51 protein-coding genes (1 of these 51 running past the window's edge) are annotated in these 57671 nt (G+C 62.5%); 31 read left to right on the top strand and 20 right to left on the bottom strand.

Annotated elements, in window-relative coordinates; genetic code table 11:
* Together CRO06_RS12675 and CRO06_RS12670 are read left to right on the top strand one after the other, a co-directional pair.
* Window positions 1-219, top strand: the 3' portion of a protein-coding gene (locus tag CRO06_RS12675; protein WP_026949971.1) for an acylphosphatase. Its footprint begins 51 nt before the window's first position; 219 of the gene's 270 nt are visible here — the last part of the coding sequence; the start codon falls outside the window, past its left edge; it ends in the stop codon at window positions 217-219.
* Window positions 216-1106, top strand: coding sequence for an alpha/beta fold hydrolase (locus CRO06_RS12670; RefSeq protein WP_097058573.1), 891 nt, complete (start codon window positions 216-218; stop codon window positions 1104-1106). The genes CRO06_RS12675 and CRO06_RS12670 overlap by 4 nt, the downstream gene beginning before the upstream one ends.
* 193 nt (window positions 1107-1299) lie before the next feature.
* Here the strand turns inward: CRO06_RS12670 and CRO06_RS12665 are convergent, their stop codons facing one another.
* The 8 genes from CRO06_RS12665 to CRO06_RS12630 form a co-directional block, all read right to left on the bottom strand.
* Window positions 1300-2568, bottom strand: coding sequence for a DUF1835 domain-containing protein (locus CRO06_RS12665; protein ID WP_055100767.1), 1269 nt, complete (start codon window positions 2566-2568; stop codon window positions 1300-1302).
* A gap of 263 nt (window positions 2569-2831) precedes the next feature.
* Window positions 2832-3821 carry an alpha/beta hydrolase gene (locus CRO06_RS12660; protein WP_231504761.1) on the bottom strand — a complete coding sequence of 330 codons (990 nt, stop codon included), beginning with the start codon at window positions 3819-3821 and terminating at the stop codon, window positions 2832-2834.
* On the bottom strand, window positions 3815-4198 hold the full coding sequence (locus CRO06_RS12655) for a hotdog family protein (protein WP_026949969.1): 384 nt from the start codon (window positions 4196-4198) through the stop codon (window positions 3815-3817). The genes CRO06_RS12660 and CRO06_RS12655 overlap by 7 nt, the downstream gene beginning before the upstream one ends.
* Window positions 4195-4581 (bottom strand): MaoC/PaaZ C-terminal domain-containing protein, encoded by a 387-nt coding sequence (locus CRO06_RS12650; protein WP_097058572.1) that lies wholly within the window; start codon window positions 4579-4581, stop codon window positions 4195-4197. Before CRO06_RS12650 ends, CRO06_RS12655 begins: the two co-directional genes overlap by 4 nt.
* Window positions 4568-6085 (bottom strand): acyl-CoA synthetase, encoded by a 1518-nt coding sequence (locus CRO06_RS12645; protein ID WP_097058571.1) that lies wholly within the window; start codon window positions 6083-6085, stop codon window positions 4568-4570. Before CRO06_RS12645 ends, CRO06_RS12650 begins: the two co-directional genes overlap by 14 nt.
* Before the next feature lie 70 nt (window positions 6086-6155).
* Entirely contained in the window at window positions 6156-8627 is a 2472-nt protein-coding gene (locus tag CRO06_RS12640; RefSeq protein WP_097058570.1) for an NHL repeat-containing protein, read from the bottom strand.
* Window positions 8628-8773: 146 nt separating this feature from the next.
* On the bottom strand, window positions 8774-9532 hold the full coding sequence (locus tag CRO06_RS12635; protein ID WP_055100772.1) for an enoyl-CoA hydratase/isomerase family protein: 759 nt from the start codon (window positions 9530-9532) through the stop codon (window positions 8774-8776).
* Window positions 9529-10155, bottom strand: coding sequence for a TetR/AcrR family transcriptional regulator (locus CRO06_RS12630; protein WP_063139669.1), 627 nt, complete (start codon window positions 10153-10155; stop codon window positions 9529-9531). The genes CRO06_RS12635 and CRO06_RS12630 overlap by 4 nt, the downstream gene beginning before the upstream one ends.
* Window positions 10156-10543: 388 nt before the next feature.
* Between CRO06_RS12630 and CRO06_RS12625 the strand changes: the two genes are divergently transcribed.
* The 6 genes from CRO06_RS12625 (at window position 10544) to CRO06_RS12600 (ending at window position 16512) form a co-directional block, all read left to right on the top strand.
* Entirely contained in the window at window positions 10544-11770 is a 1227-nt protein-coding gene (locus tag CRO06_RS12625; RefSeq protein ID WP_097058568.1) for a substrate-binding domain-containing protein, read from the top strand.
* A gap of 90 nt (window positions 11771-11860) precedes the next feature.
* Entirely contained in the window at window positions 11861-12640 is a 780-nt protein-coding gene (locus CRO06_RS12620; RefSeq protein WP_022994504.1) for an ABC transporter ATP-binding protein, read from the top strand.
* Complete coding sequence (locus tag CRO06_RS12615; protein WP_022994505.1) at window positions 12637-13362, top strand: ABC transporter ATP-binding protein; 726 nt, start codon at window positions 12637-12639, stop codon at window positions 13360-13362. Before CRO06_RS12620 ends, CRO06_RS12615 begins: the two co-directional genes overlap by 4 nt.
* 12 nt (window positions 13363-13374) lie before the next feature.
* A complete protein-coding gene (locus tag CRO06_RS12610) occupies window positions 13375-14436 on the top strand; it encodes a branched-chain amino acid ABC transporter permease (protein ID WP_022994506.1) in 1062 nt (353 codons plus the stop codon).
* A 10-nt stretch (window positions 14437-14446) separates the two neighbouring features.
* On the top strand, window positions 14447-15685 hold the full coding sequence (locus CRO06_RS12605) for a branched-chain amino acid ABC transporter permease (RefSeq protein ID WP_097058567.1): 1239 nt from the start codon (window positions 14447-14449) through the stop codon (window positions 15683-15685).
* A 32-nt stretch (window positions 15686-15717) separates the two neighbouring features.
* Window positions 15718-16512 (top strand): 3-hydroxybutyrate dehydrogenase, encoded by a 795-nt coding sequence (locus CRO06_RS12600; protein WP_022994508.1) that lies wholly within the window; start codon window positions 15718-15720, stop codon window positions 16510-16512.
* 324 nt (window positions 16513-16836) lie between these two features.
* On the opposite strand, the gene minE is transcribed toward CRO06_RS12600, so the two are convergent.
* From minE to minC, 3 genes are all read right to left on the bottom strand, one after another.
* On the bottom strand, window positions 16837-17097 hold the full coding sequence (gene minE, locus CRO06_RS12595) for a cell division topological specificity factor MinE (RefSeq protein ID WP_022994509.1): 261 nt from the start codon (window positions 17095-17097) through the stop codon (window positions 16837-16839).
* 3 nt (window positions 17098-17100) lie between these two features.
* Complete coding sequence (minD, locus tag CRO06_RS12590; protein ID WP_022994510.1) at window positions 17101-17913, bottom strand: septum site-determining protein MinD; 813 nt, start codon at window positions 17911-17913, stop codon at window positions 17101-17103.
* A 70-nt stretch (window positions 17914-17983) separates the two neighbouring features.
* On the bottom strand, window positions 17984-18712 hold the full coding sequence (gene minC, locus CRO06_RS12585) for a septum site-determining protein MinC (protein ID WP_097058566.1): 729 nt from the start codon (window positions 18710-18712) through the stop codon (window positions 17984-17986).
* Window positions 18713-19257: 545 nt separating this feature from the next.
* On the opposite strand from minC, the gene CRO06_RS12580 reads away from it, so the two are divergent.
* The gene (locus CRO06_RS12580) at window positions 19258-19602 is read left to right on the top strand and encodes a GFA family protein (RefSeq protein ID WP_097058565.1); all 345 of its coding nucleotides are present in this window, start codon (window positions 19258-19260) and stop codon (window positions 19600-19602) included.
* Window positions 19603-19698: 96 nt separating this feature from the next.
* On the opposite strand, the gene CRO06_RS12575 is transcribed toward CRO06_RS12580, so the two are convergent.
* Window positions 19699-22158, bottom strand: coding sequence for an acyl-CoA dehydrogenase (locus tag CRO06_RS12575; protein WP_179746583.1), 2460 nt, complete (start codon window positions 22156-22158; stop codon window positions 19699-19701).
* A gap of 259 nt (window positions 22159-22417) precedes the next feature.
* On the opposite strand from CRO06_RS12575, the gene CRO06_RS12570 reads away from it, so the two are divergent.
* The 9 genes from CRO06_RS12570 to CRO06_RS12530 all read left to right on the top strand — a co-directional run bounded on the left by CRO06_RS12570 (window position 22418) and on the right by CRO06_RS12530 (window position 31431).
* Window positions 22418-23287 carry a tetratricopeptide repeat protein gene (locus CRO06_RS12570; RefSeq protein ID WP_022994514.1) on the top strand — a complete coding sequence of 290 codons (870 nt, stop codon included), beginning with the start codon at window positions 22418-22420 and terminating at the stop codon, window positions 23285-23287.
* Between the two features lie 308 nt (window positions 23288-23595).
* Window positions 23596-24909, top strand: coding sequence for an ammonium transporter (locus CRO06_RS12565; RefSeq protein ID WP_022994515.1), 1314 nt, complete (start codon window positions 23596-23598; stop codon window positions 24907-24909).
* Window positions 24910-25117: 208 nt separating this feature from the next.
* Window positions 25118-25933: a polyphosphate kinase 2 family protein gene (locus CRO06_RS12560; RefSeq protein WP_022994516.1), complete on the top strand. Its 816-nt coding sequence runs from the start codon at window positions 25118-25120 to the stop codon at window positions 25931-25933.
* Window positions 25934-26070: 137 nt separating this feature from the next.
* Window positions 26071-26457, top strand: a complete 387-nt coding sequence (locus CRO06_RS12555; RefSeq protein WP_022994517.1) for an SCP2 sterol-binding domain-containing protein — start codon at window positions 26071-26073, stop codon at window positions 26455-26457.
* Between the two features lie 344 nt (window positions 26458-26801).
* Window positions 26802-28721 (top strand): DNA repair helicase YoaA, encoded by a 1920-nt coding sequence (gene yoaA, locus CRO06_RS12550; RefSeq protein ID WP_244902824.1) that lies wholly within the window; start codon window positions 26802-26804, stop codon window positions 28719-28721.
* A 49-nt stretch (window positions 28722-28770) separates the two neighbouring features.
* On the top strand, window positions 28771-29448 hold the full coding sequence (gene tsaB / locus CRO06_RS12545; RefSeq protein ID WP_022994519.1) for a tRNA (adenosine(37)-N6)-threonylcarbamoyltransferase complex dimerization subunit type 1 TsaB: 678 nt from the start codon (window positions 28771-28773) through the stop codon (window positions 29446-29448).
* Complete coding sequence (locus tag CRO06_RS12540) at window positions 29448-29885, top strand: acyl-CoA thioesterase (protein WP_014994255.1); 438 nt, start codon at window positions 29448-29450, stop codon at window positions 29883-29885. Before tsaB ends, CRO06_RS12540 begins: the two co-directional genes overlap by 1 nt.
* A gap of 5 nt (window positions 29886-29890) precedes the next feature.
* A complete protein-coding gene (locus CRO06_RS12535) occupies window positions 29891-30706 on the top strand; it encodes an undecaprenyl-diphosphate phosphatase (protein ID WP_022994520.1) in 816 nt (271 codons plus the stop codon).
* Window positions 30707-30711: 5 nt separating this feature from the next.
* A complete protein-coding gene (locus CRO06_RS12530) occupies window positions 30712-31431 on the top strand; it encodes a class I SAM-dependent methyltransferase (RefSeq protein WP_244902826.1) in 720 nt (239 codons plus the stop codon).
* Between the two features lie 168 nt (window positions 31432-31599).
* Here CRO06_RS12530 and plsB read toward each other — a convergent pair whose 3' ends face one another.
* Window positions 31600-34110: a glycerol-3-phosphate 1-O-acyltransferase PlsB gene (gene plsB / locus CRO06_RS12525; RefSeq protein WP_097058564.1), complete on the bottom strand. Its 2511-nt coding sequence runs from the start codon at window positions 34108-34110 to the stop codon at window positions 31600-31602.
* A gap of 211 nt (window positions 34111-34321) precedes the next feature.
* Between plsB and CRO06_RS12520 the strand changes: the two genes are divergently transcribed.
* Both CRO06_RS12520 and CRO06_RS12515 read left to right on the top strand, forming a co-directional pair.
* A complete protein-coding gene (locus tag CRO06_RS12520; RefSeq protein ID WP_097058563.1) occupies window positions 34322-35185 on the top strand; it encodes a Dyp-type peroxidase in 864 nt (287 codons plus the stop codon).
* The gene (locus tag CRO06_RS12515) at window positions 35167-36084 is read left to right on the top strand and encodes a DMT family transporter (RefSeq protein ID WP_051414570.1); all 918 of its coding nucleotides are present in this window, start codon (window positions 35167-35169) and stop codon (window positions 36082-36084) included. Before CRO06_RS12520 ends, CRO06_RS12515 begins: the two co-directional genes overlap by 19 nt.
* A gap of 139 nt (window positions 36085-36223) precedes the next feature.
* Here the strand turns inward: CRO06_RS12515 and CRO06_RS12510 are convergent, their stop codons facing one another.
* From CRO06_RS12510 to map, 7 genes are all read right to left on the bottom strand, one after another.
* Window positions 36224-37798, bottom strand: coding sequence for an aldehyde dehydrogenase family protein (locus CRO06_RS12510; protein WP_022994525.1), 1575 nt, complete (start codon window positions 37796-37798; stop codon window positions 36224-36226).
* Window positions 37799-38022: 224 nt separating this feature from the next.
* Window positions 38023-39153, bottom strand: a complete 1131-nt coding sequence (gene dapE, locus CRO06_RS12505; protein ID WP_097058562.1) for a succinyl-diaminopimelate desuccinylase — start codon at window positions 39151-39153, stop codon at window positions 38023-38025.
* A gap of 23 nt (window positions 39154-39176) precedes the next feature.
* On the bottom strand, window positions 39177-40211 hold the full coding sequence (dapD, locus tag CRO06_RS12500; protein WP_022994527.1) for a 2,3,4,5-tetrahydropyridine-2,6-dicarboxylate N-succinyltransferase: 1035 nt from the start codon (window positions 40209-40211) through the stop codon (window positions 39177-39179).
* A 64-nt stretch (window positions 40212-40275) separates the two neighbouring features.
* Window positions 40276-40620, bottom strand: a complete 345-nt coding sequence (locus tag CRO06_RS12495; RefSeq protein ID WP_022994528.1) for an ArsC family reductase — start codon at window positions 40618-40620, stop codon at window positions 40276-40278.
* A 33-nt stretch (window positions 40621-40653) separates the two neighbouring features.
* Window positions 40654-41835, bottom strand: a complete 1182-nt coding sequence (gene dapC, locus CRO06_RS12490; RefSeq protein WP_022994529.1) for a succinyldiaminopimelate transaminase — start codon at window positions 41833-41835, stop codon at window positions 40654-40656.
* A 20-nt stretch (window positions 41836-41855) separates the two neighbouring features.
* A complete protein-coding gene (locus CRO06_RS12485) occupies window positions 41856-44549 on the bottom strand; it encodes a [protein-PII] uridylyltransferase (RefSeq protein WP_022994530.1) in 2694 nt (897 codons plus the stop codon).
* Window positions 44550-44668: 119 nt separating this feature from the next.
* Window positions 44669-45463, bottom strand: coding sequence for a type I methionyl aminopeptidase (map, locus tag CRO06_RS12480; protein ID WP_097058561.1), 795 nt, complete (start codon window positions 45461-45463; stop codon window positions 44669-44671).
* A gap of 451 nt (window positions 45464-45914) precedes the next feature.
* Between map and rpsB the strand changes: the two genes are divergently transcribed.
* The 11 genes from rpsB to lpxD all read left to right on the top strand — a co-directional run bounded on the left by rpsB (window position 45915) and on the right by lpxD (window position 57662).
* On the top strand, window positions 45915-46676 hold the full coding sequence (gene rpsB, locus CRO06_RS12475) for a 30S ribosomal protein S2 (RefSeq protein WP_022994532.1): 762 nt from the start codon (window positions 45915-45917) through the stop codon (window positions 46674-46676).
* A gap of 74 nt (window positions 46677-46750) precedes the next feature.
* Window positions 46751-47632 (top strand): translation elongation factor Ts, encoded by an 882-nt coding sequence (tsf, locus tag CRO06_RS12470; protein ID WP_097058560.1) that lies wholly within the window; start codon window positions 46751-46753, stop codon window positions 47630-47632.
* A gap of 396 nt (window positions 47633-48028) precedes the next feature.
* On the top strand, window positions 48029-48790 hold the full coding sequence (gene pyrH / locus CRO06_RS12465) for a UMP kinase (protein WP_014994270.1): 762 nt from the start codon (window positions 48029-48031) through the stop codon (window positions 48788-48790).
* Window positions 48791-48832: 42 nt separating this feature from the next.
* Window positions 48833-49390: a ribosome recycling factor gene (frr, locus tag CRO06_RS12460; protein WP_022994534.1), complete on the top strand. Its 558-nt coding sequence runs from the start codon at window positions 48833-48835 to the stop codon at window positions 49388-49390.
* 148 nt (window positions 49391-49538) lie between these two features.
* Window positions 49539-50327 (top strand): polyprenyl diphosphate synthase, encoded by a 789-nt coding sequence (uppS, locus tag CRO06_RS12455; RefSeq protein ID WP_022994535.1) that lies wholly within the window; start codon window positions 49539-49541, stop codon window positions 50325-50327.
* A complete protein-coding gene (locus CRO06_RS12450; RefSeq protein ID WP_022994536.1) occupies window positions 50321-51145 on the top strand; it encodes a phosphatidate cytidylyltransferase in 825 nt (274 codons plus the stop codon). The genes uppS and CRO06_RS12450 overlap by 7 nt, the downstream gene beginning before the upstream one ends.
* The gene (ispC, locus tag CRO06_RS12445; protein WP_022994537.1) at window positions 51142-52314 is read left to right on the top strand and encodes a 1-deoxy-D-xylulose-5-phosphate reductoisomerase; all 1173 of its coding nucleotides are present in this window, start codon (window positions 51142-51144) and stop codon (window positions 52312-52314) included. Before CRO06_RS12450 ends, ispC begins: the two co-directional genes overlap by 4 nt.
* A 69-nt stretch (window positions 52315-52383) precedes the next feature.
* Complete coding sequence (gene rseP, locus CRO06_RS12440) at window positions 52384-53697, top strand: RIP metalloprotease RseP (RefSeq protein WP_097058559.1); 1314 nt, start codon at window positions 52384-52386, stop codon at window positions 53695-53697.
* Window positions 53694-56057: an outer membrane protein assembly factor BamA gene (bamA, locus tag CRO06_RS12435; protein ID WP_022994539.1), complete on the top strand. Its 2364-nt coding sequence runs from the start codon at window positions 53694-53696 to the stop codon at window positions 56055-56057. Before rseP ends, bamA begins: the two co-directional genes overlap by 4 nt.
* Window positions 56058-56132: 75 nt before the next feature.
* Window positions 56133-56630: an OmpH/Skp family outer membrane protein gene (locus CRO06_RS12430; RefSeq protein WP_022994540.1), complete on the top strand. Its 498-nt coding sequence runs from the start codon at window positions 56133-56135 to the stop codon at window positions 56628-56630.
* Window positions 56631-56633: 3 nt separating this feature from the next.
* Window positions 56634-57662 carry a UDP-3-O-(3-hydroxymyristoyl)glucosamine N-acyltransferase gene (gene lpxD / locus CRO06_RS12425; protein WP_022994541.1) on the top strand — a complete coding sequence of 343 codons (1029 nt, stop codon included), beginning with the start codon at window positions 56634-56636 and terminating at the stop codon, window positions 57660-57662.
* The last annotated feature ends 9 nt before the right edge of the window (window positions 57663-57671 follow it).

Below are 57671 nucleotides of genomic sequence, written 5' to 3'. Positions count from 1 at the left end.
CGTGCCAGCACCTGTGATGAAGCCCGCCGCCATGGCGTGGTGGGCTGGGTTCGCAATCTCGAGGACGGTGGCGTGGAAGCCTGGCTGGAGGGCAGCGAGGAGGCGGTCAGCGCCTTACTGGCCTGGATGCGCCGTGGCCCGACCCGCGCGCGGGTCACCGATGTGACGCAAACCGAACGCACCCCAAGGGGTTACGAGGACTTCGAGGTATCCCGGTGAAACAGGTTGAACTGGTGAATGGCGATCTGCGCTTTCCGGCGCTGCTGACCGGTGACGGCGAGCCGGTATTGTTGCTGCATGGCTTTCCGGATACCCATGAGAATTGGGCCGATATCATGCAGCGGCTGGCGCGCGCCGGTTATACCGCGGTGGCGCCGGCATTGCGTGGATACGCACCCTCCTGTCAGCCGGGCAGTGGCGACTATGCGTTGACCGCCGCGCTGGAGGATCTGATGGCCTTCACCGATCAGTTGGGCGGGCGTTTGCACCTGGTCGGCCACGATTGGGGCGCGGTGTTGGGCTACCTGGCCTGCGCGCGCTATCCGGAAACCTTCAGCACTTTTTCCGCGCTGGCGATACCGCCTTTGAAGCGCTTACCCCAGGCGCTGCTGCGGGTACCGGAGCAATTGGGGCTGAGTGCCTATATTCCGTTTTTCCAACTGCCACTGGCGGCGGAGACCTGGCTCAACCGCAACGACCTGGACGGTGTCGCGACACTGTGGCGGCGCTGGTCGCCGGGCTGGGAAGCCGGCCGTTATCTGGAGCAGGCCAAGCACACCCTGGCCCAACCCGGCGTCTTGTCCGCCGCCCTGGGCTGGTACCGGCACTTGCCCCGGCTATGGCGCCGGGACCTGCGTCAGGCCAGCAAGACACTGTTGGGAGAAACCCGGGTTCCGACCCAGGTGTTGCTCGGCGAAAGCGACGGCTGCATGAGCCCGCGCCTGCTGGACCACACCATCTACCCCGGTGACTTCCCGGAAGGCCTCTACGTCAAAACTCTGGCCGACGCCGGCCACTTCCTGCACCTGCAACAACCGGATGCGGTGGCGGAGCTTTTGGTGGAGCACATTCGAAAAGAAGAAAAAAAGACAGTTAAGAGTGAATAGGGAACAGTGAATAGTTAATAGTTAATAGCGAAAAAAATGTGGTCCATGCGCTTTCTGTGGGAGCTTGCCTGCAAGCGAATATTGGCAAGCGCCCGAGCAAACCCCATTCGCTTGCAGGCAAGCTCCCACAGCGGCTAAGCCTGTTTTGGTTTTTTTCTCGGTTAACTATTCACTATCCACTCTTAACTGCCTTTCAGCGCTGTCTCGGTTGTCCACTGCTCTTGTCAATGCACCAGCAGGCGTGGGTGCCGTCGATGGGGATGCCGCCCACCCAGCGTATGGGCGGGCGGCTGTCCAGCCAGTTGCGGTAGCCGCTGAGGACGCCATGGCCGGCATGGGTGACATCCAGCAAGCCTTCATCCCAGGGGCGCCCGGGGGTGCGGTGATATTCCAGCAGCGCCCGCTCGCCTTCCAGCAGGGGTTTCAATACCCAGCGAAACATTTGGGGTGACAAATAGGGGAGCGGTTCGCGTTCCTCTTGCAGGGCGTTATACAGCCCGCGTATGGAAATCGGCCCGCGCTCCGCCACCAGCTGCGCCGCCAATTGCTCGCTCAGTCCCAGGCCGGTGGCCGGATCCGGCAGTTCCAGCAGATGACGGCGCAGGGCCCGGCCAAGCATGGGCAACGCCGAGGTGGTGTGCCGGGACAGGCGGTAAAGCGCTTCGGGATGGTTGGCGGTCACCGCGCGCCAGGCCGCTTCGCCGAGCGACAGCTGCGCGGCGCTGACCGCGCGCCGGCGCCGCCACAACCAGTTAAGCACGAAGGGCGCCAGTTGGGTGAGGCAGCGGAAGCGTTTGACGCCCGGCACCGACTCCACCGCGATCAATTGCAACCGGCCGCCGTTGGCATCATGGCTGAACTGGTGCAGCAGCCGGGCCAGAATCAGCTGATCCTGGCTGTCGTGCTGGAACCACAACACCACCCGCCGTCCCCGCGCGGCTTCCGCCAGCCGGTCTTGAATGTCCTGCTGTTCCCGCGCCACCCGTTGCCAGTCCTGTTGCCGCAGATTGGCCAGAAAACGACTGCGCCGCTGCCGGAACAGCGGTATCGGTTCGTTACGCAGGGGGCCGAGACTGTACGGGTCCGCCAGGCTCAGTATTTCCCCGACGAAGCCGGCTTCGCGCAGACGCGGGGTCAGGTCCATGGCGCCGCACAGATGCAGGGTGGCTTCGTCGCCATCCGGGCTGAGTCCGTACAGCGGCTGGCTGTGTTCCAGCTCGCGAATGTGATGGCTCTGCGAGGCCCAATCCGGGAAACCCTGTTCCCGGGCAATGGCGCGCCGGGCATCGGCCAGGGTGAACGGCTGGCGCTGCGAACGTCGGCGCGCGGCCAGCCGCAATACCGCCGGACCGTGATGGCGGCGGGCGCCGCGCAGCAGATTACGGGCGCGGCGTTCCTGTCTTTCCAGCGTCAGATGGCCGTGAACAAAAGGGCTGGGTGGAGCGGGTACTGCAGAAGACATGTCATGGTCCCTGGACATTCTTCAAACCGTTTTCTCTACCATAAATCCGCAGGGCAAACGGTCAATATGCATACCGGCCGGAACGGCCAGGTTTTCACAAGTTTTACCAATGAAATAACGCAGGCACGCAACACGCTGGCAGGCCACTCGCTGCTGGGGAGCCTCCGAAAAAAGTCATGCCGGGCTACCAAGCCAACGTCATGCCGGACTCGATCCGGCATCTCCCTCTACAAGGTGGTGTGCCTCCAGAAGGAGATCCCGGGTCAAGCCCGGGATGACGGGGTGTTATTCAGGCGCCTGGCCCGCCCCAGGAATTCACCGATACACCGGTAAGTTTCCGCGCAGGCCTCCGGCACCAGATCCTCCAAATTCAGATAAGCGTGAATCATGTCCGGGAAATGCACGTGCTGATGAGGGATGCCGGCTTCACTCAGCCGGTCAAGGTAGCGCAAGCCTTCGTCGCGCAGCGGGCACAGGCCGGCGGTGATCATCAGGGTCTCCGGCATGCCCGTGCCCATGGGCATGTACAGCGGAGAATGAGCGCGCCGGTCCTCGCCGTGCTGGAAGTAATGATCCACATACCATTCGATACGCGCTGTTTCCAACAAATAGCCGTGGCTGTTTTCCTGCAATGAGGGCTGTTCCAGGGTGTAATCCAGACTCGGATAGATCAGTACCTGGCGTTGCGGGCGATGTGCCTCATCGTCCTGCAGCAGGGCGGAAAGCGTGGCGGCCAAGGCGCCACCGCCGGAGTCCCCGGCCAGCGTCAGTGACCGTTGCACTGGATAGCCTTCCCGGGACAGCAGCGGGTAGAGCCCTCGTGTCACCGCCAGACAATCTTCCAGGCCCGCCGGGTAGGGGTGCTCCGGTGTCAGCCGGTACTCCACCGACAGCAACAGGTGACCGCTGGCCCTGGCCAGTTTGCGGCAGATCGGGTCGTACACCTGGACACTGCCGGCCATGTGGCCGCCGCCGTGAAAAAATAAACACACCGGCTTGCGCTGGCCCGGTGCCGGATCGTAGGCGCGCGCGGTGATGGTATGTCCGTCCGCATCCACCAGCAGGTCGCGCACGTCGGCGATGTCGGGGCTATCCGTGACCAGGGTGTCGGTCATCCCCGCCAGGCTGTCGCGGACCATGGCGGGGGTGGCTTCGATACCTTTGCGGCGTTGTTCCTCGATCAGATGGTTGAGCCGGGTCAGCCAGGGCAACAGACCGGGGTGCAGCGCCTTGCTCAGCATTCCTGTCAACATTGAAACAGCACCAGGGCTTCGCCGGAACAGATCATCCGGCCATTGGCGCCGGTGCATTCGGTGGCCAGATTCACCAGTGCCTTGTCGGCGCGCAGGCGGGTCACCGTGACCTTGGCGGTGAGCGCTTCGCCCACATCGGCGTTCTGTTCGAAGTGCAGACTTTGCTTGAGATAGTTGGTGCCGTGGCCGGGCAACTTCTCGCCAAGCAGATAGGAAAACAAGCCGGCGATGAGCGGTTCCGGCACGGTGGCGCACCGGGCCTCGGGGAAGTTGACCAGCGCGCACCACTGGCTCAGCTCCCCGGCGCTGAAATGGCGGGAGACGGTGGCCTGGTCGCCGACCTTCAGGGCGTGAAAACGGGGCAGGGTCTCGCTCACGGGGTGTTCTCCTCGGCGATGTGAATACGGGCGCGGCCTTCCAGGCAGACGCCGCCGTCGGCCTTGACCACACGGGTGGTGAATAGATCGTCCTGTTGCCGCGCTTCGACGATCACCGTCAATGCCTCGTCGGCGTAGGCGGGGGCGGGGAACATCAGTTCCTGCATGGACAGGGTGGCGCCGGGCCAGGACCGGGCGATCAGCGCGCGCAGATGGGAAAACAACAGCATGCCATGGGAAACGGTGGCGCCGAAGCGGGTTGCCGAGGCGTACTGGGGATCCACATGGATGGGGTTGTGATCGCCGCTGATCTCGGCGAAACGATCAAAGTCCTGTTGGGACAGGGTCACGGCTTGCTCCAGCCGTGGTTTATTCGGCGCCATTGCGCAGCTCCTGTTTGGTGACTTTGCCCAGGGCGTTACGGGGCAGTGCCGGCAGGCACTGGAAAACCTTGGGAACCTTGTAGCCGGCCAGCCGTTCACGGCAGTGGGCGCGCAAAGCGTCCTCGTCGACCTGGCTGTCCGGGCGCGGCACGTAGCAGGCCTTGCCCACTTCGCCCCAGCGCTGGTCGGCGATGCCCACCACCGCCACTTCGGCGATGGCCGGATGTTGTTCAAGCACTTTTTCCACTTCAGCGGGGTAGACGTTTTCGCCGCCGGAGATGTACATGTCCTTCCAGCGATCGACGATGTAATAAAAGCCGTCGTCGTCGCGCCGGGCGACGTCGCCGCTGTGCAGCCAGCCGTCGGCTTCGATGGCCTCGGCGGTGGCGTCCGGACGATTCCAGTAACCCGGCGTAATGTTGGGGCCGCGGATCAGCAGCTCGCCGGCTTCGCCGTCGGGCACGTCGCGGCCGTCCCGGTCGACGATGCGGACTTCGGTGAGCAATTGCGGGCGGCCCACGGAGCCGATTTTTTCAATTACTTTGTCTTCATCGAGCAAAAACACGGTGGGGCCGGTTTCGGTCATACCCATGCCGGTACGCACATGAATGCCGTGCTCCACATAACTCTGCGCCACCGGCAGGGATAGCGGGGCGCCGCCGCAGCCCCAGGAACGTACCCGGCGCAGCCGCTCGCCGCTGAATCCCGGTTGCTCCAGCAGCGCCTGGTACACCGCCGGCACGCCGAAGAAAATGGTCGCCCGCCGTTCCAATATGTCGAGGGCTTGTTGAGGCTCGAAATTGCGTGCCACCAGCACGGTACCGCCAACAAAAAACACCGCGCTGGAGTAAAGATTGATGCCAGCGGTGTGGAACAATGGCAGCACGTTGAGCAGTACGTCCTCGCCGGTGAGATTCACCGCCAGGCCGATGTTCAGGTAATTGGCCAGCATCATGCGAAAGGTCTGGATCACGCCCTTGGGCCGGCCGGTGGTGCCGGAGGTGTAGAGCAGGTACCAGGGCGTGTCCGGACTCTTTTCCGGGTGCGCGCTGAGATCCGGGGCCACCTGTTGAAGATCCTGGTGATAGTGGCGTTCCGAGCCGACCGGCTGATCCAGCGCCACCAGCGTCAGGTCGGTGAAGGTGCCCCCGAGGGCGCGGGCCGCGTCGGCCAGTTCGTCACCGAAGATCAAGGCCCCGGGCTGGCAGTCGGCCATCAGGACTTCCAGCTCCGGCACCGCCAGTCGCCAGTTCAGTGGCACCAGAATCAGGCCGGCCTTGGCGCAGCCGAACAGCATGGCGAAGAATTCCGCGCGGCTGTGGCCGAGCCAGGCGAGCCGGTCGCCTTCCCGCAACCCCCAATGCTCACGGGCCGCCGCCGCCAGCCGGGCCGCCCTTTCGTTGAGCTGCGCGTAGTTGTAGCGTTCGCCGCTGTGCAGATCTTCCAGTGCCAGCCGGTCCGGGGTTACCCGGGCACGTTGGGCCAGAAGGTCGAACATTTCCATTGATGCCTCCGGTTTCTTGTTCCGTCGGCGCGGGGTTCGCCAATGGCCAGAGCCCCGCGCCCACATTTTCTTACGGGTTCAGTTCCGACCAGTTGAAGCGGGTGACGCGGTTGCTGATCAGTGAGAACACAAATACCGAGCCGTCACCCACGGCCACCTGTTCGGCGTCGAACAAGCCGCCCGGGCGGCTGCCGAGCGAGCGGTCCAGCCAGTGACCCAGATAGTTCGGGCGGATCACGCCGTTACCGTCCGGGGCGCTGTCGTCCGGGTTGGCCCAGGCCCGCGCCACCATGTTGAAGCCATCGGCCACCAGCAGGCTGTCCTGCTGCGCGTCGTAAGCCAGGCCGGCGGGCAGGAACAGCCGGTCCGCTTCCAGGTCTTCCGGATGGTCGTAGGTGCCGCCACCGACGCCCACTTGCCCAAGCAGGCCGCCGTTGGCCGGGGACAGAGCCTGGATGCGCTGGTTGCGCCGGTCGGTGACGTAGATGCGGTCGGACAGAGCCAGCACACTGCCAATCTGATCGAAGGTGCCGGGGGCGCCCTGATCGAAGAACGCCGGGCCGAGACTCCAGTTGTCGCCCAGGTCACTGCCTTTGTTGCTGTCGACGCCGCCGGCGTACCAGATCCGGTTCAGCGTGCCGCTGCCGCTGTCATAGTCGAATCGCCAGGCGTAATTGGCGAAGCTGGTGATGTACAGTTCGTGTTGGTCGCCGCCGCCGCGTACCGAGATCGATACCGGATAATTGATGTTGCTGGAGGTCAGCGCGATGCGCGGCGCCGACAGGCCGCCGGTGCGGTAGCTCAGGTTGAACAGCTCTTCCAGGTTGCCGTCGGCATCGTAAATACGAACGCTGGCGTCGCCGGTGTAGGGCCAGGGCAGGGTGGCGTCGGCACCCACCAGAACCGCCACCATTTCACCGTGGTTGCTATCGTTGAAAGTGGCGATGCCGGTGACCCCATAGCTGATATCGGTACCGGGGAAACGGCCAAGATAATTGCCGCTGCCATCGTACATGTTGATGCGGGTGTTGGGCGTATCACTGACCAGCAGGCGGTTCTTGCTGCCCAGCCATGCCATGCCGCTGGCGGAGTGCAACTGCCCGGCAAGCGTACGCGGGTGCCCCCAGAATTCATGGTTACTCTCACCGCCGACGCCGGCGGAAACGGAACAGCGCAGCAGGGTGGTGCCGGCGGAATTGGTCCAGCATTTCTTGATGCGATTATTGCCGCTGTCGCTGACCAGATGTACGCGGGCGTCACTGAAGAAGTAACCCCACGACCAGATATCCTCGCGGTGGAAATTGCCGTTGGCATCGATTACCGGCACCAGATCGTTGGGTAACTGAAAGGCGGCATCTTCATTGGCGGCGGTGGTGGGGGCGCGCATCTCCACCTGATGGATACCCAGATGACCATAGACCCAGGTGGCCTGGGCGTCGGCGCTGCCGCTGCTTCGGTACTTCACCGGGTTGGTGTCGGTGGTGGCGGCCAGGTTGGGGAAGCGCAGGATGCGGCCGTTGTAGGTGTCCGCCACGTACAGGTTGCCCTGCAGGTCGGTGCGCACGCCGCGGGGGCGTTTCAGGTGATCGACGTTGCCGTCGTCATCGCGGATGCGCCCGAGCATGTCGTCCAGGGTTAATTGGCCGGTGGCGGTATTGACCCGGAAAATCTTGATGCGATTGTTGCCGTTGTCGGCCACGTAAAGATAGGTGGCGCCATTGTCCGGTGACTGGTAGTAGGTCATGCCCTGGGGAATGCGGAAGCCGTCGCGTTTTTCCGGTTCGCCGGCGTAGTCGTCGTAGTGGGTGGAATCGGTGCCGTAGTTTTTATCCACGCCGCGCAGGATCGGCCCGGCGCCGACATACTGGCCGCTGCCGTCCTGCCAGCCGACGGTCTGGATCAGGCTGACCTGATAGTTGTTGTCCGGGTCGATGCTGAACGCCTTGATGCGATGGTTGAATTCATCGGAGACGTAGATGAACCCTTGCGGCGTGATCGTCATGTTGCGTGGCAGATACAGATCCTCGCCGCCGCCGTGACCGGGCTGGCCGATGGAAGTGACGTATTCGAAATTATCGGCGCTGCCGGCGACGGTGCGGAAAAAATGCACCTGCTGACGGCCCACATCGTTGACGTAAAGACCGGCCAGACGATCGTCATCCGCCTCGCTTTTCGACAGAAAGGCGATGCCCAGCGGCGCGCGGATATCCGGAACGGTGCTGGCTGGGCTGTCCGCCGCCAGGGTCTGGTCGGCGTCGTCGAGGGTGCCGATGGCGGCGCCGTTGAGATTGAGCACGCGGATCTTGTAGTCGCCCATGTCCGCCACGTAAACGCGGGTCTGGGCGGCGCCCAGGGCGACGGTGTCGCGGTCGTAAGTAACGGTGGTGGGGGTGTTGAATTGGTAGCGTTGATGTGCCGGCTCGCTGCTCAACTCCGCCGAACGATCTTCATCGGCGAAGGTCTGGAAGGCGCTGGCCGACAGGGGCAGAGCGCTGATCAGCGCGGCCTGGCCGAGCCGGTATAGCAGGGTGTTTCTGCTCATTGTGGTTCTCCCGATTGTTGTTGTTATGCCCTGATAGAGACTGTGGAACAGGCTCGCTCATACTGCTTGGGCCGTTGAGCCGGGAAAGGAAGGTTTCCCGGCGGTTTGCTCTCCCGTTTGATTCGCGGCTTTGGGGTGTTTTCGTATCAGCGGGCAAGGAAGTCGGCCATGCCGCTGTCCGCTTCGTCGCTGTCGATCTGTTCCAGAAAATGCTGACGCTCGTCATCCAGGGCGGCGCGAACCCGGTGTGGATCCGGCCGCGTCAATGCCAGGGTGTGACGGACGCTGGACGGCTGCGCCCGGCACAACCGCCGTGCCAGCGCGAGCGCCTGATCCTGTTCCTCGCCCTCGTTCACCAGGTGCTGCACCAGACCGATGCGGTGCGCTTCCTCGGCACTCACTCGCCGGTTGAGCAACTGGATGTCGAGGGCGCGGGCGCGGCCGATACGCTCCGGCATCAGAGCGGTCCAGCCGCCGTCCGGGCTGTAGCCCACCACCGTGTACCAGGGTGCGAAGCTGGCGCGCGGTCCGGCCACGGCGATGTCGCAGCCCAGTACCAGACCGAGGGAGCCGCCGGTCACCGTGCCGTGCACCGCCACCACGGTGGGGCAGGGCAGGGTCAGCAGGGCCAGGATGACGTCGTTGAGGCGGCCCACCACGTGGTGGGCATAGTCGCGGCGCTGCTCTCGCGGCGTGTGATAAAAGCCGGCCACGTCACCGCCGGTGGAAAAGGAGCGGCCATTGGCATCCAGCAGCAGCGCCCTGGGGGCTTCGCCATGGGCGCGGGCCAGGGCATCGGCAAGGGCATCCAGTAATTCCGGCACCAGGGCGTTGTGCCGCTCCGGGCGGTTAAGGGTGAGCCGTGCCAGGCCGTCCTGGTTCCGATAAAGCACCAACTCGCTCATGCCTTCTCCTTGCCGTCCAGGGCCAGCCCGTTACGGAACAGATCGGATATGGTGGCGACCACCTCGTCGAAGGAACGGTCCCGGTCCCACAGGGCGAAGCGCAGGCCGAGGAAGTTGGACAGGCCCATCAGGGCCCAGACCCGGATCTCGTCGTTGCCGGGCCGCACTTCGCCTTTGCGGGTGGCATCGGCGAGCATGCGCATGTAGCCCCGGCCGAACGCTTCGTAGTACTCGCGGAAGATCGCTTCGTCGACGAATTGCGCTTCCTGCAGCACCCGATACAACGAGGGGTTGGCGCTGACGTACTCGAGGAAGGCGCGCAGACCCAATTCCTCCGCCTGCAGCCGGTCGCGGGCGCCGATCACGCTGGCGGCCAGATGGGCGCGCACTTTATGGCCCATGTCGCGCACCAGTTCACGCAGGATTTCTTCCTTGCCGGAGAAGTAGCAGTACAGCGTGCCTTGCGCCACGCCGGCGGCGCGGGTGATGTCGCTGATGCCCGCGCGGTGATAGCCAAGAGTGCCAAAGGTGTCCTCGGCGGCTTTCAGAATCCGGGCACGGGTGCGCGCACCACGGGCGGTTTTCGGGGCGCTGGGGGCGATGTCCTTGGCGGCGGAACTCATGGGCAAATCCTGTTTTGTTATTTGAAAACTGAATCGGTAGTCAGAAAAATTACGACTGAAGCCATGCAGTGTCAAGTTGAACCGTGTTTGAAGGGATTTCTTTTTGGTCGCTGTTAGTGCCTGTTTTATAGGGTCTTATTGAGAACTTTGGATGGCTTTGAATTGCGTGGTAGACGAAATAATGAAATTTGTATCCATTTTGATGCTTGAAGAAACCTGATTCAGTTGTCATATTGTGAGCCAATGCAGTTCGCCCTGTTTGGACAAGGCGAGGTGCCGCGCCGTCCGGCCGTGCCGGGACGGTTCTCGACCCAATGACAACAACCGAACAACAAGCCCACTCATCGCGCTGCCGTGCAGACGATGAAGATAGAAAGGGAGAGATAACATGAAGCAGCGTCTGCTCGCCGTAACGGCGTTCACCCTGGGTACCCTGTCGTTTTCCGCTGTCGCGCAAGCCAGTGACAGTGTCCGCATCGCCCACGTCACCGGATTCTCCGGTCCGCTTTCCGCCTACGCCAAGCAATTGGGTGACGGCATGCGCATGGGCTTTGAATACGCCACCGACGGCACCATGGAAGTGGCCGGCCGCAAGATCGAGATCATTGATAAAGACACCCAGAACGACCCCGCCCGGGCCCGCTCCCTGGTGGAGGAGGCCTACGCCGAGGACGATGTCAGCATCGTGGTGGGGCCGGTGGCCTCCGGCGTGGCCCTGGCCACCTTGCCGATCGCCGAGGAATACGAGCGCATCATCATGCCGGAAGGGGTGGCCGACGCCATTACCGGCGCGGACTGGAACCGCTATGTCTTCCGGGTGGGGCGCAATTCCTCACAGGATGCGGTCTCCAACGCGGTGGCGCTGGGGCAACCCGGTGTCTGCGTGGCCACCATCGCCCAGGATTATGCCTTTGGCCGTGATGGCGTCGCCGCCTACAAGGAAGCGATGACCTCCGCCGGCGGCAAAGTGGTGCATGAGGAATACCTGCCCCTGGACACCACCGATTTCACCGCCGCCGCCCAGCGTTTGTTCACCGCGTTGAAGGATCCGGACGGCTGCGACAAAGGCAAGTACATCTTCGCCATCTGGGCGGGCAGCGCCAATCCGCTCGGCCGTATTCAGGATCTGCATCCGGAGCGTTACGGTATCAAGCTGGCCACCGGCGGTAACATTCTGGCCGCTTTGGCCGGCTATTCCGCCTTCCCAGGCATGGAAGGCGCCGGTTTCTATTACTTCGAGTCCCCAAAAAACGAGATCAACGACTGGTTCGTGAAGGAGCACTTCAAGCGTTTCAAGGCGGCACCGGATTTCTTCACCGCCCAGGGCTTCGCCCAGGCCATGGCGATCACCGCGGCGCTGCGCAAGACCGAAGGGTCCACCGACAGCGAGGACCTGATCGAGGCGATGGAAGGGCTCAGCTTCGACACGCCCAAGGGCAAGATGACCTTCCGCGCGGAAGACCATCAGGCGATGCAGGCCATGTACCACTTCCGTATCGAATCGCAAGAGCGTGACGATTGGTTCGCGGATCGCACCGTCACCGCCGGCGTGCCGGTGCTGGTACGGGAAATCTCCATGGACGAGATGAAGATTCCTCTGCGCAATCAGCGCTGATCGGTTGCGGACGGCGTGTTCCGGCGCGCCGTCCGCGCAGCTCGCGGAGCCTCGTCTCCACGGTTTGAGTTTGCCTACGGGGAAGTTGCCATGGCGTCACCAACCGCCGTTCTCGAAACCCGCGACCTGACCATCCAGTTTGGTGGTCACGTGGCGGTGAATCGGGTGTCCTGTGCCTTCCAGGCGGGCACCCTGACCGCCATCGTCGGTCCCAACGGGGCGGGTAAAACCACCTGGTTCAATCTGATTTCAGGACAACTGCGGGCCAGCGCCGGCAGTGTCCATCTGTTTGGCGAAGACATCACCGATCTGGGCGTCGCCGCCCGGGCGGACAAAGGGCTGGGGCGCGCGTTTCAGCTCACCAATCTGTTTCCCGATCTCAGCGCTCTGGAAAATGTGCGCCTGGCGGTGGCGTCGCGTCACCGGATCGGCCATGTATTCTGGCAAATGGCGTCGAAGCGCCGTGATATCACCGACCGCGCCGCCGAGTATCTGCGGCAGGTCAACATGCTGCACCGCGCCGATGACGCGGTGGCCAATCTTTCCCACGGTGATCAGCGCAAGCTGGAAGTGGCGCTGATGCTGGCGCTGGAGCCCACTGTTTTCATGTTCGATGAGCCCACCGCCGGCATGAGCGTGGACGAAGTGCCGGTGATCCTGGATCTGATCGCCCAGATCAAACAGCGTGAAGACAAAGTGGTGTTGCTGGTGGAACACAAAATGGATGTGGTGCGCTCCCTGGCGGATCGCATCGTGGTATTGCATAACGGCGAACTGGTGGCCGATGGTGAGCCCACCGAGGTGATCGCCTCGCCAATCGTGCAGGAAGCCTACCTGGGTGTGGCGGCGGAAGCGGAGGAGGGCGCATGAGCGAGCCGATTCTGTCTCTGCGGGAGGTCTACGCGGACATCGATCAATATCACATTCTGCACGGTGTCGATCTGGATGTGCCGGCGGGAGAACTGACCGTGCTGCTGGGACGTAACGGTGCCGGCAAGAGCACCACGTTACGCACCATCATGGGGTTGACCACCCTGACCAAAGGGCAGGTGCGTTTTCAGGGGCGTGACATTGGTGGCACGGCAACGCCGGCCATCGCCCGCGGTGGTATTGCTTTCGTACCGGAAAACATGGGCATTTTCGGTCAGCTCACGGTGCGGGAAAACATGGTCCTGGCGGCGGTCAGCGGTGCCATGGACGAGCAACGCCTGAACTGGATTTTTGAAGTGTTTCCGCCGCTGAAAAAATTCTGGAATCGCGCCGCCGGCAATCTTTCCGGTGGGCAGAAACAGATGCTGGCCATTGCCCGGGCGGTGATCGAACCGCGCGAGTTGCTGTTGGTGGATGAGCCCACCAAGGGGTTGGCGCCGGCCATCATCAATGACCTGGCCGATGCTTTCGAGCAACTCAAACAACAGCGGGTATCGATCCTGCTGGTGGAACAGAACTTCAATTTTTCCCGGCGCCTTGGCCAGTCCGTGGCGGTGATGAGTGACGGACATATCGTGCACCGGGGCACCATGGCGGAACTCGCCGAGGACGAGGACTTGCAGCATGAACTGCTGGGCCTTGGCCTGGGCGCGCACCAATAAGGAGAACAGAGCATGTCCGCTCCTCAAGATGTTTTTGACGCCGACACCGGCAACAGGTCGTGGTGGGAGAAGCTGCGTGCCTTCCGTCAGGACAAACCGCACCTGTTCCTGTTGCTGATCATGGTGGTGATTCCGCTGTTTCTGATGCCTTCCTCCACCTGGGCGGTACTCACTTTGAGCGGCCTGGCCATGGGCGCCATGCTGTTTCTGATGGCTTCCGGCATGACCCTGACCTTCGGCCTGATGAACGTGTTGAATCTGGCCCACGGTTCCTTTATTTCCCTCGGCGCCTTCGCCGGCGCCACTGTGCTGACCATGTGGCTGAACGACTACACCAGCGGCTCGCTGTGGGTCAATCTGGTGGCCGTGGTTCCGGCGCTGCTGTTCGCGCTGGTGGTGGCGGGGTTGCTCGGCGTGTTGTTCGAGCGGCTGGTGATCCGGCCGGTTTATGGCGATCACCTCAAGCAGATCCTGGTGACCGTGGGCGGCTCCATCATCGTCATGGAACTGCTGCAGGTGATCTGGGGTTCCAACGAAATCCCGGTGCCGCGACCGGAAGCGCTGCGCGGCGCGCTGTTGATCAGCGATGCCATTCCCATTATTGGCGGCATCGCCCTGGAAAAATATCGCCTGCTGGCGGTGATCCTGGGGCTGGGAGTGTACGCGCTGATGTTGTGGGTAATCGACCGTACCCGCCTGGGCATTCTGATCCGCGCCGGAGTTGAAAACCGGGAGATGGTGGAAGTGCACGGTTACCGTATCCGTCTGCTGTTCCTGGCGGTGTTCGTGGCCGGCTCCGCCCTGGCTGGCATCGGTGGTGCCATGTGGGCCATGTACCGGGAAATCATCACCGCGCACATGGGCGAGGAACTGATGATCTCGGTGATCGTGGTGATCATTCTCGGTGGTCTGGGTTCGGTGCGGGGCTGTTTTTACGGCGCCGTGCTGGTGGGCCTGATCAATCTCTATGTCGGTTATCTGGAGCCGCGGCTGGCGGCGGTGGCCACTGTTGGTCTGATGGTGGCGGTACTGATGTGGCGGCCCCAGGGCCTGATTCCGGTCATCAAGGTGTGAGGAGAGAGACATGCTGAAGACCTTGCTTTCCGGAGATTATCCGCGCAGTCGTCCGCTCACCGTGGTGCTGCTGTTGATGTTCCTGTGCTTGGCGCTGGGGCCGTTCCTGTTCCCCGGTACCCGGGCATTTTCCACCCTGGGCATGATCTGCGTGTTCGTGATCGTGGTGGCGTCCTACGATTTGATGTTGGGATACACCCACATTGTGTCCTTTGCCCATACCATGTTTTTCGGCATTGGCGCCTATGGCGTGGCGATGACCATGGACGCCATGGGTAAAGGCTTTACTCCGATCTTTATCGGGCTGGGCGCCTCCCTGCTGGTGAGCCTGCTGTTGGCATTGTTATTGGGATTGTTGTCGTTGCGGGTGAAGGCGATTTTCTTCGCGCTGGTGACGCTGGCGGTGGCGTTCGCGTTCCTCAGTCTGGTGACGCAGCTTTATCACATCACCGGCGGTGAGGATGGGCTGCGCGTGCGGGTGCCGCGTGAACTGGGGCCGGCCTTCAAACCTTTTGATGGTGAGCTGCGTGGTTTCAGTATCACTACTTTCCTGACCGGGTTGTTCACCGATCCGGGAAATCTCGGTGAGGTATGGCGGGAATCGGTGTTCAAGGCGCGTATCACTGGCCGCGATCTGATGTATTACATCACTTTCTTTGTCACTGTTGGCGTGTTCCTGTTCCTGCTGCGCTTGGTGAACTCTCCGTTCGGGCGCGTGTTGCAGGCGATTCGGGAGAATGAATTCCGTGCCCAGGCGCTCGGCTACCGGACCGTGTTTTACCGCACCGCGGTGGTGATCATCTCCGCTTTGCTGGCGACGCTGGCTGGTGTGTTGTTCGCGCTGATCAACCGCTATGTGAATCCGGAGAACACACTTAATTTCGAGCTGATGGTGTTCATTCTGCTGATGTGCGTGATCGGTGGCATGGGTACACTTTATGGCTCGGTGGTAGGCGCGGTCTTGTTCCTGTTGGCGCAGAATTATCTGCAGGATGTGCTCAAGTGGCTGGGCGGCGGTCTGGAGCCGGGCTCGCTGCTGGCGGAGCTGGTGGGGCCGGAGCGCTGGTTACTGTGGTTCGGCCTGCTGTTCGTGCTCAGCGTGTACTTTTTCCCCGCCGGCATCGTCGGTCAGTTACGGTTGTGGGCAGGGCGGTCGTCATCGCGGAAACAGGGCAACGGCGATGACGCCATGGCGGCCGGCGAGCAGGAAAGCGGCAACAAGGGCAAGGACGGCCCGGTGGTGTCATGAACCGGGAAGCAGTAGGACAGGAGAGTAGTGGAATGGGAGAGCAAGCGGGACGTCTGCACGGCAAGGTGGCGTTGATCACTGGCGCCGCCCGCGGCATTGGCCGGGGTATTGCCGAGCGCTATGCCCGGGAAGGCGCGCGGGTGGCGGTGGCCGATCTGGATGGCCACAGTGCCGGGGAAACAGCAGCGGCGATTCGGGCCGCCGGTGGCGAGGCCATGGCGGTGACCATGGACGTCACCGACGAAACGGCGGTCGGTGATGGCGTCAGCGCCGTGGTGACGGCCTGGGGCGGTCTGGATGTGGCGTTCGCCAACGCGGGTATTCAGCATATCGACCCGCTGGATCAGCTGTCCTTCGCCAATTGGCGCAAGGTCATGGCGGTGCATCTGGACGGCGCCTTTCTGCTCACCCGGGAAGCGCTGCGGGCCATGTACGCCAGCGGTGGCGGCACCATGCTGTATATGGGGTCGGTGCACTCCCTGGAGGCCTCACCGCTGAAAGCACCTTATGTTGCCGCCAAGCACGCCTTGCTCGGCCTCTGCCGCTCGGTGGCGAAGGAGGGCGCTGCCCACGGTGTGCGCAGTAACATCATCTGCCCCGGTTTCGTGCGCACCCCGCTGGTGGACAAACAGATCCCGGAACAGGCGAAAGAACTCGGCATCTCCGAGGATGAGGTGATCCGCAACGTCATGCTCAAGAACACCGTGGACGGCGAATTCACCACCGTGGAGGATGTGGCGGAACTGGCCCTGCACCTGGCGGCCTTCCCCTCGGCGGCGCTCACCGGCCAGTCCGTGGTGGTCAGCCATGGGTGGCATATGGGATGAGAGAAGCAGTTAATAGTTAACAGTGAATAGGGAATAGTTGCGCGGGATGCGCCGGTTGGAAGCTGAAAACAAAGAGGCCGCGCCCAGATGATGGATGCGGCCTCTTTACTTTCATATTCCTGGAAATAAGGCTCACGCTTTTCCCGCGAGCTATTCACTGTCCACTATTAACTATTCACTGCTTTGACGGGAGCCCGGTTCCATCCGTGGAACCTGGAGATCGATCAGGCCTTCAAGGGGTCACAGAAGGGAATCTGAAGGGGGCTCGCCGAACCGCAAAGATACTGTACAAAAGAACAGTGTGTCAAGGTTCGGCGATAATGATCAATCGTCCTCGCCTTCCGGCAGGGTGATGTTCAGTTCCAGAACCTCGCAGCCGGACTCCCGGTCCACTTGCACATTCACTGCCTCCGGGTCCACCGGGACGTATTTGCGCACCACGGCCAGCAGTTCTTCCTGCAGTTGTGGCAGGTAGTCGGGACCGCCGCGTCCGCTGCGTTCGCGGGCGACGATGATTTGCAGCCGCTCCTTGGCGGTGGAGGCGGTGTTCTGCTTCTTAGGCAGCAAGTAACTGAAGATGCCCATGATTTAGCCTCCGAACAGTCGTCCAAACAATCCTTTCTTGGCGGCGGTGAGGAAGCGGTGGGGGCGTTCCTCGCCAATGAACCGCGCCACGGCATCGGCGTACGCCAGGCCAGCATCGGATTCCAGATCCAGGATCACCGGCGCGCCGGAGTTACTGGCATTGAGCACGGCCTGGGATTCGGGAATCACGCCGAGCAGGTCCACGGCCAGGATTTCCTGCACATCGCCCACCGACAGCATCTCGCCGCGGTCCACCCGTTCCGGAGAGTAGCGGGTCAGCAGCAGCCGGGCGGGAATGTCGCCTTCGCCCTGTTCGGCCTTGCGGGTCTTGCTGGAAAGAATCCCCAGGATGCGGTCGGAGTCACGCACACTGGACACTTCGGGGTTGGTCACCACGATCGCTTCGTCGGCGAAGTAGGCGGCCATCAGCGCACCTTTCTCGATCCCCGCGGGGCTGTCGCAGATTACGTACTCCATCTCCATGTCGCGCAGGCCGTTGAGGACCTTCTCCACGCCTTCCTGGGTCAGAGCATCCTTGTCGCGGGTCTGGGAGGCGGGCAGGATGAACAGGTTTTCCACCCGCTTGTCCTTGATCAGACCCTGCTTGAGATTGGCGTCACCGTTGATCACGTTGACCAGGTCGTAAACCACGCGGCGCTCGCAACCCATGATCAGGTCCAGATTCCGCAGCCCCACATCAAAATCGATTACCGTGGTTTTATGGCCACGCATGGCGAGACCGGTTGCCAGGGCGGCGCTGGTGGTGGTCTTGCCCACTCCTCCCTTGCCGGATGTCACGACCACGATTTTTGTCACGATCTCTTCTCCTCGAAGTCCTTGCAGACGTAGGTGCGAGCCGCTACCGGACACCGGCAACGACAGGTTCTCAACTTTTGCCCATCAGATCGGCGAAGCACATAGCGTCGCCGTCCAGGCTCATTTGCACGGGTTTGCGTCGATAGGCGTCAGGCAGATCCTCGGCGACCCGGTAATGGCCGGCGATGGACACCAGTTCCGCGTCCAGATCCTGACAGAAGATCCGCGCCGCCTCATTGCCCCGCACGCCGGCCAGCGCCCGTCCGCGCAACGTGTTGTATATATGAATATTGCCTTCGGCCAGCAATTCGGCGCCGGTGCTCACCGGAGCCAGCACGATCAGATCGCCACGGGCATAGACCTGTTGTCCGGAACGCACCGGCTGCTCCACCACCAGGGTGTCCTCGGCGGCGGCCGGGGCGGACTTGCTGTTGCCGGTGCGCGCCGGCGGCTCACTGCGGGCCACATCGCGGCCATTGGCCAGATTGATGCTGCCCAGGCCGAGCATGGCGGCCACCTGGTCGTCCAGTTCCGGGTGGCGGGCCAGGGCGACCAGATTGACGCCCAGCCCGCGCAGGGTGTCCACGGCGGTCAGCAGCTCCACCTGGGAGGCTTCTTCCGGATGGGCCACATCCACCACCACCGGTGCGTCCAGCAGCCACTGGGCGGCGTCTTCCAGCCGTTGGGAGATTTGCTGATGCAGACTACGGGAGTCCAGGTCCTTGAGATAGAGGACCGTCGCCATCAGCATGCGGCCCTTGAACTCGAAACTTGCCTTTTCCTCGATGGAAACTGTCATTGACTGGGTCTTTTTACCTGCTTATTGGGTCGAAGGCGGCCGCCGGGAAGCGGCAAAGGCCCCGGTTGACCGGCGAATGAGCCGGCCATTGGGGGCACTCGACATATCCGGCAAAGCGTAGACGAAACCGACAAGCGGCGAAAGACGCGCGACCCACGGTCATTGTTAAATTTGCCAATGTTGGGACCCGCCGATCAAAAAATCGCCGGGAGCGATTTTTGACGTCGCGCTCGCGACGGCCCGGAGGGCGGCGGCCATGGACGGCAAGCCGCAATAAATCGCCGGGAGCGATTTTTGACGTCGCGCCAGCGATGGTCCGAGAGCGGGTGCCTCTGGCCAGGGGAGGAGAGCCGGCGATCAGCGTTCCAGGACGCGGGAGAAGCACGGTCCTGGAACGCTGACCGCCGGCTTTCCACGAACTCCGCGGACTCTCGCTCCGAATCTATCCAGGCTTCGATTGCCCGTGTTTGGGGAGGACGATAGGCTCAAGACTGGAATTCAGCAGCACATATCGTAAATACCACTGCCAGGGTTGTCTTCGAGTCATGAATACGTATCAAGGAAGCTGTCATTGCCAGTCAGTGGTATTCGAGGTCAGGTGCAGCCTCGACATGGCCTATATGTGTGACTGCTCCATCTGCACAAGGAAAGGGGCGAGAATGGTCTACGCAGAGCAAGCCGATTTTAAGCTGTTAAAGGGAGAGCACGGCCTGGGTTGCTATCAGTTCAACACTAAAGTGGCCGAGCATTATTTCTGCAGGACCTGTGGTATCTACACGCATCATAAGCCCCGCGCTTTGCCCGGCAAGTACGGTATAAACGCCGGGTGTTTACAGGGTATTGATCCATTCAATCTGGAGGTCACGAAGGTGAATGGGGCTTCCAGGTAGTCGTTGCCGGCAGTCTGGCCATACAGGATTTATTGTTTTTGTGTCTGATTAGCGAAATGCTGCCGGACGCCGGCCCCCCGGCGCCCGGCCCGCGACTCACACCGGCCGTTCGGTGTGCATTTTCACCTCTTTGAGTTCGAAGTCGAAAGCGTCGGTGAGCAGACAGTCGTAGCGCAGGGCGTCGTACTCGAGCAGCTCGTTCACCTTGTCGCCGGCAATCACGCCCTTGGCCACCGCCACGTGCAGGCGTTCTTCCAGGGTTTCCCCATCCAACTCGCCTTTGCCGTCGGCCTTGAGGAAGGCCAGGTAGGCGGGTTCCACCTCCAGCAGTTTGCGGTAGGTGTTTTCCACCCGGCCGATGGCGTCTTCCGGGTCATCACAGCGGTAGGTGAAGCTGGCCAGGGATTCCCGCACGCTGGTGGGCTCCATGATCTGGTCGCCAACGGTGCGGATCAGATCGTCTCCAGGACGGTGGGCGCCGGCCGGGCGGCCGAGCGGGAAGAACCAGCCTTTCAACAGGCAGCCGATGCCGAACACGCCTAGGTTGCGGTAGAACGCCTCCAAGGCTTCGTGGGCCTGGCTCAGGGCGTGATGCAGGGCATAGGTGGCATGGGCGTCGTTAGCTTCGTCCCGGGGCAGGGTGCCATGGAACTTGAGCACGGCGCAGGCGATCAGCAATTGGCTGTGGGCATCGCCGAGCCGCGCGCTGAGCAGTTCGCGACGTTTGAGGTCGCCGCCCAGCAATGCGAAAGCGGCGTCGGAGGTGCTGGCCAGCACCGCGCTGTAGCGGCTGATCAGACGGTACCAGGGGGTGCTGAAGCTGTCCGCGTTGGCGGGGATGTCCGCCAGGCGGCCGCCGGTCAGGGCATGGGCCAGGCCCCGGCACATATTGCCGATGGTGTGACCGGCGTGCTTGAGGAACAGTGCCTCGAAGGCCTCCAGGCCGCGCTCCTTGTCCTCGTCCTGCAGGGCGTTGAGTTCGTCGTAGAGGAAAGGATGGCAGCGCAGCGCGCCCTGGCCGAAGATCATCAGCGAGCGGGTCAGGATATTGGCGCCTTCCACCGTGATGGCGATGGGGATGGCCTGGTAGGGCAGTGCCATGAAGTTGCGTGGCCCGGCCTGCACCGCGCGGCCGCTGGCGATGTCCATGCCGCGGTTGATCAGGCGGCGCATCATTTCGGTGGAATGGTACTTGGCCATGGCGGTGACCACCGAAATAGTGCCTTCTTCCAGCCCCCGGGTAACCAGATGGCGGTAGGCCTCCAGGGTGTAGGCGAGGCCGGCCACTTCAGCGGAGGCTTCCTGTACCCCCTCGAACTGCCCAACGGCGGTGTTGAACTGGCGGCGGATGCGGCCGAAGGCGCCGGCCGTCTGGTAGCCCATCTCGGCGCTGGCGGTGGCCAGGGCCGGCAGGGAGACGCCGCGCCCGGCGCCCAGGCATTCGATCAGCATGCGCCAGCCTTTGCCGGCCATGTCCGGGCCGCCGATGATGGCGTCCAGGGGCACGAACACGTCGGAGCCGTTGATCGGCCCGTTCATGAACGGCGAGCCGCCGGGGTTATGACGCCGGCCGATTTCCACGCCGGGGGTGTCGGCGGGGAGCAGGGCGCAGGTGATGCCCAGCTCTTCCTCGTCGCCGAGCAGATGATCCGGGTCATACAGTTTGAAGGCGAGCCCCACCACGGTGGCGATGGGCGCCAGGGTGATCCAGCGCTTGGCGAAGCTCAGACGCATGCCCAGCACTTCCTCGCCATCCACCTCCTGGGTGCAGATCACGCCGCGGTCGGGCAGGTTGCTGGCGTCGGACCCCACCTCGGGCCCGGTCAGACCGAAGCAGGGGATTTCCTTGCCGGCGGCCAGATCCGGCAGCCAGCGTTGTTTCTGTTCGTCGGTGCCGTATTTGGCCAGCAGTTCACCCGGGCCGAGGGAGTTGGGCACCATGGCGGTGACGGCGGCGGTCAGTGAACGGGTGGCGATCTTGCTCATCACCCGGCTCTGGGCGTAGGGGCTGAAATCCTTGCCGCCGTACTCCTTGGGGATGATCAGGCCGAAGAAACCCTTGTCCTTGAGGAATTGCCAGACCTCCTCGGGCAGGTCGCGCAGCTCATGGTAAATCTGCCATTCATTGAGCATGCCGCAGAGCTGTTCCACCTCGTTGTCGATGAAGGACTGCTCCTCCTCGCTGAGGGTGGTGAAGCGGGTCTTGGAAAAATCATCCCAGTCCGGCTTGCCGCTGAACAGCTCGGCCTCGAACCAGGTGGCGCCCGCTTCGATGGCTTCGCGCTCGGTATCGCCGATCGGCGGCATTACCTTGCCGAGGCTGTTGAACACCGGCTGGACGATCAGCTTGCGACGCAGTCCCGGGTGGTTGAGCACCACCAGGGCCGCCGCCACCAGAATCAGCAGCAGAGGATTCAACAACCAGCCGGCGAACAGCACACCGCACAACAGGTACGCCACCACGAAAGTGATGGAGCCGACGGTCAGCGACAGTTGTAAATAGAAAACAGTGATCAGAGTGGCGGCCAGAATCAGCAAGGCCAGCAGACTCAACATGGTCATCTCCTTTGCCAGCGTGAATGGCACCGGTGGCATCCGGTGTTGTCCCGTCCGTGTGCGCTCCCCTGCGACGACACTTGGGGACGACTTTAGTCTACCTTTATACCTGTGTTCGTGGGGTCTTTTAACCGTATTTGACGTCGCCGCGGTGACTATCGGATGAATCCCGCGCGGTGGGTGCGGATGTCGTTGACGCGCGGAATTACGTACAATTGCCGCTCTCCCTGGTCCCGACACCCCCGACAGGAGCATTGCGGTGCAAGACAACGCCTCGATCATTGACGTTAACGAACAAAATATTCAGCAGGTGCTGGAAGCCAGTCGGCAGACGCCGGTACTGGTGGATTTCTGGGCGCCCTGGTGCCAGCCCTGCCTGCAAATGGCACCGACCCTGGAAAAACTGGCCGCTGAGTATCAGGGCAAGCTGATCCTGGCCAAGGTCAATGCCGATGAGCAGCAGAACATCGCCGCGCAGTTCGGCGTACGCAGCCTGCCGTCCCTGAAGCTGGTCTATCAGGGCCAGTTGGTGGCGGAGTTGGAGGGGGCCCAGAGCGAAGGGGCTCTCCGCCAATGGCTGGCGCCGGTGCTGGATCCGGAAGCCGCCGAGAAAGAACAGGAAGAAGGGTTTCTCGAGCAGGTCCGCATGGCCATCGAGGCCGGCCACGGCGATCAGGCGGAGCAGGCCCTGCGGCAGACGCTGCAGCAACAGCCGGACAAACACGCTTTCCGTGCGTTGTTGGTGGAATTCCTGCTCGGCGAAGGCCGTCAGGACGAGGCGCAGTCGGTGTTGGCGGAAATCGCCGAGGACGTGGAGGAGTTGCGTCCGTTCCGTGCCCGCTTTGCCCTGCTGGACAAGCTGCCGGCCGGCAACGAGAGCCTGAAGACGCTGGCGGAACGCATCCAAGCCGACGGCAAGCCGGAGGATCTGCATGCCTATGGGCTGCGGGCCGCCGCCGCCGGCCAGTTCCGTGAAGGGCTGGAGGCGCTGCTGACCTTGTTGCGGGATCATCGTGACTATGAGGAAGGGGTTGCCCGGGCAGCTCTGCTGCAGGTGTTCGACTGCCTGCCCAAGGGCGATCCGCTGGCCAGTGAATACCGCCGCAAGATGTTTACCTACCTGTACTGACGCGGCACCCGCCGGTCCTGCCCGCCCGCCGCACCGGTGCCGGGCAGGCAGGGGAGGAGATGTCCATCCCGTCCATCTTTCCGCACTGATTGATAACATCGGAAGTGCACAAAAACAGTGCCAAATGCTCTGCCCTGGCACCGATATTGTGCGCAATAACGGTGCTTATGCCCTGATATGCCCGAATTCCGGGCAATGCCTCCCTGGCCCGATTCTTGAATGCCCTTGTCCGGTGCAATTGGGGCGGGCTGCTTCCCGCTGGTGCAACCGGCCGCCCGGGCGGCCTTCGAGGACCAGGAATTCGATCTATGGGCATATCTCTGATTTCTTCGCGGCGATGGTTGGGATGGCTGGCGGTGTTGCTGCTGCCAGGCGTGGCTTCCGCCGATACCCTGAATCAGGCCGACACCGCCTGGATTCTGACCGCCACTGCTTTGGTGTTGTTCATGACCTTGCCGGGGCTGAGTCTGTTCTATGGCGGCCTGGTGCGGGGCCGGAATGTGCTGTCGGTGCTGATGCAGTGTTTCGCCATCGCCTGTCTGGTGTCGCTGATCTGGCTGGTGGCCGGCTATTCCCTGGCGTTCACTGATGGCGGCGCCGCCAACGCCTGGATTGGTGGCCTGGATCTGGCCTTCTTTGCCGGCATGACCCGTGAGAGCTTGTCCGGATCGCTGCCTTTGAGCCTGCACGCGTTGTTTCAGATGACCTTTGCCATCATCACTCCGGCGCTGATCGTCGGCGCCTTCGCCGAACGTATGCGCTTCGGTGCCATGCTGGCGTTCAGTGGTCTGTGGGTGCTGCTGGTGTACGTGCCGGTGTGCCACTGGGTGTGGGGCGGCGGCTGGCTGGCTGAACTGGGACTGTACGACTTCGCCGGCGGCACCGTGGTGCACATCACCGCCGGGGTGGCGGCGCTGGTGGCGGCCCTGGAACTGGGGCGGCGTAAAGGCTGGCCGGGGCAGGCGATGATGCCGCACAACATGACCATGACGGTGACCGGCGCCGGCATGCTGTGGGTGGGCTGGTTCGGTTTCAATGGCGGTTCCGCCCTGGCCGCCGACGGCAATGCCGCCATGGCCATGCTGGTGACCCACATTTCCGCCGCCGCCGGTTCCCTGGCCTGGGTGACCATGGAGTATCTGAAGTTCGGCAAGCCCTCGGCGCTGGGTATCGCCACCGGCATGGTGGCCGGTCTCGGCACCATCACGCCGGCTTCCGGCTTCGTCGGGCCGGGTGCGGCGCTGGTGATCGGTCTGTGCGCCGGCGTGCTGTGTTTCTACATGGTGCTGGTGGTGAAGCAGAAATGGCGGATCGACGATTCCCTGGATGTGTTCCCGGTGCACGGCGTTGGCGGCATACTCGGCACGCTGCTGGCCGGGGTGTTCGCATCCACGGAGCTGGGCGTGTTCTCCGGCTTCGGTTTCGCCAAGCCGGACTACGGTATGTTGCAGCAGGTGGGGGTGCAGGCATTGGGCGTGGTGGTGACCTTCGTCTACACCGCCGTGGTGACCTGGGGCGTTCTGAAGCTGGTGGGGCTGTTCTCGCCGCTGCGGGTGACGCCGGACGAAGAGACCCAGGGGCTGGATCTGGCGTTGCACGAGGAGCGTGGCTACGACCTGTAAGGCGTCGGACGCTTTGGAACGGCAGGTGGTAAACCATCGCGGAACAACGAGAATGGGCTCCGCTGTCCAGGAGGAGCTCTAAACCGCGATGAGCCGTAAATATGCCTGCCAGGATGGTGTGCCCGGTTTTTCATTACCGGCGTCTGGCGTAACGACAATGCCATGCCGGGACCGTTATGCTCGGGGTATCGCAATGGGAGACCCCGGCATGGAAATCGACCCTTACGGCTGGCCCGCCGCCGGCACCCTGGACGTGCGCAAGCTGCCCACCCTCGCCAGCGAACCGCCACCACCACTGGAAGAGAGCCGGGAACGATTGCATGAGCACCAGCGGCGGCTGTATGCCTGCCAGCGTTATGGGGTGTTGCTGGTGGTGCAGGGACTGGACGCGGCTGGCAAGGACAGCCTGATCCGTACTCTGGCGCGGGCCATGGACCCCGCGGCGTTCCGCGCCTATTCCTTCGGCCGGCCGCTGGGGGATGAACTCAACCATGACTTTCTCTGGCGGGTATGGCCGCGTTTGCCGGCGCGGGGGCAGGTGGTGGCGTTCAATCGCAGTCATTATGAAGCGGTCCTGGCCGAGCGGCTCTGGCCGGTGGTCGAGGTCCCGGAAGAGCCGGACTGGCCCGGCCGCTATCAGGCCATCAACGATTTCGAGCATCATCTGCACCGCGAGGGCACCCGCATCATCAAGGTGTGGCTGAACACCTCGGCGGAGGAGCAACGCAAGCGGCTGCTCAAGCGCCTCAACAAACCACGCAAACGCTGGAAGTTCGAGCCGGCGGACATCGACAACTGGTTGTCCCGCGACCTGTATCTGGAACGGGTCAATGAAACCCTCATCGCCACTCACACCGGACATGCTCCCTGGCATCTGATTGCCAATGATGACAAGGACGACGCCCGTGCCCGGGTGGCGCATTTATTGGCGGAGACACTGGCGTATCTGGCGCCGGATTACCCGCGTGAGAACATCGAGTGCATCGACCGGTATCGGACTTTGCTGGCCGGGCCGGAGGATTGACCTTTTGGCCTTCTTGGACCCGAGTACGGCTATTGCCACCCCCCGAGCCTTTCTATAAGGTACGGGAAAGTTTCGAACGGCCGTTTGAAAAGGAAAGGCGCGTCTCGAAGCCCTATCCCTTGAGCGAGGAGAACATAATGAGCGTTGAATTCCTGTCAGACGAATGGTTCGCGAAAGTGAAGGAAATTCGGGATGCGGCCGGCGATGTGTCCGCTCCGGCGGCTCTGGCCGATCTGGTGATCAATATCACCGTCAACGGCGACGGCGGCGAGAAAGCGCTGTCCCTGGTTGGCGGGATGATCGAGGAAGGGCACCGTGATGAAGCGCCCACCACCCTGATCCTGCCGGCCGATCTGGCCAAGCGCATTTTCATCGAAGGTGACCAGTCCGCGGGCATGCAGGGTTTCATGAGCGGCCAGATCCGTATCGAAGGTGACATGAGCAAGCTGATGGCGCTGCAGTCCGCCCAGCCCACCGACGATCAGAAGCAACTGATGAAGCAGATTCAGGACATCACGGCCTGATCACCATCTTCTCAGCAAAACGCCCGGTGCCTTCGTGGCCCGGGCGTTTTTTTATTGACGCCGGACGTCAGATGCTGGACGCCGGACGCGTTAGAACACCAAGTCTTGAAACGTTGCGGAAGTAAATAGGCGCTTTTAGTGCTTGCAGGGGCGTCGGGGCTGGTTTTCATCTTTTGGCGTCCGGCGTCCGGCGTCCGGCGTCCGGCGTCCGGCGTCCGGCGTCCGGCGTCCGGCGTCCGGCGTCTCCCTTTGGCCTCTCCCGCGATATCCGCTATCCTCTGCCACCCGACCCGATGTTGCCGGTGCCCCCGGCGACCCGTTCCTGACCGGTTCAAGGACACGCCGTGACTCGCGCCAGCGAATTGCTTAATGACGCCGACCATATGGGCCGCCTGCTGGACGGCTATCGCCCCCGCGAGCCCCAGTTGCGCATGGCCGACGCGGTGGACGCGGCGATCCGTTCCCACGGTACTTTGCTGGTGGAGGCGGAAACCGGCACCGGCAAGACCCTGGCTTATTTGCTGCCGGCGCTGCTCGGCGACGGCCCCACGCTGGTTTCCACCGGCACCAAGAGTCTCCAGGATCAGTTGTTCTTCAAGGATCTGCCGGTGGTGCTCAAGGCACTGCCGGTACCGCGCAAAGTGGCCCTGCTGAAGGGGCGCGCCAACTATCTGTGCCCCTATCGCCTGGAACTGCACCAGGAAGAAGCCCGTTTTCTGACCCGGGAAACCGCCGAGCAATTGCAGATCGTCGCCCACTGGGCCGGCCGTACCCGTTCCGGCGATATCGCCGAGTTGAAGCAGTTGCCGGAAGACGCGCCAGTGTGGCCCTGGGTGACCAGCACCGCGGACAACTGCCTGGGCGCGGAGTGCCCGCGTCATTCCGAATGCCCCTTGATGAACGCCCGGCGGGAGGCCCAGGAGGCGGACCTGGTGGTGGTCAACCATCACTTGTTCTTCGCCAATGCGGCGTTACGCGGGGAAGGGGTGAGCGAGCTGCTGCCCAGTGTCAACACGGTGATTTTCGACGAGGCGCACCAGTTGCCCGAGGTGGCGGCGAATTTCTTTGGCGATTCACTGAGTACCCGGCAGCTTCAGGAACTGGGACGGGACAGCCTGTCGGAGGCGTCCAGCAATGCCATCGATGTGGGCGAGCTGAACCGCCGTATCAGCGCGCTGGACAAGGCCTGTCAGGATTTTCGCCTCGGCCTTGGTGAGCAGGAACGCCGCGCGCCCTGGTCCGAGGTGGCGGAACTGGAGGCGGTGCGGGAAGCGGGGCAGGCGCTGCGCGAGGCCACCTCGGAGCTGGAAGCCTTCCTCAAGCCCCACGCCAAGGCCAGCCGGGGATTGGAAGCCTGTGCCCGGCGCGCCTGGGAGCACCTGCGTACTCTGGAGAATCTGTTGGAGGCGCAGGCGCCGAACCGGGTCTATTGGTTCGAGACGTTTCGTCGCACCGCCGTGCTGCACGGCACCCCGTTGTCGGTGGCGGCGCAGCTGCGGGCTCAACGGGAGCAGCACCCCTGTGCCTGGGTGCTGACCTCCGCCACCCTGTCCGTGGCTGGCCGTTTCGAGCATTTACAGAAGCGCCTGGGGCTGGATGAGGCCGAGACGCTGCGTCTGGAAAGTCCGTTCGATTTCAAACGCCAGGCGGTGTTCTACGCACCGGATGGCTTGCCGGCGCCGTCGTCGCCGGGGTATACCGCCGCGCTTTCCGAAGCCATGGTGCCGGTGATTGAAGCGGCCGAGGGGCGGACGTTCTTTCTGTTCACCAGCCATCGGGCGTTGCGCGAAGCCGCCGGTATTCTGCGCCAGCGCCTGAGCTATCCGTTGCTGGTGCAGGGCGAGGCCGGTCGCCGGGAACTGCTGGATGAGTTCCGGCGTCTGGGCAATGCGGTGTTGCTTGGCACCAGCAGTTTCTGGGAAGGCATTGATGTGCGAGGCGATGCGCTGAGCTGTGTCATAATCGACAAGCTGCCGTTCGCGTCGCCGGGTGATCCGGTGGCGGCGGCCCGCATCGAGTACATCAATCGCAACGGCGGTAACGCCTTTCGTGATTACCAACTGCCCCAGGCGGTGCTGGCCCTGCGTCAGGGCGCCGGCCGTCTGATCCGCGATCCGCAGGACACCGGCCTGCTGGTGGTGGCGGATCCGCGCCTGCTCAGTAAGGGCTACGGGCGCATGTTCATCGACAGCTTGCCGGGCATGACCCGCACCCGCAAGCTGGAGGTGGTGAAACGTTTTTTCGATTACATCAGGAATCGCTGACCGTGTTCCGCCGCATCGGCTCAGCCGCCTTCTCGGGAGTAGCCAGCCAATGACCCGTATTGTCGCCATCGAAACCGCCACTGACGCCTGCTCCGTGGCGCTATGGCAGGACGGTGCCGTATTGGAAAAGTTCGAGCCCGGGGCGCGCCGGCAAACCGAACGGGTATTGCCGATGGTGGAGGAACTCCTGGCGGAAGCGGGTATCGAACTCTCCTCGGTGGATGCGCTGGCGTTTGGCCAGGGCCCGGGCTCCTTCACCGGGGTACGCGTCGCCACCTCGGTGGTGCAGGGGCTGGCCTTTTCACTGGACTTGCCGGTGGTCGGGGTCTCCACCCTGGCATCCTGTGCCCTGGCTGCCCATGATCTCCAGCCCCGCTTTCAACAGGTCGTCGCGGTGTTCGACGCCCGCATGGGGGAAGTGTATTTCGGCGCCTATCGTTGTGGCGGTGACAAGGTGGAAGCACTGTGTGATGAAGGGGTGTTCGCGCCGGAACGGATTCCCGTGCTGGATGGCGGCGACTGGCTGCTGGCTGGTTCCGGAACGGTTTATCAGGACGCGCTGCGCGACCGCCTGACTTGGGCCGGGGTGGACGCCGAGGCGATGCCTCGCGCGGCCACCGTGGCCCGTCTGGCGGTGGCGGCGGTACGGGAAGGTCGCACCGTGCCGGCCGAGCAGGCGCAGCCGGTTTATTTGCGCGATCGTGTGGTTCAGATAGGGAGCAAGTAATGATCGAGTGGGATTTGCCGAATGTGCACCATCTGCAAGTGGTGGTGCCGAAGCAGGCCATTGATGTCATGGGCCACGTCAACAACACCGAGTATCTGCGTTTCATGGAGCAGATCGCCTGGCACCACACCCAGGCGCTGGGGCTGGGCTGGGACAAATACCAGCAGCTCAACCGTGGCATGGTGGCGCGTCGTACCGAAGTGGATTATCTGGCGCCGGCGTTCGAAGGGGAGTCACTGCTGGTCGGCACCTGGATCGTGGAGAACGACGAACGCATCAGTATCACCCGCCGTTATCAAATCATCCGTGAATCCGATGGGCTGACGCTACTGCGTGGCCGTACCCGCTGGGTCTGCGTGGCTCTGGATTCGGGCAAACCCCGCCGTATGCCGCCGGAATTTTTGTCCGGTTACCAACTTACCGCCCGGGAAGATTGAGCCGAATGGATGCCTTTCAAGCCGTTATCCTGGCCCTGATCCAGGGCCTTACCGAATTCCTGCCCATCTCCAGCTCCGCTCATTTGATTCTGCCCTCGGCCCTGTTCGGCTGGCCCGACCAGGGCCTGGCTTTCGACGTGGCGGTGCACCTGGGAACCCTGCTGGCGGTGGTGGTGTATTACCGCCGGGATCTGCTGGCGATGACCGGTGGCAGCCTGAAGGGGATCCGCACCAGCACCATGAACAGCGAGTTGCGTCTGACTCTGCTGGTGGGGCTGGCGACGATTCCGGCGGTGGCCGCCGGTTTTCTGGCCAAGGACCTGATTGAAAACGAGTTACGCTCGGCCACGGTGATCGCCGTCACCACGGTACTTTTTGGTGTGCTGTTGTGGCTGGCGGACGTGCTCGGCGCGCGTCGGCGCGGCACCGAAACCATGGGCGTGGGCAGTGCCTTGTTGATTGGTGTGGCGCAGGCGCTGGCCCTGATCCCTGGCACCTCGCGCAGTGGCATTACCATCACCGCGGCGTTGGCGCTGGGCTTTCGCCGTGAAGACGCGGCCCGCTTTTCTTTTCTGATGTCGATACCGGTGATTCTTGGCGCCGGCCTGCTCAAGGCCAAGGATCTGGCGGAAAGCACGGTGCCGGTGGACTGGCTGCACCTGATCCTCGGCGTGGCGGTCAGCGGCGTGGTGGCTTACCTGACCATTGTGTTCTTCCTGCGTTTGCTGGACCGCATCGGCATGCTGCCGTTCATGATTTACCGGCTGCTGCTGGGCGGTGTGCTTTTCTACGTTATTTATTCAGGAACAACGCTGTCTTGATACCAGTGGCCTGTCTCCCCGGCGCCCCGGACCTGCAAGGGGTTCCTCATGTGGAGGATGTGGCCAGTGCCCGGGAGCAAGGCGTTGAACTGGTGCTTGGGCGCGTCGACGACCGCCTGTCCTTGTGGGCGCCGGCACGGAAGGCGGCGCCTCTGTGCGTGGATTTCCTCGGTGGCCGCCAGGGCTATCGTCTGGCGGCGGACCGGGTGCGTCATGAGCGGTTGATCAAGGCACTGGGGAAAGTCGTCGACGCGCCGGCGCGAGTTTGCGATCTCACCGCCGGCCTCGGCCGTGATTCGGCGTTAATGGCCCAGGCCGGCTTTCAGGTGTTGATGGTGGAGCGCCAGCCGATATTGCACGCCTTGCTGGCGGACGGTCTGGCCCGCGCGGTGGGCACGCCGCTGGCGTCCCATCTCACCCTGTTGCCGCTTGCCGACGCACGGGATCTGGCGGCTGTTCTGGAAGGGCCGTTCCACGCGGTGTTTCTCGACCCCATGTTTCCGCCCAGGGACAAAAGCGCGGCGGTGAAGCAGGATCTGCGCTGGTTGCAGCAGCTGTGTCCGTACCCGGATGAGGTCGAGGAGCAGGCGTTGCTGGCCATGGCGCGGAGCCTGGACGCGCGCAAGGTGGTGGTCAAGCGCCCGCGCCGGGCGCCGCCGCTGGCGGCGGTGGCGGCTTCGCACAGTCTCGAGGGAAAGACCGTTCGCTTCGACGTTTACACGTGATGAGCGCTGAAAAGAGATCGAGGTCACCCCTCATTCGCGAGCAAGCTCGCTTCCCACAGCGGTGTTCCGAAGCCTCTGTGGGAAGCGAGCTTGCTCGCGAATGGGGTTGCCCGCAAAAGAGCAGGTCCGCAACGGTGGGACGTCACTGGTTTACGGACCGCGACCTCTTTAAGCGGACGTCTGGCTGTGCGGCTCTTCCGCCAGCGCCCGTTCCAGCTCCGGAACCCGCGTCACCCGCTGGATCGCCTGGCTGACGTCCGTGCTGAGAATACGGCGGGCCTCGTCATCGAGTGCCCGCAGATGATCGCCGAACTGCAGCATACCGGCCTCGTCCTTCCACACCAGCCCGGTGTCCAGCAATTGCTGGATGAAGGTGCGCAGCACTACCTTGTCGAAAAACTCCGGTGAATTGAATTCGTACAGCAGCGACAGTCGTTGCGTGGTGCGGCTGGCCAGCTCCGCCAATTGCTCCGCTTCGAGCCGGCCGCCGCCATACTGCACCAGTAGGCGGATGGTCAGATAATAGCGCTCCAGGGACGGCATCACGGTTTGCCCCAGATGGGCCAGCATGTCCGACGCCACGGTGTGAATCGGCGCGCCGTGCAGACAATCGCCGTCGCGCTCCACCAGACCCTGTGCTTCCAGCATGCCGATGATGCGATTGACCGCATTGGTCAGCTCGTCACCTTCCTGCCAGTGCAGAAAATACTCGTTGCGGAAGAACGGATAGAGCAGGGCGACCATGCGCTGCAGCGTGCTCTGCGTCAGGCTGCGGGCGTTGAAGAACAACGAACAGATCAGTCCCGGCAGTACGAACAAATGCAGACTGTTGTTGCGCACATAGGCCATTTGCAGCGCGGTGGCCGGATCGGTGGTGACCAGATCGCCGAGAGGATGGGACACCCGCAGCAGAAATTCATGTTTGAGCCCGTAGTCGATCAGAGCATCGGCGTCGGTGTCCGCCAGGCAGGCGGTGTCACTGTAGGGCGCTTCGTTCAGCAGCGTGATATACAGCTGCAGTTGCTGCCGCAGCTGTTGCAGATCCATGGTGTGTTTGGGCGTTGCCAGCAACGCCAGGCTGATCAGATTGACCGGGTTGGCCACGGCCGCGGCATTGATGCGCGTGGCCACTTCCTGGCCCAGGGCGTTGACCGTCTGTTTGAACCAGTCCGGGGACTCCTGGGCGTCCAGTGTCTCGCCGCGCCAGCCTTCCCGGTGGTCATCGAGGAAATCCACCAGTTTGATCGGTTCACCGAAATTCACGTGCACCTGGCCGAAGTGGCTGCGCAGCACTTTCGCGGATTTCAACAGTCCGAAGATGGATTCCTTTTTCTTTTTCTTGCCGTGCAGTTCGCCGATATAGGAACCGCCTTCGATGACCTTTTCATAACCCACATAGACCGGTACGAAGGCGATGGGTTTGCGCGCATCGCGCAGGAAGCTGCGCAGTGTCATCGCCAGCATACCGGTGCGGGGCTGCAGCATGCGTCCGCTGCGGCTGCGGCCGCCTTCGATGAAGTACTCAATGGAAAAGCCACGCGCAGTGATGGTGTGCAAATACTCATAGAACACCGCCGCGTAGAGTGGATTGTCGCGGAAACTGCGGCGCATGAAGAAAGCGCCGCCGCGCCGCAGAATCGTGCCCACCACAGGCAGATTCAGGTTGATGCCGGCGGCGATATGCGGCGGCACCAGACCATTGCGATAGACCACGAAGGACAGCAGCAAATAGTCGATGTGGCTGCGGTGGCAAGGCACGTAGATCACTTCGTGATCTCGCGCCACCTGGGTGAGATTGTCCAGATTATAGAGGCGAATGCCGTCGTAAAGGCGGTTCCAGAGCCAGTTGAGAAACAGCTCCAGCGCCCGGATCACGGTGTGGGAATAGTCGGCGGCGATTTCCAGCGCGTAGCCACGGGCCCGGGCGGTGACTTTTTCTTCCTTGTCCTCGCTGCTGGTGATTTCTTCCTGGATCGCCTGGCGCACCGCCGGAGACTGAATGATGTCATTGGTCAGGGTGCGCCGGTGAGACAGGTCGGGGCCAATGGCCGCCTCTTGCTGGCGGCGGAAGTGTACCCGCAGAACACGTGAGGTCTTGCGCACCACCTGGTCCACGTCATCGGACTGATCGGCAAGCACGCGCAGGGACACCGGCGGGCTGAACTGCAGGTACAGATCGCGGCCCTGGGTAAGAATGATAAGAAACTTCTTGATAAAACCCGGTGGTGCCCAGGTGTCGGAGAACAGAATCCGCCAAAGCGAATTTTCCTTTTCCGGCTGGCGTCCCCAGAACACCGACACCGGCACTAATTGCACATCCAGGTCCGGGTTGTCGTGCAGGGCACGCACCAGTTTCCGCAGGCGAGGCGGCACCAGGGCATCCCGTTGCCGGGTGCCGGTCACACCGCGTTTGTACAAGTAGAAGTAGCTGCGGCGCAGATGCTGTTTGCCCAGGCTCAGGGAAGAATTGGCGGCGCTCAGCTTCTGCTTGCGGGTGGCCTGATGCACCACCGCCGCATCCGCCACGGAGCGATCGCGCATCACATAAACCACCGGCTTGTTCGGGTCCAGTTGCAATTCTTCGGGATCCGCCGGTAGCGCGGTGGCGCGGGTGCATAGCCGCATGAAGGCGCGGATCAGCAAAAACAACAGTCGGTCGAGGCCTAGCCATGGACTCATAAAGCGAGCTCTTGGGTATCCGGGTAGAGGTCGATTCTACCGGACCCGGACCGATGGCGCCCACCATGGTGATTCACACTGGCGCGGAATCGAACGGTATCCACGGTCATAGCCTTACCGGGACCGATTAACCGCTCCGCTCGTATGGCATTTCTTCCCGCAATCCGCGATCATCCTGATTCGCGATACCCCCGTATTAAAGGAGTAACCCGTGTCCGAACACCAGGCCGGCCTGTTTGACCGTCACTATACCCATCATCTTTTCCTGGAATTCGCCCTCGGCGCTGGCGCCGACATGGACGGGGTGCGCCAGGCCTTGCGCGATGTGCTGGCGCGGGCACCGGCCAGCACCCCGCTGCTGATGGCGTTCGGCCCCGGGTTGTGGCAGAAGCTGTCCCGCTCATTCCGCTTTCCGCCTTTTTCCCTGGAAGGCAAGGCGCCCTCCACGCAGGGGGATCTGTTGATCTGGATACAGGCGGAAAATCCCAGTGACCTGTTCGACACCGCCCTGGCGGCGTCGCGGCGGTTGCGTGAGGTATTGGCTCTGCAACTGGAGGTTCAGGGTTTCGTTTACCACGACATGCGCGATCTGTCCGGCTTCGTCGATGGCATTGGCAACCCCACCGGTGACAAGGCTCTGGCCGCCGCGGTGATTCCGGAAGGGCAGCCCGGGGCGGGTGGCAGCTGGATGATCACGCAGAAATGGGTGCATAAACTCGAAAGCCTCAACGCCCTGCCGGTGGAAGAACAGGAAAAGGTGTTCGGCCGTACCAAGGCCGACGCGGTGGAGTTCGATGAGGAGAACATGCCGGAGAACTCCCACGTAGGCCGCACCGATGTGGACCATGATGGTGTGCCGCAGAAAATCTGGCGGCGCTCGGTACCCTATGGCACCACCACCGAGCACGGTTCCTACTTCATTGCCTTCACCTGCGAGCGGGAACGTTTCGAGTTCCTGCTACGGCGTATGTACGGCATGGTCGACGGCGTTCGCGACCGCCTGCTGGATTACAGCAGGCCGGTCACCGGCTCCTGGTGGTACGCGCCCAGCCAGGAATGGCTGAGCGCGCTCTGAACCAGCTGCAAGCGGGCGGGCAGGTCGGCGTGGCGCCGCCGCTCGCACCGGCGCCGGCCCCGCGCCCCCTTACCGGTGTCCTGCTGATGGCCGCCGGCGTTGGCATCCTGCCGTTGATGGACAGCCTGGCCAAATACCTCAGTGATGAATACCACGTGGTTCAGGTTACCTGGGCCCGCTATCTGTTCCATTTCCTGCTGCTTGGGGCCCTGCTGCTTTGGCGTTTGCCCCTGTCCGCGCTGATCCCGCGCCATGCCGGCCTGCAGGTCATCCGTAGTGCTTTCCTGCTCAGTACCACCCTTTGTTATTTCGGCGCCATTGCCTTTTTGCCGCTGGCCAATGCACTGGCTCTGGCGTTTCTCGGGCCGCTGGTCAGTACCGCTCTGGCGCCTCTGATCCTGGGGGAAAGCGCTGGCCCGCGCCGCTGGATCGCGGTGACGGTGGGGTTTCTCGGCACTCTGGTGGTGATCCGTCCCGGCTGGGGCGAGTTTCACTGGGCCTCCTTGCTGGGATTGGGGGCGGGCGTCTCCTATGGGCTCTACCAGCTCACCACCCGGCGCCTGTCCGGCAGCGGCCGCCCCTCGGTGACGCTGTTTTACACCTCGGTATTCGGCCTGGCGGTGCTCAGTTTGATTGTTCCGCTAGTCTGGCGCTGGCCGGACCCGGCCAGTTGGGGGCTGATGCTGTTGATGGGGTCGGTGGGGGCCCTGGCGCACTTTCTCATCATTCGCGCCTTCGAATACGCCAGCGCCCCGGTCCTGTCCCCGGTGAGCTACATGGAAATGGTCTCCGCCGTGACCCTCGGCTGGCTGATCTTCGGCGACTTCCCCGATCCTTGGACCTGGACGGGTATTGGCCTGATCGTGGTCAGCGGACTATTGATTGTTATATGGGAATGATAAGGGCAGTTAAGAATGAACAGTGAATAGTCAACAGCGAAACAAGAGCCACCGAAAAGGTTTTGCGTACATTGCAAATCCCCTCATGCGTTCCTGCAACGGTGTTTTTCACTATTCACTGTTACTTGTTACTTATTAACTAGTCTCTGCTTTTCCCAAACATTTTCCAGACCAGGAACGGAGTCAGCTTCAAGCTGGCGCCGAGCCATTGCAGTGGGCCTTTGGGGAAAGCAAAGTACAGAGCGTTGAGCAGGCCCTTGTAGGTGGCGCGGTCGAACGGGTACCACCAGAGGTTACGTTTGGCCGGGAGCAGGTCCCAGTTGATCGCTTTGACGTGGGTCATTTCCTCCAGACCCTCCGGGCCGTGGGTGCGACCGATGCCGGATTCCTTCCAGCCGCCCCAAGGGGTTTCCGACAGGCCATGGCTATAGAGGTGGTCATTGAGGGTGGTGACGCCGGATTCCAGCCGGGCGGCGAGGGCGCGGCCCTTTTTGTTGTCGCGGGTCCAGATCGAGGAGGTCAGGGCCAGTTTGGAGTCGTTGGCTTTTTCCAGGGCTTCCTCGGCGTTGGCCACGGCGGTGACGGCAATGATCGGGCCGAAGGTTTCTTCACGCATCACCAGCATGTCGTCGCTGACCCGGGTAAGCAGGGTGGCGGGCAGGAAATAGCCGTTTTCCACGTCGCCCACAGGTCGTGACTGAGCCTCAATGCGCGCGCCTTTGGCGAGGGCGTCTTCCAGATGTTGTTCCACCGTGCGTTTCTGGCCTGCGGTGGTGAGGCTGCCAATATCCACCGGGATGCTTTTATCGTTGCCGGGGCCATGGCGCAGGGCTCGGGTCTTCTTCGCCAATAGTTCGACAAAGTCATCGTACACCGAAGCTTCCACATAGACGCGCTCGACGCCGCCGCAGCTTTGCCCGGCGTTCTGGTAGCCGGCCCAGGCGGCGCCGTTGCTGGCCCGTTCCAGGTCGGCGTCGGCCAGCACGATCATCGGGTCGTTACCGCCCAGCTCCAGCGACAACGGCGTCAGTGTTTGCGCGGCCTGGGCCATCAGCACCTTGCCGGCGTTGACACTGCCGGTGAAGAACAGCTTGTCCACGCCGTTTTCAAAGAAGGCGGTGGCCACCGCCGAGCCGGAACCGACGATATGCTGGAACAGCCCGTCCGGTAATTGGCCGGCCTCGATGATGCCCTCGATGGCGCGGCCCACCGCCGGAGTGGCCGCGGCCACCTTCAGCAGCACGGCGTTACCGGCCATCAGGCCCATGATGATTTCACCGAACGGAATCGACAGGGGATAGTTCCAGGGGCTGATGATGCCCACGACGCCCAGGGGCAGGCGGCGGATCTCGGTGCGCTTATTGGCGAACAACAGACTGCCGCCGGGGCGGCGTTTCGCCGCCAGGACTTTCTCCGCGTTACGGCCATACCACTGGCAGGCGAGAGCACAGGGCAACACTTCGGTGGCCAGGGCATCGACCAGCGTCTTGCCGTTGCTTTCACTGACTACACGGGCCAGTTCCTCGGCGTTGTCGCGAATGTAATTGCGCATGCGCTTGATGTGCACGGCCCGTTCCCGGAACGATTTGGCCGCCCAGATCCGCTGAGCCTGGCGCGCCTTCTCGAAACGCCCCGGTAAAGTGGCGAGGTCGGTCTCATTGAGTTCGGCTACGGCTTTGCCTGTGGCGGGATTGGTGTCGATCACGACGGTCATGGTTACGGCTCCGGCGGCAATATTGAATCACTGGCGATAATGGTGGAGCGATCGGGAAAGCCATGCCATGGCCGGGGCGCCGGGGAGGGCGGCATTGGGCGCCAGGGATGAGAGCCGTGGAACTATGAAGCCCCTGTAGGAGCCTGCCTCGCAGGCGAATCTTTTGAGCCAAGGCTTATTCGCCTGCGGGCAGGCTCTTACAGGGTTTGGGGACGCCGGATAAGTCAGACCAGCAAATTCTCCAGCACCCGGCGGTAGATTCCGGTGAGGGTATACAGTTCGCTGATACTGGTATGTTCGTCCACCTTGTGGATGGTGGCGTTCACCGGTCCCAGTTCCACTACCTGAGCGCCGGTGGGCGCGATGAAACGGCCGTCGCTGGTGCCGCCGGCGGTGGACAATTCGGTATCGCGGCCGGTTTCCTGACGAATCGCCGCCACGGTGGCGTCCACCAGGGCACCGCGATCAGTGAGGAACGGCTGGCCGGACAGGGTCCATTGCAAGTCATAGTCCAGGCCGTGCTTGTCCAGAATCGCTTCGGTGCGCTGCCGCAATATGGCTTCGGTGAGTTCGGTGGAGAAGCGAAAATTGAACACTACCCGGCAATGGCCGGGAATCACGTTGGTGGCGCCAGTGCCGGCCTGAATGTTGGAAATCTGGAAACTGGTGGCGGGGAAAAAATCGTTGCCCCGATCCCATTCCTCGGCGGCCAATTCCGCCAGAGCGGGCGCGGCCTGGTGCACCGGGTTGCGGGCCAGGTGAGGGTAGGCCACGTGGCCCTGGATGCCTTTGACCGTGAGCACGGCGCCGAGGGAGCCGCGCCGGCCGTTTTTGATCACATCGCCCACGGTGTCGGTGGAGGAAGGCTCGCCCACCAGACAATAATCGATGGTCTCGTCGCGTCCTTGCAAGTACTCCACCACCTTGACGGTGCCGTTCACCGATGGCCCTTCTTCGTCGGCGGTGATCAGAAAACCGATACTGCCGTCGTGATCGGGGTGGGCGGCGACGAAATCCTCCACCGCCGCCAGCATGGCCGCGATGGAGCCTTTCATGTCCGCCGCGCCGCGACCATAGAGCAAGTCTCCGTCGATAGTGGGGTCGAACGGATCATGGGTCCATTCCTCGCGTTCCCCGGTGGGCACCACATCGGTGTGCCCGGCGAACACGAACAGCGGGCCGTGGTTACCGCGCCGTGCCCACAGATTGCGCACCTCCTCGAACCACAGGGTTTCGCACTGGAAACCCAGAGCTTCCAGTTTTTCGATCATCCAGTCCTGGCACCCTTCGTCTTCCGGCGTAACGGAAGGGCGGCGGATCAGTTCCCGGGCGTAGTCGAGGGCTTTGCTCACCATGGGCTCCCGTGTCGGTGTGGGCGTCAGTTGTGCTTGTGCAGTTCTTCGTTCAGGGCGATGGCGCTCTTGTTGGTCCGGCACTGCACCGCGCCGCTTTCCGAGTTACGGCGGAACAGCAGATCGGATTTGCCGGCCAGATCCCGTGCCTTGACGGTATCGACCACGTCGCCGTTTTCGTCCAGCACCTCCACCTTGGTGCCGGAGGTGATGTAGAGGCCCGCTTCGATGGTGCAGCGGTCGCCCAGCGGGATGCCGGTGCCGGCGTTGGCGCCGAGCAAACAGCCTTCGCCCAGGGAAATGACGATGTTGCCGCCGCCGGACAGCGTGCCCATGGTGGAAGCGCCACCGCCGATGTCGGAGCCCTTGCCGACGAACACGCCGGCGGAGATGCGGCCTTCGATCATGCCCGGGCCTTCGGTGCCGGCGTTAAAGTTGATGAAGCCCTCGTGCATGATGGTGGTGCCTTCGCCCACATAGGCGCCGAGGCGGACCCGGGCGGTATCGGCTATGCGCACGCCGGTGGGGATCACGTAGTCGGTCATTTTCGGGAACTTGTCGACGCTGTTCACTTCCAGCAGCTTGCCGTTGAGGCGGGCCAGCAGTTGACGCTCCGGCAGCTCTTCCAGATCCACCGCGCCTTCGTTGGTCCAGGCCACGTTCGGCAGCAGCGGGAAGATGCCGCTGAGTACCACACCGTGGGGTTTCACCAGGCGATGGGAGAGCAGGTGCAGCTTCAGATAGGCTTCCGGGGTGGAGGCCGGCTCGGCATCGGTTTCCAGGATGGTAAGCACCACCGGTCGCTCGGATTCCTGGAACGCCACAGCGTAGCTGGCCTCATGTTCGAAACCGGCTTCACGCCATTCCCGGGCCAGGTGTTGCACCTGGCGGTGGGTCAGTTCCAGGGCGGCATTGCCGCCTTGGTAGCCCACTTCCTCACGCACGACCTCAATCAGTTTGGGATCCGGATTCAGGTAAGGATCCGGATAAAACACTTCCAGCCAGTTGTCATCACGGTTCTTGGTGCCGCAACCCAGGGCGAAGGCGAAAATCGTGCTCATAACAATCTCCTTTGGCGTCGAACGTCAGACCGGGGCGCCCGACGCTAATTAAAACAAAACTCTTTTAGAACAAGGCTTGCCATTGGTCGGCGTTGAAGCCGGCCACCAGGGCCTCTCCGTGCTGGAGGATCGGCCGTTTGATAATGGATGGATTGTCCAGCGCCACGGGCACGGCCTGTTCGGCATCCATATTGTCGCGCACATCCTGATCCAGTTTACGCCAGGTGGTGCCGCGACGGTTGATGACGGTTTCCCAACCCAGGGTATCGATCCAGCGGCGCAGTTCCGCTTCCGGCACGCCTTCCTTTTTGTAATCGTGAAACACGTACTCCACGCCCTGGTCGTCCAGCCAGACCCGGGCCTTCTTCATGGTGTCGCAGTTCTTGATGCCGTAAAGGGTAGTGGCCACGGTAAGCTCCTTACTGTGTTCATATGCCGGCGGTTACAGACGCTTGATCAGCGCGCGCATGCGCTCGGCGCCTTCCACGCACTGGTCCAGTTCCGCCACCAGCGCCATGCGCACCCGGTTATTACCGGGGTTGCGGCCGTTCACGGTGCGAGACAGATAGCGGCCGGGCAGCACGGTGACGTTCTCTTCCGCCTTTAATTGACGGGCGAAACTTTCGTCGTCGATGGGTGTGCGCGGCCACAGGTAAAAGCCCGCGTCCGGGGCGGATACCTTAAGTACGTCACCGAGAATGTCCAGCACCGCGCGGAATTTTTCCACGTACAGGGCCCGATTGGTTTCCACGTGGGTTTCATCGTTCCAGGCGGCGATGCTGGCCAGTTGGTGATGGACCGGCATGGCGCAGCCGTGATAGGTGCGGTAGCGCAGGAACCGTTGCAGGATTTCGCCATCGCCGGCGACGAAGCCGGAGCGCAATCCCGGCAGGTTGGAGCGTTTGGACAGGGAGTGAAACACCACGCAGCGGCGATAGTCGTGGCGGCCCATTTCCGCGCAGGCCTGCAGCAGGCCGGCCGGGGCCCGGTCCTGATAAATTTCCGAGTAGCACTCGTCGGAGGCGATGACAAAATCGTATTTGTCCGCCAGTTGGATCAGTGCTTTCAGCTGTGCTTTGGAGAGGGTGGCGCCGGTGGGGTTGCCCGGAGTGCAGATGAACAGCAACTGAGTGCGGATCCAAACGTCTTCACCGACCGCGTCGAAATCCGGTTGCAGGCCGGAGGCGCTGGTGCACGGCAGGTACACCGGCTCGCCACCGCCGAGCAGCGTGGCGCCTTCGTAGATTTGATAGAAGGGGTTGGGCATCAGTACCAGTGGCCGGCGCTGCCGGTCCAGCAGGGCCTGAGTGAAGGCGAACAACGCTTCGCGGGTGCCATTTACCGGAATCACCTGCCGGTCCTGGTCCACGGTGGTCAGTTTGAAGCGGCGCACCAGCCAGTCCGCGATGGCCTGGCGCAGTTCCGGCAGGCCGTTGGTGGCCGGATAGCGGGACAGCAAAGCGGTATTCTCGCGCAGCACTTGTTGCACGAATTCCGGTGCCGGATGTTGCGGCTCGCCGATGGAAAATGACACCGGAGTTTTGTCCGAGGCGGGTAGTTTGTTGAACAGCGTCGCCAGTTTTTCAAAAGGGTAGGGATGCAGCTGCTCCAAATCCGGATTCATGAGGCGCCGGCGCTCCTTGATCAAAAAGTGGTGGAATAAGTGTCGTTCTGATTGCGCTTGTCCAGTTCCCGCATGAGCGTGTCCTGCAGGTGCTGGCATAGCTCCGGGTCGGATACCGGATCACCGTTGAGGTCGGTGACGAAGAACACGTCCTCGACCCGCTCTCCCAGGGTGGCGATGCGCGCATTCTGCACCAGCAGCTCAAACTGCACGAAGATGCGACCGATATGGGCCAGCAGGCCGGGGCGGTCCAGAGTGTGGATGTCCACCACGGTGCGGTCATTGACAATGTCGTTGCTGATCACCACCTGGGTCGGCACGTCGAAATGCTTGTGCCGGCGCGGCATGCGCCGGCTTACCGTGGTGCCGAACTTCTCCGGGTGCTTGAGCGTCTCGGTCAGGGTCTGGCGGATGTGTTCGATGCGCGGCCAATCATCGCCGATCGGTGTGCCATGCTCGTCCAGGACGATGTAGGTATCCAGGCTGAAGCCGTCGGCGCTGGTGATGATGCGGGCGTCCATGATGGTCAGGCCAAGGCTGTCCAGGGCGTTAACGGTGGCGGCGAACAGGTTCTGGGTATCAGGCGTGTAGATGAAGATCTGCGAACCGCCTTCGGTTTGCCCCTGGCCCATCTGGTTTTCGCGGATCAGCACCAGTGGATCTTCCGGGTTGGGGCGGCCGAGCAGCGCCTCGGTGTGCCAGGCGATATCCCAGGGGGTTTCGCGAAGAAAATACTCGTCGCCGATGTTGGCCCACAAAGCCTCCACCGCCTGCGGATCCTGGTCGCGATCCACCAGCATCTTAAGCGCCGCTTCGTGGGTTTCGTCGACCCAGTCCTGTTTATCCAGCGGGTTGTTCAGGCCGCGGCGCAGGGCGCGCTTGGTTTCCACGTACAGTTGGCGCAACAACGAGGCGCGCCAGGAATTCCACAGGTTCGGATTGGTGGCGTTGATGTCCGCCACGGTGAGTACGTAAAGATAGTCCAGGTGCACCAGATCGCCGACCACGCGGGCGAACTCGTGCACCACGTCCGGGTCGGAAATGTCCTTGCGCTGGGCGGTGACGCTCATGGTCAGATGGTTGCGGACCAGCCAGGCCACCAGTTTGCCGTCCCAGTTGCTGAGGCCGTGGCGCTGGCAAAAGGCGATGGCGTCCTCGGCTCCCAGTTCGGAGTGATCACCGCCGCGGCCCTTGGCGATGTCATGGTAGAGGCCGGCGACATACAGCAGTTCCGGTTTCGGCAGTCGGTAAAACACTTCGCTGGCCAGCGGGAACGTCTCGCGCATGTCGTCGTAACGCAGCCGGCGCATGTTCTTGATCACCAGCAGGGTATGGGCATCGACGGTGTAAATATGGAACAGATCGTACTGCATCATGCCGATGATGCGGCCGAACTCGGGCAGGTATTTGCCGAGCAGCCCGTAGCGCTTCATCCGACGCAACTGGGTGAACAACGAGTGAGGGCTGCGCAGCAGCTGCATGAACAGGGCGGTGTTGGCGGGATCGTTACGGAACGCATCGTCGATGGTGGGCCGGGCTTCGATCAGCGCGCGAATAGTCTCCGCGCGAATGCCTTTCAGGTCCGGGTTCTGCGCCAGCAGCACGAACATTTCCAGCATCGCCGATGGGTGCTTCTGAAATACGTCCGGAGCGCTGATTTCCAGGTAGTCATTACGTGCCTGGAAGCGGCGGTTGAGCGGACGCTTTTGTTCCGGCGTGCCGGAGCGCAGAATCGCTTCGTCGAACAATTGCAGCAGCATTTCATTGAACACCGACATGGCCAGCGCCACCCGGTAGAACCCTTTCATGAAATGCTCAACCGCCAGGTTGGCGTCGGAATCCCGATATCCGAGGCGGTCCGCCAGTTGCCGTTGATGATCGAACAGCAGCCGGTTTTCATTGCGGCCGGTGAGCGAGTGCAGCGCCCAGCGGATGCGCCACAGCTCGGCCAGCCACTTTTGCAGCAGCGCGTGTTCCTTGCGGGTGATAAAACCGGCTTCGACCATGGTATCGATGCTGTCGGCGCCAAAATGCCGCTGTGCCACCCAGGAGATCATTTGAAAATCACGCAGGCCGCCGGGGGCGTTCTTGAGGTCCGGTTCCAGGTTGTATTCGGTGTCGTTGTGTTTGGCGTGGCGGGCGGTCTGCTCATCCCATTTGGCGGCGAAGAAGCGGTCCGCCGGCCACATCCGGTCCGGGGCGGTGTGTTCGGCCAGGGCGGTCAGGACCGCGTTGTCGCCGGCCAGGGTGCGTGCCTCCATGATGTTGGTGGCGACGGTGATGTCCTCGGCCGCCAGGGCCACGCACTCGTCAAGGGAGCGTACGCTGTGGCCGATTTCCAGGCCAATGTCCCAAAGAAAGGCCACGAAACCTTCCAGGGACCCGCAGGCCTGTTCGTCCGGGCGCTGGCGGAACAGCACCATCAGGTCCACATCGGAATAGGGGTGCAGTTCGCCGCGGCCGTAGCCGCCCACGGCCACCAGAGCGGCGTCGCTCAAATGGTCCAGACCGAACAGGGACCAGGCGGCGATGAGGACCCGGTCCACCAGGGTGGCGCGGCCGTGCACCAGATCCTCGATCGGGGTCTGGTCAAAAGCGGCGTCCAGGCGCGCCTGCCCTTCCTCCAGGTAAGCCCGGGCGGCCTGTCCCGGCTGGTCGGCATCGCGCAGGCGTGCAAGAAGGTCGGACTGGCTCAGAGGGGGCGTCAACGTCATGCTGGAACCTGCCACATAAAAGAAGGGGCCGGCGCAAGGCCGGCCTCCGGATTGGACGAGCCACCGGGATGGCGGTGCCGTCCGCTCATTCTACACAAACCGGGGATGACACCAACGGCTCAATACAGGTCCTGTTCCTCGTCGCGCGCGGTGAGCACCTCGTAGCCGTCGGCGGTGACCGCGATGGTATGCTCCCACTGAGCGGACAGCTTGCGGTCCTTGGTCACCACGGTCCAGCCGTCCGGCAATACCTTATTGGAGGCCTTGCCGGCGTTGATCATCGGTTCGATGGTGAACACCATGCCCTCGACCAGCTCCAGACCGGTGCCGGTTTTGCCGTAGTGCAGGACCTGGGGCTCCTCGTGAAAGCCCTCGCCGATGCCGTGGCCGCAATATTCGCGCACCACGGAGAAACGCTCACTCTCGGCCAGTTTCTGGATACGGTGGCCGATGTCGCCCAGGCGTACGCCGGGCCTTACCATTCTGATACCGGCCAGCATGCACTCACGGGTGGTTTCCACCAGACGGCGGGACAGCACCGACGGCTCACCCACGTAATACATTTTGCTGGTGTCGCCGTGCCAGCCGTCCTTGATCACGGTGACATCGATATTGACGATATCACCGCTCTTGAGCACCTTTTTCTCATTGGGAATACCGTGGCAAACCACGTGGTTCACCGAGGTGCAGATGGACTTCGGAAAAGGAATGCGTCCCGGCGCGCCACCGTAGCCAAGGCAGGCGGGGATGGCCTTCTGCTTGTTGACGATGTGGTCATGGCAGATACGATCCAGTTCCTCGGTGGTCACCCCCGGCCGAACGTGCTCGCCAATCATTTCCAGGACTTCGGCGGCCAGACGGCCGGCTTCGCGCATTTTGGCGATTTGTTCGGGGGTTTTGATCACTACATTCATGCCAGGAACCTGTTCGTGGTAAAGGATGTCGTCGTCAATGAGCCGCGGCAAATAAAGACCGAAGTCAGTAAAGGTCGAGAACGAGCCCGGTGTCTACCCTGGAGATCGAGGGAAAAATACCGTGTTTTCAGAGACTTGGACGGACCCGGTCGGGTAGCGGCCGGGTCTTTTCCGTTGCCTCGATGGGGGCGGTCGTGGTATAAAGCGCCCGCTTTCTCACTCGTCGGCGGTGCCGCATTGTAACCGTTCGGCGCTGAGGAGTGGAGCCTTGGACCGGGCAACCCTTCCCAATACCGGGAAATGGGGGCTCCGGCCGGGTAAACAACGACACACACGTTCCGACACATGGCTCGGGGTGCTTCCAGGCGCTTCCTCTCTATTTATTAGGGAAGGGGAGACCGGAGGTTGGGTCATGAGGGGACGTGGAGGCCTAACCCTTGGAGTTTACATTATGTCTAGCGTAACCATGCGCGATATGCTGAAGGCCGGCGTGCACTTCGGCCACCAAACCCGTTACTGGAACCCGAAGATGAAGCCGTTCATCTTTGGTGCCCGCAACAAGATTCATATCGTTAACCTGGAATCCACCCTGCCGCTGTTCAACGAAGCCATTGGCTTCCTGAACAAACTGGCCGCCAGCAACAACAAAGTGCTGTTCGTTGGCACCAAGCGCGCCGCCCAGAAGGCTATTCGCGAGGAAGCCACTCGTTGCGGCATGCCTTATGTGGATCACCGTTGGCTCGGCGGCATGCTGACCAACTGGAAGACCATCCGCCAGTCCATCAAACGCCTGCGTGATCTGGAAGCGCAGAGCGAGGACGGCACCCTGGACAAGCTGACCAAGAAAGAAGCCCTGATGCGCCGCCGCGAGATGGACAAGCTGGAACGCTCCATCGGTGGTATCAAGGAGATGGGCGGTTTGCCGGACGCGCTGTTCGTGATCGACGTGGATCACGAAGATATCGCCGTTCAGGAAGCCCGCAAACTGGGTATTCCGGTGGTGGCGGTGGTGGACACCAACTCCGACCCGGATGACATCGACTACGTCATCCCGGGCAACGATGACGCCATTCGCGCTATTCAGCTTTATGTCCAGGCCGCCGCCGACGCGATCCTGGAAGGCAAGGAATACGCGAAAAACAGTGGTGCCGGCGGCGAGAGTGAATTCGTCGAGGTAGTGGAAGACTCGGAAGCCGACCAGGCCGAGGGTTGATTCGCGTCGGGCCGGGGATATCCCGGCCCGTGCCACCTGATTCAACACCCTGTTAAAAGATTCAAGAGGTAAGCATGGCTGCTGTAACTGCTGCAATGGTGAAAGAGCTTCGTGAGCGCACCGGCCTGGGCATGATGGAATGCAAAAAGGCGCTGGTGGAAGCGGATGCGGACATCGAAAAAGCCATTGATGACCTGCGCAAATCCGGCCAGGCGAAAGCCGCCAAGAAAGCCGGTCGTACCGCCGCCGAAGGCGCCGTGGTCGTGGCCACCAGCGACGATAATTCCCGTGCGCTGATGGTCGAGATCAACTCCGAAACCGACTTCGTTGCCCGCGACGAGAACTTCCTTGGCTTCGCCAACAAAGTGGCTCAGGCCGCTCTGCGGGCCGGTGCCACCGACGCCGCCGAGATCGCCGAACTGAAGCTGGAAGATGGCGCCTCCGTGGAAGAAGCGCGTCAGGCACTGGTGCAGAAAATTGGTGAGAACATTCAGGTGCGTCGTGCCGTCGCTCTGAACGTGGAAGGCGGCGTGGTCGCTTCCTATGTGCACGGCGGCAAAATCGGCGTGCTGGTTTCCCTGTCCGGTGGCGATACCGAGCTGGGTAAGGACGTGGCCATGCACGTGGCCGCGGTGGCGCCGATGGTGGTCAAGTCCGACCAGGTGCCCGCCGAGACTCTGGACAAAGAGCGTGAAATCATCCGTGCTCAGCCGGATATGGAAGGCAAGCCCGCGGAAATCGTCGAGAAAATGGTTGGCGGCCGCATCAACAAATTCCTCAAGGAAGTGAGCCTGCTGGATCAGCCCTTCGTGAAGGATCCCAACACCTCCGTTGGCAACCTGGTGAAAGGTGCCGGTGCCGAGGTGGTGGCTTTCGAGCGCCTGGTGGTGGGCGAAGGCATCGAGAAGGAAGAGGTGGATTTCGCTGCTGAAGTCATGGCTCAGGCGAAACGCTAAATTGCGCGCCGCATGGCGTGCCGGGGTGGCGGCCGTAAAGTCTGCATATTTACGCCGCCGCGCCACCAAAACGCCTTGTTGGGCTCCCCAGCAAGGCGTTTTTTTAAGAATCGATTATTGAAACCGGGTGCCAACCGGCGCACCCGATGGCTTTGACGCCGATGACTGCTCTGTCCGAGAGGGCGGGTGATGTTTTTCGCGGGCATCGCGGAGACGGCGTGGAAAGCATGTGAGCGAATCTCCGCCGGCGCGATTAAACAGTTGCATCCTCGCGTGCGGCGGGTAGTGTGTCGAGAGTCCTGTGGCCGCGGTACGCTCGCGGGCCGGGCCATTTCAGGCGCACGGACCGAACGATTAGCAAATGGCGGGTATTCCATGAGTGGCGGAGAGCATGATATGGCCAAGAGCAAGGAGCGTTCACCGCGCTATAACCGCATCCTTCTCAAGCTGAGCGGTGAGGCGTTGGCGGGCGACGAGGGATTCGGTATCGATCCCCGGGTACTGGACACCTTATCCCTGGAGATTGGTCAGTTGGTGGGAATTGGTGTACAGGTGGGCATCGTTATCGGTGGCGGTAACCTGTTTCGCGGCGCCGCCCTGCAAACAGCCGGTCTGGACCGGGTGGCGGGCGATCACATGGGGATGCTGGCCACGGTAATGAACGGCCTGGCAATGCGCGATGCGCTGGAGCGCTCCAACATCCGCACCCGGCTGATGTCGGCCATTCCCATGAGCGGCATCGTGGAGCATTATGATCACCGGCACGCCATCCGCTATCTGAAAAACGGCGAAGTGGTGATCTTCTGTGCCGGCACTGGCAACCCGTTCTTCACCACGGATTCCGCCGCCTGTCTGCGCGGTATTGAAATCAGCGCCGACGTGGTGCTCAAGGCCACCAAGGTGGACGGGGTCTACGACGACGATCCGGTGAAGAACCCCGAAGCACGCAAATATGACCGCCTGACCTTCGATCAGGTGCTGGACAGCAAACTCGGCGTGATGGACCTGACCGCCATTTGCCTGTGTCGTGACCACGACATGCCGTTGCGTGTATTCAACATGAACAAGCAGGGCGCGTTGCTGAATCTGATGCTGGGGGGCAGCGAAGGCACCCTGGTGGCGTCCGAAGTACAGGAAGCGGGCTCCGAGACCGCATGATCGGCGGCGCAGCCCAGTGAAGAACAGGCGAGGAATCGAAAGGTGATCGAGGACATCAAGAAAGACGCGGAATCACGCATGAAAAAGAGCCTGGAGTCTCTGGACGTGGCTCTGAAGAAAGTGCGCACCGGTCGCGCTCATCCCAGTCTGCTGGACACTGTCCACGTGTCCTACTACGGCTCGGACACGCCGTTGAGCCAGTTGGCCAACATCAGCGTGGAGGAGGGGCGTACCTTGCTGGTGTCGCCGTTCGACAAGAGCCTGGTGCCGGATGTGGAAAAAGCCATCCTGGCTTCCGATCTGGGCCTGAATCCCTCCACCGCCGGCACCGTGATTCGTTTGCCGCTGCCTCCGCTGACCGAGGAAACCCGCCGCGATCTGGTGAAGGTGGTGCGCGGCGAGGCCGAGCATGCCAAAGTGGCGATCCGCAACATCCGCCGTGACGCCAATGGTGATTTCAAGGATTTGCTTAAGGAGAAGGAAATCTCCGAGGACGAAGCCCGTCGCGGCGAAGAGCAAATCCAGCAGCTTACCGACCGCATGGTCGGTGAGGTGGAGAAGATGCTCAAGATCAAGGAAGAAGAGTTGATGACCGTTTGAGGATCCCGGGATCCTGAAGCGGCCAGAGCGGGCGCCGGCAATTACCGGCGCCTGCGTTGTTTCGGGTGGTACGGGACGGCGAAACGGATCAGGCCCGTTCGTTGCCTGGTGAACAAGAGAAGCAAGGACGACAACCCGGAGGTTCTTGATGGAAGAAACCCGACCGGTTTCCTCGGCGCCGGACCTGGATTCCCACGCCGGGGCTTTGCCGCGCCACGTCGCCATCATCATGGACGGCAACAACCGTTGGGCCCGCCAGCGCGATTTGCCCGGCGTCGAAGGCCATCGGGCCGGTGAAGCCACGGTACGGGAAGTGATTCGCCGTGCCGCCCGTCGTGGCATCGAAGTAGTGACGCTGTTCGCGTTCAGTTCAGAAAACTGGCGCCGGCCGGAGGACGAGGTGCAGCATCTGCTGGCGCTGTTCGTTCACGCCCTCGGGGCCAGGGTCGCCGAATTGCACGAAAACGGCATCCGCTTGCGCTTCATCGGCGAGCGCTCCGCTTTCAATGACGGCTTGCGCCGGGGTATGGCCGAGGCCGAGCAACTGACCGCCAATAATGACGGCATGACCCTGGCCATCGCCGTTAATTATGGTGGCCAATGGGATCTGACTCAGGCCGCCCGCCGTGTGGCGCAACAGGTGCGTGACGGTGAGCTGGCGGTGGAGCAGATCACCGATGCCGAGCTGGGCCGTCACGTCAGTCTGGCCGATCTGCCGCCGCCGGATCTGCTGATCCGTACCGGTGGCGAGCAACGCCTGAGCAACTTCCTGTTGTGGCAGGCCGCCTACAGTGAATTCTATTTCACCCCAACCCTGTGGCCGGATTTTGACGGCCAGGCGCTGGATCGGGCGCTGGCGGATTACGCCTCCCGGCAGCGCCGCTTCGGGCGCTCCGGTGAGGAAGTCAGTCGCCTCGATGGAGACTCTTCATGCTGAAACAGAGGGTGATCACCGCTCTGATTCTGTTGCCGATCGTGCTGGGCGCGGTCTTTGGCCTCGGCCGGGTGCCGTTCGCGGTGATTGCCGGTGTGTTCTTCGTCGTCGGTGGCTGGGAGTGGTCCGGCATGATGCGTGGCCCGGGGCAGGGCGCCCGCCTGCTATGGTGCCTGTCCCTGGCGCTGCTGATGGTGGCGGTCGAAATCTGCCGCCCGGCCTGGGTGCTGAACGCACTGCCACTGTGGTGGTTGCTGGCGCTGGTGATGGTGCTCGGCTATCCGGGTAACGCCCGGCTGTGGTTCCGGACGCCGGTCATGGTGGTGGTGGGCTGGTTGCTGCTGATACCGTCCTGGGCCGCGGTGGTGGAGCTGCAGGATCATGGCGCGCTGGGCCTGGCCGGCCCCTGGGCGCTGCTGTTCATTCTGGTGTGGGTGTGGGCGGCCGATACCGGCGCCTATTTCGCAGGCCGGGCCTTTGGCCGGCATAAGCTGGCACCGCTGGTCAGTCCCGGCAAGACGGTGGAGGGGCTGGTCGGCGGCGCTCTGCTGGCACTGGCCGTGGTGGCTCTGGTATACGCCACCGGCTGGCTGCGGGCGACCTTGCCGGCGCTATTGATCGTCGCGTTGATGACCGTACTGGCCTCGGTGCTGGGTGACCTGTTCGAAAGCATGGTCAAGCGCGAGCGCGGTATCAAGGACAGCGGCTCGGTATTGCCGGGCCACGGCGGTATGCTGGACCGTATCGACAGTGTCACCGCCGCTCTGCCGGTGGCGCTGGCCGGCCTTAACTGGTTCTCCCTGCCAGGAGGCGTGCTGTGAAGGAGCGTATTACCGTCCTCGGTGCCACTGGCAGCATTGGCTGCCAGACTCTGGAGGTGCTGGCCCTGCATCCGGAGCGCTATGAAGTGGTGGCGCTGACGGCGGGCCATCGCTGGCGTGAGCTGGCGGAACAATGTCTGCGCTGGCGCCCGCGTTACGCCGCTCTGGCGGACGAACAGGCCGCCGGCGAGCTTCGGAACCATCTCAAGGCGGCAGGGTCTGACACCGAAGTGCTGGCCGGGCACCAGGGTGTGTGTGCTCTCGCCGGGCTGGACGATGTGGACACGGTGGTCGCCGCCATCGTCGGCGCCGCCGGTGTGCGTCCGACCCTGGCGGCGGTCGGCGCCGGCAAGAAAATCCTGCTGGCGAACAAGGAAACCCTGGTGGTGACCGGCGCGCTCTTCATGGAGGCGGTGAAGCGCCATGGCGCCACGCTGTTACCGGTGGATTCCGAGCACAACGCCATCTTCCAGTGCCTGCCCCGGGGCGGTGTGGACCAGGGTGTGCGAAGAGTGCTGCTGACCGCGTCCGGCGGCCCGTTTCTTGGCTGGTCCGCCGAGCAACTGGCGTCGGTGACGCCGGAACAGGCGGTGCGTCATCCCAATTGGGACATGGGACCGAAAATTTCCGTGGATTCGGCCACGTTGATGAACAAGGGCCTGGAATTCATCGAGGCCTGCTGGTTGTTCGATATGCCGCCCGAACGGGTGGACGTGGTGATTCACCCGCAAAGCGTGGTGCATTCCATGGTCGAATACCTGGACGGCTCGGTGCTGGCGCAAATGGGCACACCAGACATGCGCACGCCGATCGCCTGCGCCCTGGCGTGGCCGCAGCGGATCGCCTCCGGCGCGCCGTCGCTGGATTTCGCCACGCTTGCCGAGCTGCGTTTCCTGCCGCCGGATGAGCAGGCCTTTCCCTGTCTGGCCCTGGCCCGGCAGGCGATGCAGGCGGGCGGCGCCGCCACCGCCGTGCTCAACGCCGCCAATGAAGTGGCGGTGGCCGCTTTTCTTGACGGCGGGCTGGGTTTCCAGCATATCGGTAGCGTGGTGGCGAACACTCTGGAAGCCTTGCCCGGCGGTTGCTGTGACGATGTGGATGAAGTGATGGACCTGGACGCCCGCGCGCGGGAGCTGGCCCGGCAACAAGTACAGGCTTTGGGCCGATGAAGGAGAAGGTGTGAAACGCGATGGTCAGACAGTAGTACCGCCGCTGATGGCTTGCACAGAGGTCAATCAATGCTGACGGTTCTGGCTTTCATCGTCACCATTCTGGTCATCGTTGCCTTCCATGAATGGGGACATTTTCTTGCCATGCGCGCCTTTGGCGTGCGGGTTTTGACGTTTTCCGTCGGCTTCGGCCCGCGCCTGTGCCGTTTTACCGATCGCCGTGGCACCGACTGGGTGATCAGCGCGATACCCCTGGGCGGCTTCGTCAGGCCACTGGACCGCCGGGACGGCGAGATTCCGGACGACGCCACCCTGGAAGAAGAGTTCTCCGGCAAACCCGCCTGGCAGCGCGTGATCGTCTACGCCGCCGGTCCCATATTCAATTTCATTCTCGCCTTCCTGATCTACTGGCTGTTGATGATGACCGCCGGCGAACGCGGCTATGCGCCAGTGGTGGGCAACCCGACGGCGGACTCTCCGGCGGCGGCGGCGGGCTTCGAACCCGGCGACCGCATGCTCAGTATTGGCGGCCGTGAGGTGCAAACCTGGCAGGATGTGATGGGGCGGCTGGTGCTGTACCTGGGTGATGCCGAGCCGGTGCCGGTGCAAGTGCGGGACAGCCAGGGACAGGAGCGCACCCGGCAACTGGATATCAGCGCCTGGTCCCAGGATCCGGAGCAGTCGCCATTGCCGGTGCTGGGCCTGAGCCCGGCGGTGGTGATCGGCGAGATCGCGGAGAACAGCGGAGCCCAGCGCTCCGGCGTGCGGAGCGGCGATCAGGTGCTGACCACCGACGGTCAGCCGGTGCCGGGCTGGAGCGCCTGGCGGCAGAAGCTGCAGGAAAGCCCGGGGCAGGCTCTGCCGGCCACCGTGCTGCGTGATGGCCGCGAGCATTCCCTGACATTGCATCCGGAGCCGGTGACGGTGGAAGATCGCGTGGTCGGTCAGCTCGGAGTGCTGCCCGGTGGTATCGTCGAACAGCGCTATAATCCGTTGTCGGCGCTGGACGCCGCCGGCGGCCGCCTGGCCGAGCAGGCCGGCGTGGTGTGGGCGAGCATCGCCAAATTGTTTACCGGTCACTTGCCACTGGATAGTCTCGGTGGGCCGGTGACCATTGCCCAGGTGGCCGGGCAGAGCGCGGAGGTGGGAATTCTCAGCTTCCTGATGCTGCTGGCCTACCTCAGTATCACCCTGGGCATTATCAACCTGCTGCCGGTGCCGATGTTGGACGGCGGTTGGATTCTTTTCGGCATCATCGAAATGATTCGCGGGCGCAGCCTGCCCGAGCGGTTCCTGACCACCGCTCAAGGGGTGGGGCTGACACTGGTGATGAGTTTCATGTTGTTGGCCATCTACAACGATCTGGTGCGACAGTTTTCATGAGATACCGGGAAACGACCCAAACCCTGTTCGGCGGGGTACTGCTGACTCTGGGGGCCCTGAGCCCCGCGCTGGTACAAGCCCAGGAAGCCGTGCCGTTTCAAGTAAGGGATATTCGCGTGGAGGGGCTGCAACGCATCCCCGTCGAGCGGGTATACGCCACCTTGCCCATTCAGCCCGGTGACACCGTGACCCGGCAAAGCGTGGTGCAGTCGGTGCAAGCCCTGTTCGCCACCGGCAATTACGAGGATGTGCAACTGGGGCGCGACGGCGACGATCTGGTGGTGATGGTCTCCGAGCGGCCGAGCATTGCCCGTATCGAGCTGTCCGGCAATAAGTCGATCGAGGAGGACGCCCTGCGCAAGGGGCTGACCGAAGCCGGTCTGGCGGAGGGCGAAGTGTTCCAGCGATCCACCCTGGAGGCCATTTCCGGCGAGCTGGAGCGGCAGTACGTGGCCCAGGGCCGCTATGGCGCGGATATCAGCACCGAAGTAACGCCGCTGCCGCGGAACCGGGTGGCGCTGAAGATCGACATCTACGAAGGCAAATCGGCGCGCATCAACGACATCAACATCGTTGGCAACACCGTGTTTGATGACGATGAGCTGCTCAAGGTCTTCAATCTGCGGCCGTCGCACTTCTGGTCGTTCATCAAGGGCGACGACAAATACAGTCGCGAACGGCTGGCCGGTGATCTGGAGCAATTGCGGTCGTACTATCTGGATCGTGGCTACATCAACTTCTCCATCGAGTCCACTCAGGTGGCGGTGACCCCGGACCGGGAGAAGGTGGCGCTCACCATCAACGTCAACGAAGGCGAGCAGTACACCGTCAACAGCATCAAACTGGCCGGTGATCTGGTGGTGGACGAGGAGCAACTGCGCTCTCTGGTGGTGCTGGACAAGGGCCAGGTCTTCAGCCAGCAGCAGGTGACCTACACCAGTGATCTGATCAAACGCCGCCTGGGTAACGAAGGCTACACCTTCGCCGAGGTGCGGGGCATCGATCAGGCGACCAACGACGACGACAACACCGTTGACGTGGTGTTTTACGTGGAGCCGGGGCGCAAGGTTTACGTTCGCCGCATCAACTACAGCGGCAACCAGAAAACCGCCGACGAAGTGATGCGCCGGGAAATGCGCCAGTTCGAGCAGGCGCCGGCCAATACCGCGCTGATCGACTTGTCCCGTCAGCGTCTGGAGCGTCTCGGTTACTTCAGCGCGGTGCAGGCGGACACCGATCCGGTGCCCGGTTCCGATGATCTGGTGGATGTGAACTACAAAGTGGAGGAGCAGCCGTCCGGTTCCATCGGCGCCAATGTCGGTTATTCCGATGCCTCCGGTGTGGTGTTCGGCGCCAACATCAGTCAGAACAACTTCCGTGGTACCGGTAACCGGGTGTCCTTCGCGCTCAGCCGCAGCGATATCCGGGACGCCTACAGCTTCTCTCACTACAACCCGTACTACACCCTGGACGGCGTCAGCCGGGGCTTCAGCCTGTACTACTCCAAGATTGATTTCGATGAGGCCCGGGTCTCCTCCTATGCCGCGGACCGCGCCGGCGGCTCGGTGACCTTCGGCTACCCGATTTCCGAATACACCCGTCTGAGCTTCGGCGGTGGTCTGGAGCGCACCAAGATTTCCGACGGCGAATTCATCGCCGTGGACATCGCCCGCTTCATGGAAGAAGAAGGCCGCACCTTCGACGAGATCAAGACCAACGCCACCTTGCGCACCAGCACCCTTAACCGGGGGGTGCTGCCGGACCGTGGCTGGGCCAGCACTTTGAATCTGGAAGTGGCGGTGCCGGGCTCCGACTACCTGTTCTATAAACTGAGCTGGGACGGCGAGAAGTATTTCCCCATCACCAACCGCTGGACCCTGCGTACCCGCAGCGCCATCGCTTATGGTGACGGCTATGGCGACAACGAAGTTCTGCCGTTCTTCGAAGCGTTCTACGGCGGTGGTATCGGCTCGGTCCGGGGCTATGAGTCCCGCTCCCTGGGTCCCCGGTCTGATGCGTTGTATTATGCGCAACGCGGTGAAACGGACCCGGATCCCGATCCGATCGGGGGTAACCTGCTGACCGAACTCAGCGTGGAATTGATCTTCCCGACGCCGTTCGCGGCGGAATCGCGCAGCGTGCGGACTTTCCTGTTCGCCGACGCGGGTAATATTTTCGAGACCAAACGGGATGATATCGACGCTGATTTCGCCGTCCAGGATCTGCGGGCATCGGTGGGGATCGGCCTGAGCTGGCTCACCGCCATCGGTCCGCTCAGCTTCAACCTGGCCAAGGCGATCAACAACGAGTCCGGCGACGATACCGAAGTGTTCCAGTTCTCTCTGGGGCAAACGTTCTGATAGCGATCGGATAGAGGCTGGCCCGGTGGCGCCGGGCCTTTGTTGTTATTGGGAAGGGAAGTGTTAGGAGCGGTTATGAAGAAGAGCTTGCTTGTTGTACTGATGTTGTTGCCGGTGCTGGCCAGCGCGGAAATGCGCATTGGCGTGGTGGATCCGATCGGTGCCTTGCAGGAGGCCGACGAGTTCAAGACCCGTTACAGCAAACTGGAATCGTCATTGCAGGGCGACCAGGCGCGGCTGGAGCAGTTGGGCAAGGAAGTGGAAGGCTTGCGCAACCGCCTCGACAAGGAAGGCATGACCATGGGCGAGGACGAACGCCAGCGTTTGCAGACCCAGGGACAGCAAAAGATGATCGAAGTGCAGAACCTGCGTCAGTCCGCGCAAAAGAAACTGGGGCGCGGCCAGCAGGAAATCCTGGACGTGATGGAGCCGAAGCTGCGTGAAGCGGTGGAAGCGGTGGCCAAGAAGCGTAATCTGGACATGGTCCTCAATGGCCAGGCGGTGGTGTACCTGAAAGGCGATGAGCCGGACATCACCAAGGACGTCACCCAGCAACTCAATCGCATGAAATAATCGATGACGGTTACTCTGGAATTTCTCGCCCGGGAGCTGGAGGCGGAACTGCATGGTCCGGCGGACGTCGAGGTCAGTGGCCTCGGCACCATTGGTGCCGCCGGTCCACACCAGCTCACTTTTCTGGCCAATCCGCGCTATCGTGCCTTCCTGGAGAACACCAGCGCCGGCGCGGTACTGCTGAGCGCGGATCAACGGGAGCATTGCCCGGTACCCGCTCTGGTGGTGAAGGATCCGTACCTGGCGTTCGCCAAAGCCAGCCATTTCTTTGATACCGCGCCGCCGGTGCCCGCCGGGATCCATCCGAGCGCGGTGGTGGATCCTTCAGCGACGGTGCCGGAGTCGGTATCGCTGGGGCCGAATGTGGTGGTCGACGCTGATGTGGTGCTGGGTGAAGGCACCGTGGTGATGGCCAATTCCGTCATCGGAGCCGGTACGCGCATCGGCGAGCAAGGGCGCATCTGGCCGAATGTTACAATTTATCATGGTGTTACCATCGGGCCGCGGACTACCATTCACTCCCATACCGTGATCGGCGCGGACGGGTTCGGCTTTGCCTTCAACGGCGCGGGCTGGACCAAGGTGGCGCAGGTGGGCGGTGTGCGTATCGGCGCGGACGTGGAGATCGGCGCCGGCACCACTATTGATCGCGGGGCCATCGAGGACACCGTGATCGGCAATGGGGTGATCCTGGATAATCAGATTCAGGTGGCCCACAACGTGGTGATCGGCGATCATTCCGCTCTGGCCGGCAAGGTCGGCATCGCCGGCAGCAGCCGTATCGGCAGCTACTGCATGATCGGCGGCGCGGTGGGAATCTCGGGTCACCTGGAAATCTGTGACCAGGTGCAGATTCTTGGCATGTCCCTGGTGTCCCGTTCGATCACGGAGCCGGGCACTTACGGGTCGGCGCTGCCCGTGGACAAACAGGACCGTTACCGCCGTAATGTGGCGCGTTTTCGCCACTTGGACGAGTTGTCCCGGCGGGTTCGTCGTCTGGAAAAGGCGCGGGGCGGGAGCAGCGAAGACTGAATCCCAGGC

This window comes from Alloalcanivorax xenomutans (genome assembly GCF_900217905.1).
Taxonomy (GTDB): domain Bacteria; phylum Pseudomonadota; class Gammaproteobacteria; order Pseudomonadales; family Alcanivoracaceae; genus Alloalcanivorax; species Alloalcanivorax xenomutans.
The sequence above is the reverse complement of the archived record's forward strand: the minus strand, read 5'-3'. Positions and strand labels throughout refer to the sequence as shown.

Bases quoted from the DNA above. Each gene is read 5' to 3' on its own strand.
- CRO06_RS12665 (WP_055100767.1), bottom strand. From the start codon at position 2,568: ATGTCTTCTGCAGTACCCGCTCCACCCAGCCCTTTTGTTCACGGCCAT.
- CRO06_RS12660 (WP_231504761.1), bottom strand. From the start codon at position 3,821: ATGTTGACAGGAATGCTGAGCAAGGCGCTGCACCCCGGTCTGTTGCCC.
- CRO06_RS12650 (WP_097058572.1), bottom strand. From the start codon at position 4,581: ATGGCGCCGAATAAACCACGGCTGGAGCAAGCCGTGACCCTGTCCCAA.
- CRO06_RS12645 (WP_097058571.1), bottom strand. From the start codon at position 6,085: ATGGAAATGTTCGACCTTCTGGCCCAACGTGCCCGGGTAACCCCGGAC.
- CRO06_RS12640 (WP_097058570.1), bottom strand. From the start codon at position 8,627: ATGAGCAGAAACACCCTGCTATACCGGCTCGGCCAGGCCGCGCTGATC.
- CRO06_RS12635 (WP_055100772.1), bottom strand. From the start codon at position 9,532: ATGAGCGAGTTGGTGCTTTATCGGAACCAGGACGGCCTGGCACGGCTC.
- CRO06_RS12630 (WP_063139669.1), bottom strand. From the start codon at position 10,155: ATGAGTTCCGCCGCCAAGGACATCGCCCCCAGCGCCCCGAAAACCGCC.
- CRO06_RS12625 (WP_097058568.1), top strand. From the start codon at position 10,544: ATGAAGCAGCGTCTGCTCGCCGTAACGGCGTTCACCCTGGGTACCCTG.
- CRO06_RS12620 (WP_022994504.1), top strand. From the start codon at position 11,861: ATGGCGTCACCAACCGCCGTTCTCGAAACCCGCGACCTGACCATCCAG.
- CRO06_RS12615 (WP_022994505.1), top strand. From the start codon at position 12,637: ATGAGCGAGCCGATTCTGTCTCTGCGGGAGGTCTACGCGGACATCGAT.
- CRO06_RS12610 (WP_022994506.1), top strand. From the start codon at position 13,375: ATGTCCGCTCCTCAAGATGTTTTTGACGCCGACACCGGCAACAGGTCG.
- CRO06_RS12605 (WP_097058567.1), top strand. From the start codon at position 14,447: ATGCTGAAGACCTTGCTTTCCGGAGATTATCCGCGCAGTCGTCCGCTC.
- CRO06_RS12600 (WP_022994508.1), top strand. From the start codon at position 15,718: ATGGGAGAGCAAGCGGGACGTCTGCACGGCAAGGTGGCGTTGATCACT.
- minE (WP_022994509.1), bottom strand. From the start codon at position 17,097: ATGGGCATCTTCAGTTACTTGCTGCCTAAGAAGCAGAACACCGCCTCC.
- minC (WP_097058566.1), bottom strand. From the start codon at position 18,712: ATGACAGTTTCCATCGAGGAAAAGGCAAGTTTCGAGTTCAAGGGCCGC.
- CRO06_RS12580 (WP_097058565.1), top strand. From the start codon at position 19,258: ATGAATACGTATCAAGGAAGCTGTCATTGCCAGTCAGTGGTATTCGAG.
- CRO06_RS12575 (WP_179746583.1), bottom strand. From the start codon at position 22,158: ATGTTGAGTCTGCTGGCCTTGCTGATTCTGGCCGCCACTCTGATCACT.
- CRO06_RS12565 (WP_022994515.1), top strand. From the start codon at position 23,596: ATGGGCATATCTCTGATTTCTTCGCGGCGATGGTTGGGATGGCTGGCG.
- CRO06_RS12560 (WP_022994516.1), top strand. From the start codon at position 25,118: ATGGAAATCGACCCTTACGGCTGGCCCGCCGCCGGCACCCTGGACGTG.
- CRO06_RS12555 (WP_022994517.1), top strand. From the start codon at position 26,071: ATGAGCGTTGAATTCCTGTCAGACGAATGGTTCGCGAAAGTGAAGGAA.
- tsaB (WP_022994519.1), top strand. From the start codon at position 28,771: ATGACCCGTATTGTCGCCATCGAAACCGCCACTGACGCCTGCTCCGTG.
- CRO06_RS12540 (WP_014994255.1), top strand. From the start codon at position 29,448: ATGATCGAGTGGGATTTGCCGAATGTGCACCATCTGCAAGTGGTGGTG.
- CRO06_RS12535 (WP_022994520.1), top strand. From the start codon at position 29,891: ATGGATGCCTTTCAAGCCGTTATCCTGGCCCTGATCCAGGGCCTTACC.
- plsB (WP_097058564.1), bottom strand. From the start codon at position 34,110: ATGAGTCCATGGCTAGGCCTCGACCGACTGTTGTTTTTGCTGATCCGC.
- CRO06_RS12515 (WP_051414570.1), top strand. From the start codon at position 35,167: ATGGCTGAGCGCGCTCTGAACCAGCTGCAAGCGGGCGGGCAGGTCGGC.
- CRO06_RS12510 (WP_022994525.1), bottom strand. From the start codon at position 37,798: ATGACCGTCGTGATCGACACCAATCCCGCCACAGGCAAAGCCGTAGCC.
- dapE (WP_097058562.1), bottom strand. From the start codon at position 39,153: ATGGTGAGCAAAGCCCTCGACTACGCCCGGGAACTGATCCGCCGCCCT.
- dapD (WP_022994527.1), bottom strand. From the start codon at position 40,211: ATGAGCACGATTTTCGCCTTCGCCCTGGGTTGCGGCACCAAGAACCGT.
- dapC (WP_022994529.1), bottom strand. From the start codon at position 41,835: ATGAATCCGGATTTGGAGCAGCTGCATCCCTACCCTTTTGAAAAACTG.
- CRO06_RS12485 (WP_022994530.1), bottom strand. From the start codon at position 44,549: ATGACGTTGACGCCCCCTCTGAGCCAGTCCGACCTTCTTGCACGCCTG.
- map (WP_097058561.1), bottom strand. From the start codon at position 45,463: ATGAATGTAGTGATCAAAACCCCCGAACAAATCGCCAAAATGCGCGAA.
- rpsB (WP_022994532.1), top strand. From the start codon at position 45,915: ATGTCTAGCGTAACCATGCGCGATATGCTGAAGGCCGGCGTGCACTTC.
- tsf (WP_097058560.1), top strand. From the start codon at position 46,751: ATGGCTGCTGTAACTGCTGCAATGGTGAAAGAGCTTCGTGAGCGCACC.
- pyrH (WP_014994270.1), top strand. From the start codon at position 48,029: ATGGCCAAGAGCAAGGAGCGTTCACCGCGCTATAACCGCATCCTTCTC.
- uppS (WP_022994535.1), top strand. From the start codon at position 49,539: ATGGAAGAAACCCGACCGGTTTCCTCGGCGCCGGACCTGGATTCCCAC.
- CRO06_RS12450 (WP_022994536.1), top strand. From the start codon at position 50,321: ATGCTGAAACAGAGGGTGATCACCGCTCTGATTCTGTTGCCGATCGTG.
- rseP (WP_097058559.1), top strand. From the start codon at position 52,384: ATGCTGACGGTTCTGGCTTTCATCGTCACCATTCTGGTCATCGTTGCC.
- bamA (WP_022994539.1), top strand. From the start codon at position 53,694: ATGAGATACCGGGAAACGACCCAAACCCTGTTCGGCGGGGTACTGCTG.
- CRO06_RS12430 (WP_022994540.1), top strand. From the start codon at position 56,133: ATGAAGAAGAGCTTGCTTGTTGTACTGATGTTGTTGCCGGTGCTGGCC.
- lpxD (WP_022994541.1), top strand. From the start codon at position 56,634: ATGACGGTTACTCTGGAATTTCTCGCCCGGGAGCTGGAGGCGGAACTG.